Here is a 56,706-nt window from a genome sequence, read left to right as displayed (position 1 = left end):
GAGGGAGGGCTGGACGCGGCCGCGATGCGGTGCGTTGCGGCTCCGCGGCCGCGTCCAGCCCGAGGCTGGGGAGGTGTGAGGCCTGCGGTGCTGTGGGGGAGGAGCGGGGCGGTACGGGGTGGGACTGAAAGGGGTAGCCGGCCCGATCCGACCCCGGCACCGTCACAGAAACCGCACCGACGAGAGTCTCCCTCTTAGATCACGCCCATCGTGTCGAGCCGCTCCGGGAGGTAGGTGTCGGTCACGAAGTCGAGCCCGCGGCTGGCGAGCGCCTGCTGTTCGGACTTCTTGCCGATGTCGAGCTGGAGCTCGATCTGCTCCTCCCAGTAGTCGGTCTGGAACCGGGGATCCTCCAGCTCGGACTCCAGCGCGTTCACGTCGGAGTCGGAGAGGGGGTCGCTCGGCAGGTCGTACTCCACGATGTCCTCGGGCCGGATCCCGACGAAGCGCGCCTCGGGCGTCGCGAGGTACTCCGAGAGGTGCGCGGACTTGATCGAGCCGTACGCCACCGAGCCGAAGATGCGGTACGACCACGGGTCGCCGTCGGTGAAGACGACCACCGGAAGCTCGAGTTCGTCGCGGAGCCGCTTCGTGATCCGCCGGGTCGCGCGCGCCGGCTGGCCCTTGAGGTGGACCACGAGGCAGTTGTACGCCTCGTCGAAGCCGTTCTCGACCAGCCGGTCGCGCATGCCGCCGGTCTCGACGCACATCACGAAGTCGATGTCGTGGTCGAGGAACTCGATCATGTCCGGGTTGTTGGGGATCTGGTAGCCGCCCTCGCCCACGTCCTCCTGACAGTGGATCTCGCGTTCCCCGCGGCGGGTCTGCTCGCGGAGCTCCAGCGGCCCCATCAGGGTCGCGCCGGACTCCTCCGGCCGCATGTGGAAGTCCTCGCGGGTGACCCCGGAGACGATCTCGAGGTCCTCGACGAGGTCGTTCGACTCGTCCTGGCTCTTGAACTGCGCCTCGTCGTTGTCCCACGACTCCGAGAGGTAGTACAGCTCACGTAGGGTCGACGAGCGGTCCTCCTCCAACTGGTCGGCGAGGAACTCGATCGTGTACACCGCCTTCAGCAGCTTCCGCGCGCCGCGCACGGAGTTGGCGCTGCGCGTCGAGGTGCGGTCGCCGTACGTCCAGACGCCGCTTTCGGGGTCGTACTCGATGTTGCTCTTGGTCCGCGTGGGCAGGGTCATCTCGGGGATCTGCCCGCCCGCGAACTGGTCGTAGAACTCCGCCGCCAGGTCGATGAGCTGTTCTCGCGCTTCCTGTTCGTTGGTAGCCATCAGGCGTTCACCGTGAGTTTCTCAGTCTCGACGCCGTCGACGCTCACGTCGAAGTCGGCGTCGTCCGATACCGCGTACGTCAGGGTCGCCTCCTCGCCGGCCGCGACGGTCGGCTTCCACTGGAGGAACCACTCGCCGTCCATGTCGACGACCGTCCCGTCGGAGGCGTCGGTCGGCTCCGCGGAGACGATTTCCGTGACCTCCAGGTCCTCGTTGGTGTCGGAGTAGTTCTCGACCCGGAGCGTGACGGTGCCGTCGTCGATTTCGCGCTCGACGCTGACGTTGTTCATGATGCGCGCGAGCGCGCCGTCGATGTCCGGCCGCGAGCGCCCGGTCACCTCCGCGACCTTGTCGGCCATCTCCGGGAGGATGCGGCCGAGCACGTCCTGCTTCTCGCGGCGCTTCTGCATCGAGCGCCGCTTGTTGAGGAACGACTTCAGCTCGCGGGCGGCCTCCCGGATGGCGAGTTCGATCTCGTCTTCGATCTCCGGGATGTTCGCGAGCGCGTCCTTGGACTCGCTCGTAAACGGCACGTTCGTCGAGGCGACGTGGACCATGATCACCGCCGGGCCCTTCGGGATCCCGCTGCCGCCGGGCTGGTCGAGCCCGTAGTTGCGCCAGCCGATGCGCTTGACCACGTCGGTCGTCGCGCAGGCGCCGCGCTGGTAGACGAGGGGAACGCGGTTGGCAAAGCGCATCACCTGCGCGGTGCCGTCGGCCGGTATCTCGCCGCCGTAGGCGATGCCGGCCTCCACGATGAAGGGGTCGCCGCCGTGGACCTCCGCGTCGCGGGTCGCGGCCGCGTAGAAGTCCGCGTCGAACTCCTTGCGCAGGCCGGCCTCGACCAGTTCCTCGGTGATGGGCGCCAGGCAGTCGGTCGGCGGCGCGAGGATGTCCGTCTCGCGCATCGCCTCCAGCAGCTCGGCCGCCGCGTCGCGGTCCTCCGCGACCGATCCCACGTTCGGCGTCTCGTCGGGCACGGTCCGCATCCGCGCCCACAGCGCGTCGGCGACGTTCTCGCGGGCGGTCTCGCCGAAGGTGGCCTCGCGCTGTTCGGCCACGAAGGCCGCGGCGTCGGCGACGAGCCGGTCGAGGTCGTCACGGTTCAGCCGGAAGCGGTCGTCGTCGAGGTCGGCGAAGCGATACGCCAGCGCCTCGGCGAGCGCCTCCACGTCGGCGTCGTCCTTGCGCGTGCTCGTCGCCTCGTCCGTGAGCGCGTACAGGTCCGGGATCAGCCGCTCGTCGTCCGCTTCGCCGTCGGCGCTCGCGCCCGATATCGCCTCCCACGCCGCCGCGGTCGCGTTCTCGCGGACCGTCGCCCCGAAGGTGCGTCCCGTATCCTCTTCGACCCCGTCGGCGACGTTGTCGACGATCGCTCGGAGTTCGAACCGGGTGAGGTGCTCGTTGTTCGAGACCGTATCAGCCACGCCGTCCGCGAACGCCGCGGTCGCCTCCTTCCCCTTGTTCGAGACCGCGGACTGCACGGCGCGGGCCACGTCCGCGTCGTCGTGCGCCTCGGGCGGCGACCACGCCATCTCGCGGCCGAAGTGGCGGTCGCGGAAGTTGTCCAGCACCGAGTCGGCCGTCTTCTTGCCGACCCGGGTGAACTCCTCCTGCATGAAGCCGGAGACGGAGTAGGAATCGGTCGCGCCGAGCATCTTGATCAGCGTCCCGAGTTCGACGCCGTGTGGGTGCGGGCGGATCTCCTCGGTCTCCGCGGGGAGCTGGTCGGTCGCCCGCTCGAACTTCAGCGGCTCGTCGAGCCCCGGCTCGCGGAGCTCGATCCGTGCGTGCGGGTTGACGACCGCGGTGTGTTTGATGTAGTCGTGGAGCTGGTTGCGGGCGCGCATGTTCACCTCCATCTCCAGCTCGATCCGGGTGCCGTGCGGGCGGTCCCACGTGGTCGTCTCGTCGACGCTGATCTCCGGTTCGTTCTCGTCCGTGTCGATGATCAGCTCGAAGTACTGGGCCTCCTCCTGCCCCTTCGGCCGCGAGGTGATCTTCGCCGGCTGGCCGGAGGTGAGCTGCGAGTAGAGCACGGCCGCGGAGATACCGATCCCCTGCTGGCCGCGGCTCTGCTCGCGGGCGTGGAACCGGCTGCCGTACAGCAGCTTCCCGAACACCTTCGGGAGCTGCTCCTTCGTGATCCCGGGCCCGTTGTCCTCGATCACGAGTCGGTAGTAGTCGCCGACCTCCGTGATCTCGACGTAGATGTCGGGGAGGACGCCGGCCTCCTCGGTCGCGTCGAGGGCGTTGTCGACGGCCTCCTTGACTGCCGTCACGAGCCCCCGGGCGCCCGAGTCGAACCCGAGCATGTGTTTGTTCTTCTCGAAGAACTCGGCGATGGAGATCTGGCGCTGGTTCTCGGCCAGCTCGTCCGCGATCCCCTCCCCCTCGCCGAGGGTCGACTGGAAGCTCATTCTGTGGCGGTTCTTGCTCGCTGGGGGTTAAAACCTCTCCGGCGGCGGGGCGAAAGTGGTCCGCGTCCGGCGGTCGTGAACGCCGGTCGCGGACCGACGGTCCGGTCCGCGGTCGACGCGCCCCGCCGTCGTGTCTGGCCACCAACCCTTTCCGGCGAGGCGAGTAACCTCGAACCGGCCCGCGTCGGGAGCACTCCCGAGCGGGGGATCACCCATGAACTTCGACGACTTCACCGGCGAGGTACAGCACCGCATCGAGGGCGGCACGCAGGGGGAGGCCGTGCGTGCGACGCGGGCGGTCCTCTCGACGCTCGGCGAACGCGTCGACGCCGGCGGGGCGACCGACCTCGCCAGCCCCCTCCCGATGGAGATCGACCGGTTCCTGCTCGCGGTCGAGCACGGGCAGCGGTTCGACTATGACGAATTTATCGAGCGCGTGACCGACCGCGCCAACTACGACGACGTCGACGTGTCCTTCGGCAAGGGCGGCGCCATCGACCCGTCGGACGCCGACTTCTACGCGAAGGCGGTCGTCGCGCTCGTCGCCGACCAGCTGCCGGGCGGCCAGACCGACCAGCTCCGCGACCAGCTCCCCGACGACTACGCGTCCCTGTTCGAGTTCGTCGACGCCGAGCGGACGCCCTGGGAGGCGCAGGACTGACCGGGCGGCGCGCTCGCCGCCGTCCCGCTTCGTTCAGTCCTACCCCGAACCGCTCCGCACAGCACCGCAACCGCCCTGCAACCGCACCGAAGCCTCACGCCTCCACAGCCTCACGCCGCCCCTGCCTCACACCTCCCCAGCCTCGGCCGCGGCGACACGCTTCGCGGTCGCCACGGCGCGCGCCGACCGCGACAGCACCGCATGCGCACGGCCGGAGCGAGTACTTGTGAAGTAAAATCACATAAAGATTTAACCGGGTGCCGGAGGACCGGAAGGTATCCCGCGAGCGCGCCACGCGTTGGCACGGCGCTCGCGCTCACAGCCATGAGCGAGGACCCACCCACCGACGACGCGACGCGACTGACCGACGTAGCGCGAGGAAGCAGCGACCGCGACGCGACCGCGATCCACCGGCGGTCGCTTCTGGGCGGCATCGCCGGACTCGGCGTGTTCGGCGCGGTCCCCGGTGCGACCACCGCGGCCGGGAGCGCCGACGACCGCGGTATCGACGCCGACGGGACCGCGCCCGCCGCGCGAACGCCGACCGGCACCGACTCCTTCCACCCCGGCCATCCCCGGTTCGTCACGGTCGGGGAGAAGCTCTGGAACAGCGCGTGGGTCGGCCCGGACCACATCACCGACCGCGACAACCTCGCGCCCGGAATTCCGTCCCCTTCCCGCGACCCGGACGGCTACGCCGCCGACGACTTCGAGTGGTCGGTGATCGAGCGTCCGGACGCGAGCGATGCGGGCGCGGAGACGGGCGGCGAGGGGGACGGTGAGGCGAACGGAGAGACCGGCCTCACCTTCGCATCCTCGCTGTACGAGGACCGGCCGCGCTACGACGAAGGCCGGGACAACGTCGCGGAGTTCGAGGCTGACGCGCCGGGCACCTACGTCCTCGAACTCGACGCCCCCGACGGCACGCACCGGCTGACCGTCGAGGCGCTGCCGGCGCCGAGCCCCGACGCAGCCGGCGGGCCGCCGCGCGTCGAACTCGGCGCGACCTACGACGACGCCGCGGGGACGTTCACGGTCGACTCGAACGCCGAACTCGCCCCCGACAGCGACGCGACGCCCGACGACCTCTCGGCGCACTTCCTCGCGGACGACCGCGACGCGCTCGCCACGACCGACGTCGAGGTCGTCGCGGAGGGGGAGGGCGCAGGAACGACCGCGACCGTCGACGCGAGCGCGCTCGACGGGGAGTCCGCCCGCGTCCACGCGGTGGCGCACGACGGCGAGCGGACGAGCGTGGTCGACACCGTCGAACTCCACCCCGACGGAAGCGTCGACCTGCCGAACCGCCCGCCCGAGTGGATCCGCGAGGGGGTCGTCTACCAGATCTTCACGCGCTCGTGGGCCGGCGTCCGGGGCGGGACCACCTTCGAGACGCTGGTCGACGGGAGCGTCGACCCGGACGCGGTCGGCGAGGGCGAGGAGCCCCCGCCCGCCCGCGGCGTCGACTACCTCGACGAACTCGGCGTCGACGCGGTGTGGCTCACGCCGATCCACCCCGCGGTCAGCGCCGAGCGCGAACTGCCAGGCGGCGGCCCGCACGGCTACGACATCACCGACTACTTCGGGGTCGCCGAGGACCTCGCGCCGGCGGGAACGGACCCCCTGACGGCCTACAGGGAGTTCATCGACGCCTGCCACGAGCGCGACATTCGGGTGGTTCTCGATCTGGTGGTCAACCACTGCGGGCGCTCGATGCCCGAGTTTCAGGAGACCATCGCGAGCCGGTCGACGGAGCCGGAGTTCTGGCCGACCGTCGAGTCGTGGGCGACCGACGCCGACACGTTCGACTGGTTCGACCGGATCGACGCGCCGCTGGTCCAGGGCGGGGAGACCGTCGAACCGGCGCCGCACGCGACCGGGTTCTGGAACCTGCGGCTCCACCCCAACTTCAACTTCGACAACGTCGCGCTCCGCGCGTACATGCTCGCGGTCGCGGACTTCTGGTCGGGCGAGGTCGGCGTCGACGGCTTCCGCTGCGACATCGCGTGGGGCGTCCCCCACTCGTTCTGGAAGGACGTGCGCGAGGTCTGTCGGGCCAACGACGCGGAGTTCCTCCTGCTCGACGAGGCGATCCCCAACGACCCCGCCTTCGCCGAGAACGAGTTCGACATGCACTTCGACACCGGGCGGTTCACCACCGGCGCGCACGCGGTCGCCCGCGGCGAGGCCGGCGGCGAGACCCTGCTGGACGCGGTCCGGGACCGCCCCGCCCGCGGCTTCCCGGACCACACGCTGTTCCTGAACTGCATCGAGAATCACGACGAGCTCCGCGCGCTCAACGAGGCGCTCGACGGCTCGCGGGGCGACCCGAGGAAGGCCCAGCGCGCGACGTGGGCGGCGGGCGTGACGCTACCGGGCGTCCCGCACGTCTACTACGGACAGGAGCGCGCCATCTCCGAGTTCGGCGAGGGGCGCCACCGGGGCTCGGACGACCCCAGAAGCGGCGACGTGTCTCCGGGGGGCCGCAAGCGCGCGTTCATGAACTGGACGGAGTACGACGACGCCCACCTCGCCTTCTACCGGGACCTGATCGGCGCGTATCACGACCTCGACGCGCTCAAACCCGGCGCCGCGCTGTCGGGCGCGTGGCACAGCGGGCAGGGCGACGTGCTGGCGTTCGGCCGCGACGCGAGCGACCTCGACGACCGCGACGTCGCCGGCCCGGAGCGCGTCGTCGTCCTGATCAACTTCGACGACGGCCCCGCGACGGTGTACCTCAGGCCGGAGGTCGGCGGCACCGACCTCGTCTCCGGCGCCGACGTGAGCGTCGAGACGCCCTCCGACGCCACCGCCGTTGAGGTGGAGACGGTCGCGGTGCTGGAGACGCCGAGCCTGCTGGACCTCGGCGAGGAGGTCGCGGCCTTCGAGGCACCCTCGGGAACCGACCACGGTCCCGGCGGCTACACCTACCCGACCGACGACGAGTACGCCGAGGGCGCCTTCGACCTCGTCGCCTTCGACGTGCGCGAGACCGCCGACGCCTACCAGTTCCGCGCGCAGGTGGACAGCGACCTGACGAACCCCCGAGACTACCCCGAAGGCTTCTCCCACCAGCACCTGCAGGTGTACCTCCGCGACCCCGAGGCGGACGGCGGCACGACGGCGGCGCGCGAGGGCGTCAACGCGACGCTCGCGGCCCCGTACCGGCGTCGCCTCGTCGTGGACGGTCAGCGAGGTGCGCGGCTGGAGGACTCCGAGGGGAACGTCGTCGCCGAGGGAGAGGTCGCCACCAACGACGCCACGGACGCGGTCGTCGCGTCGGTGCCGAAGGCGGCGGTCGACGCCGCCGCGGCCGAGGGGCGCGGCGTCGAGGACCTCAACGTCGTCCCGCTCCTGCTCGGCTACGACCCCGACGCGCCCGGAAACGTCGTCCCGGTGAACGCCGAGGCGAGCGCCCACGCGTTCGGGGGCGGCCGGGACGACGACGCGAACCCGAACGTCGTGGACCTGCTGGTCGACGCGGACGTGGACCGCGAGAAGGCGCTCGAGTACACGGAGAGCCGGCCCGCCGAAATCGGCTACGTCCCGCTCGTGACGCCGTTCGAGGAGGTGGCGTCGTTCGACGCGCCGACCGGCACGCCGCCGGGGCCAGGGAACTACGAGACGCCGACCGGCGGCGACTACTACGAGGGCGCGTGGGACCTCGCGGGGCTGACGGTCCGCCAGTCCCGCGACCGCGTCCGCTTCGAGTTCGAGTTCGCCGAGCCCCTGCGGAACCCATGGGGGTTCGACGTGGGGTTCAGCCACCAGCTCCCGCAGGTGTACATAAATGACCCCGAGACGGACGACCCGGCGACGACGCGGGGTCGGACCGCCACCAACGTCGCCTTCGAGGCGCCGTACAACTACCGGATCAACGTGAATCCCGAGTCCGGCGCCACGGTCGAGAACGCCGCCGGCGACGGCGTCACCACGGACGTGACGGTGACGTCTGGCGAGACGACGATCACCGTCGGCGTCCCGCGGGACCCCATCGGCTGGGACACGGAGGGGACGGGCGTCGCGCTCGCCGCGGTCGTCTGTCCCTTCGACGGCTTCGGGGAGGGCGGCCTCCGCGCCGTCGCCGCCGAGGCGGGCGAACACACCATCGGCGGCGGCACCGGAGAGAACGACCCGCGCGTCATGGACGCCGTCACGCCGGAGGGCGTCGACCGCGCCGCGGTGCTCTCCGAGTACGGGCCGGACTCGCCGGCAGTGCTCCCGTACGTCACCGTCGGAGACCTCTCTCGCGAGGATCTGTCGGCGGGCGGTGCAGGCGGTACGGGCGAGAGCGGGGACGGCGGGAGCGGGAACGGCGGAACCGCGACGCCGGCGTCGACCGCCACGGAGTCGGGCGCGACGGACGCGACCGGGAGCGGTGCGACCGACGGCAGCGTGCCGGGATTCGGCGTCGTGTCGGGTGCGGTCGGGCTCGCGGGCGCGGCGGGCGCGGCGGCGGCGGTGGACCGAGTGACGGACCGGTCGGAGGGGGCCGTCACCGACGAAGCCGACTCGGAGTCCGAGGAGTAGTCACAGGACCTCGGGCACGATCCCCGGGAGGTCGGGCGCGACGGCGGTGACCGCCGGGCCGATGCGCTCGTGGGGGTCGCGGGCGCGGTTCACCCAGCCGGTCCGCATGCCGGCGCTCCCCGCGCCCGCAGCGTCCCACGCGTTGCTGGTGACGAGCCAGCAGTCCTCGATCGGCTCCCCGAGCGCCCCCGCGGCGTGCTCGTAGACGGCGGGTGCGGGCTTGAACGTCTCCACCGCGTCGGCGCTTATCACCTCGTCGAGGTGGGGCGCGAGCCCCGCGTTCTCCGCGAGCGTCTCCAGCATCGCGGGGTTGCCGTTCGACAGGACCGCGACGGTGTGGCCGGCGTCGCCGAGCGTCTCCAGCGCGTCGACCGCGCCGGGGAACGGCGTCAGCTCCTCGTAGCCGGTCAGCACCGCGAGCCGCGTCTCCTCGTCGGGATCGAGGTCGTACCGCGCGAGCGCGTAGTCGAGCGCGTCGCGAGTCACCTGCCAGAACGGGCGGTACTCGTCCATCAGCGCGAGCTGATAGCTGTACTGGAGCTGGCGAGTCCGCCACGTCGCGTCCAATTCGCTCACGAGCGCGTCGGAGACGTCGAGTTCGCGGGCGAGCGCGTCCACGACGCTCCCGGTGTCACACAGCGTTCCGTACATGTCGAAGCAGACGGCCGTCATGGGGTGCCGTGCGGTCGCCCGGGACAAAAGGGTGCCCGCCGCGGCCGGGGGAGTGGGCGGTCAGCGCTTCCGCCCCCCGCGACCGGGGAAGTGGGCGGTCAACGCTTCGCCCTTTGCGACCGGCGGGGTCCGCCCCCCGCGACCGGCGGGCAACCGATGGACACCGATTTATCCGAGGCGGCCGCGGATCCGCACGAATGCGCGAGGACGAGCTGGCGACCGCGCTCGTCGACCACTTCGAGGCGGTCCCGGACGCCGCCGAGGTCCGACTCGAGGAGCCGTACGACGCCGAGGGAGCCCACGGCGTCGCGGACGCGTACGTCCGGGCGCGGACGCCGGAGCGCGTCGACTACCTCGTCGAACTGAAGGCGGACGCCGCGGTCAGGCGATCGACCGGCGCCAACGAGGTGCTGCGACAGTACCGCCGGATGGAGCGCTACTTCTACCGCGACGAGGACCACGCCGTCCGGCCGACGCTCGGCCGGACCACGCCTGCGGTCCAACTGCTGTTGCTGTTCGCGCCCACGCCGACCTGCGTCCACCACGTGGCCGAACACGCCTCGCTGTACGCCTCCGTCGAGAGCCGCGGCCGCGTCGCGGACGTGCCAGCGGTCCGCAAGGTGGCGTTCCTGACCGGGCTCGACGGGCCGCCGGAGGAACTCGGCTTCCTCACCGTCAACGACGGCGTCGCGTTCGGGACGGACGCCTTCCGCGAGGCGGTCCCGGAGGGCTCGCGGCTGGCCGAGACGCTCGCGCGGATGGCGTCGTTCGAGGAGTGACCGCTCCCGTCAGCGCGACGCTTCGTCGTCGAGCCGCTCGCTCACGAACTCGCGGACGAACGCCGGAGTCGGCTCCGTCTCGCCGTGATAGGGCGTCCCGTCGAGGCGGACGATGTAGTCGGGGTCTCGGAGGAGCTCGGCGACCTTCTCCGCCGACCGGGCGACGGGCTGCTCGACGTCGCTCCCGGTCAGCTGGAACGCGTCGGGCGTGGCGTCGTCGTAGAGGGCGGTGACGGAACCGAGCCGGTTCTCCCGGACGAAGTGGGTCCACACCGAGAGGCGGTAGCTGTCCGGCGCCTCCGACTCGACCGAGACCCGGATCGGGATCGACCCGCCCTCGCGCCGGAACACCGGCCGCGGCTGCGCGCCCACGGTCCAGTGGTCGCCGAGCTCTTGGCTCCCGACGAACCGCGCGGCCTCCGCGAAGCCGTGCCCCCGAACGAGACATCGGAGCAACCGCCGGACAGTCGTCGGCGTCGGAGGGTCGGCCGTCGCGAGCGCCGTCACGACCTCCCGGTCACAGAGCGCCGCCGAGACGTCGAGCGCCTCCGGCCCCGCGAGCAGCAGCCCCCACGCGTCGACCGCGTCGACCTCGTCCGGCGAGAGCACGCCGTCGGCGCAGGCGACGCCGCCGTCGACCGCCGGACGCAGACAGCAGACGAGGTCGTACCCGTCGCCGAGGGCGGCCGCGAGCGCCTCGCTGGTCGGGTCCACCAGCACGTCGCCGACCGAGACGGTGGGGTCCAACTCCTCGGTCACCGCATCGCGAACCCCGCGCCACGCGGCCGCCTGCTCGCCGTCGATGACGAACAGCACCTCACCGTCCGACACCTCGCGCGGCGACCGGTCGAGCCCCGCCTCGTAGGCGCCGGGGACGAGGAGCGTCTCGCCGCTCGCAACCGGACGACCGGTCCGCCCGACGGCGAGTGCGTCGCGGTCGCCGGTCCCGATCGAGGACCGCTCGCCGTCCCGGTCGACCGAGACGGACGCGAGGTCGTTCAGCAGGTGGGGGATCAGCTCGGCGTCGACCGGGTCGTCCCGGAGCGTCGCCCGCAGCGGTCGCTCCGGGACGTGGGGGTCGAGCAGCGACGGGGAGACCTCCAGGTACTCCATCAGCTGGGCCGACAGCGACGCGTCGTACAGCTCCGGGGGGTAAAACGGGAGGTCGCCCGCGATCTCGTCGTACTCGTGCCGGGCGTTCGAGAAATACCCGCCGACGCGAACGACCGAGTCCAGCAACAGCACGCGGCCCAACAGGGCGTCGACCCGGTCCGCGAGGGGCTCCGTCGGGGTCTCCAGCGGCTCGACGTAGCCGTTTTCGAGGTGCAGCTCGGGGCGCTCCCCCGGCACCACCTCGGCGCCGAGGTAGAACGCGAGCGGCGCCACCTCGTAGAGGGCCGCGTACGTCGGCGGAACCCGAACCGTCACCCCGCTTTGCGGCTTCGAGAGCGCGTCCGGGATCCGGAGTTCGTCCCCGCGAGCGATCGCCGGGGGATGGCCGCGGAGGGTCGGCCAGGAGCGCTCGGGCGAGAACTCCTTGATCGACGACCCGAGGTAGGAGAACGCCTCCGCGAGCGCGGTCGGGTCGTCCGGGACGGTGATCCGCGCCTCCGGTCGCTCGTGGTGCGAGCGGGCACCGACGGTCACCGTGCGGTCCCCGTCGAACTCGAGGTGGAGCGTCCCGCCGTTGCGTTCGAGCGTCTCGTACCCGCCCGACAGCCCGGTGTCGGGGATCCGGACGTACAGCTTCACCGGGCCACCGATGTCGACGACGTACGTGCCGCGCGGATGGTCGACCCAGTCTTCGGAGAAGCCGCCGATGTGGTCGCCGGTGTCGCTGCGGACGATCGCGCCCGTGTGCGGGCCGATCCGGAGACCGTCCGTTCGGAACGACACCGCGTCGTCGACGGGCACGACGAACAGGTCCGTCAGCGCCGGCTTCGGGTCCACGTCCCGTCCCGCCCGGAGCGTGATCGCCTCCCCGTGTAACGTGTCCCGGACGCGAAGGCTGGACCCGTCGGCCTCGAACGCCACGAGTCGGCGGGGATCCTCCATGAGCGTGTCACCTCGACAAACAGTCCGGGCGACCATTACGCTGTTGCTCGCGGCGACGGCCGCGCCGCAGCCCTCGGAACGGACCGACCATCGAAAACCGGAGCAGACAAACGACCGGACACCGAAACGTGTACGAGACGAGGAATGGCAGGGCCCTCCGGACAGGCGGTCGTCGAAGCCGTAACGACGGTGTTCGTCCTCTCGACGATGTTCTCGATGGGCGTGAAACTCTCCGTCAGCCAGATCACCGACGCGCTCCGAAAGCGGCGGCTGCTGACGAACTCCCTGGCGGTGAACCTCGTCGCGGTCCCGCTGCTCGCCGCCCTCCTCGTGCACGCGGTTCCCGTGGAGACCGGGTTCGCGGCCGGGATCGTGCTGCTCGCGGTGTCGCCCGGAGCCCCGTTCGGCCCGAAGCTCGCGGAGCTCTCCGACAGCGACGTGGCGTTCGCGAGCGGCCTCATGGCGATCCTCTGTCTGCTTTCGGTCGTGACGATCCCCGCCTCCCTGTGGCTGCTGCTCCCCGGCGATGCCGCCGTCGATCCCGTCGCGATCGGCCGGATGGTTCTGGGCATCCAGCTGGTTCCGCTACTGCTCGGGCTCGGGACGTCGTCCGTTGTGCCGTCGCTCGCGGACCGGCTCCATCCCCCCGTCCAGCGGCTCTCCGACTACACGTTCGTCGGGCTGATCGTTCTGCTGGTCGTCGTCTACAGCGACAGCCTGGCGTCCCTCGTCGGGACGGGGACGCTGGGGCTCTCGGCGGTCGCCGTCGGAGCGTCGCTCCTCGCCGGGTACGGCCTCGGCGGTCCGGCGCGAGCGACGCGGGAGGTGTTGGCGACGACGACCGCGGCCCGGAACGCGGCGATCGCGCTGTTCATCGCGACGACCGAGTTCTCGGACCCGAGAGTCCTCACGACGGTCCTCGCGTTCTCCTTCATCGGCGTCGTCTGGTCCGCGCTGCTCGCCGGGGTGTGGCGACGGTCGCCGCTCGAAGCGGCGCCGCTCCACGGTTAGCAGCCGTCACACCGCTACTGGCGGGGGCGCGTTCGAGACTGGCTAACTGTGGTTCCCCGGTTGACGGGGCGGATCGCTCGACCTAACAGGGGCGAGCTCCGCGAACTCGTGTTGGCCGTCACAGTCTACGACCTCGAACAAGCGCTCAAACGGTGACCCCGACCTCGCCATCGGATTCAACAAAACAGGTGAGACACGTGTCGATCGAACGCGAAGAAGACGTTGCTTAAGGAAGACCTCCGAGACGGATTCCAGGATGGCGGTGTCGATATCTCGTGGTTCTATGAACCTTTATTAGTTGATAGCCGACGGTCTCTGTCGTGTCATTTCCCCGGGCAAAATCGATCGACGGCCTCTACGAGGAGGTCGCCGGATACGACCTCGTCGTCGTGCCCGACGCGCCGCTGGCCAGCGCGTTGAACCGCCGTATCGACCGGCCACATCTCGGCTCGTTCGCGATCACGCCGCGTCGTCTCGCGGCGGGCCGCCGGGAAGAAGCCGAGGACCGCATCGCCTTCCTCGAACTCGTCGAGCAGACCGATTTGGACTGGAAGCGCGGCGCCTACGCCATTGGGAACATTCTGCAGTGCTGGGAACACCGCGGCCGCCTCGAGGCGATTCTCGACTACGACGCGTACGTCGACGACGCGACACGACAAGCCGTCGGGTACATCGCCGACCTCGAGACGACGTCGCAGCGACTCACCGACTACCGCATCGACGCCGACCGGGATGTCGCGGTCGTCGGCGCCGACCAGCTGACCCGGTTGGAGCGCTCGATCCTCCCCGACGACTACGATACGTACGACACGTTCGACGACCGGGAGTTCGACCGACCGCCGTTCCACATCTTCGACTCCTCGACGGCGATCGTCGACACGGTCGTCGACGCCGTCACCGAGGAGAACGCCGACGACGTCGCCGTCGTGCTCGATCAGGGGAGTGAGTTCTCGGCACTCGTCGAGTCCGCCTTCGAGGCTGACGACGTCCCGTTCTACGGTGGCCCCGGTTTCGTCGACCACCCCGACCACCGCACGTTCGTCCAGTTGCTTCGCGCGGCACACGGCGGGACCGACACTCGCGTCGGCGAGGTACGGCCGCTCCTCGCACGACTCGACGTTTCTCTTGACGTCGAACACGACGAAAAACGGCTGTACGAACTCGACGACCGCGAACTGGACTGGGTCGTCGACTTCTGTGACCACATCGGGGACCGGACGTTCGCCGAGGCACTCGACAGGTTCGAGGACAGGGCAGATCGCCGACTCGACGCGTTCCGTGATGAGCTGGAGACGCTCGGCATCGCCGACACGCGTGCGACCGAACGCGCCGTGGACCAGCTCGTGTTCTACCTCCAGAGCTACGAGGTCCCCGTCGACCGCGACGACGAGGGGGTGTTGCTCGCCGACGCGAAGTCGGCCGCGTACGTCGATCGCCCGGTCGTCTTCTACCTGGGACTCGACGAGGACTGGACGCACTCGGCGCCGCGACGTCCCTGGGTCGATCAGGACGCCCAGTACACGCGCAACATCCAGCAGTTCCAGCTCCTCCTTCAGAGCGGGACGACACAATACTACCTCGTGCAGGACGCGAAAGGCGGCTCGCCGGTGACGCCGTGTCTCTACTTCGAGGAACTGCTCGACGAGGAGTTCGAACGATTCAGCGACCTGGATTCAGAAACGCACACGCGACAGTTCGATCGTTCCGGGGGCGGCTTCGAGAAGGAACCGGTCGACGCCACCACCAGCGAAGTCTCGACGATCAGCCAGTCGAGCCTCGGCACGTACATCAACTCGCCCCGCGACCACTTCTTCGGCAGGCTCGTCGACGGCCCCGACAAGGACTACTTCACGGAGGGAAATCTCTTCCACGACTTCGCCGAGTTCTACATCCACCACCCCGAGTTCGTCGACGAGGACGTCATCGACGACGTCGTGGACTACATTCTCGAAGAGACGCGACCGTTCGTCCGGTCGGTCGACGAAGCGACGAGGCGAACGAAGTACCGCGCCGGCCTGGAGACCATCGTCGCCTTCTTCGAGGAGAACACGCCGGTCGACGGCGAGTTCCTCACCACCACAAGCGACTGGGGAAGCAACGTCTTCGCCGAACGCTTCGACCGGCCCGTCGACTCTCCCATCACTGAACGGTGGTTCGAGAACGACGACCTGGGCCTGAAAGGCAAGATCGACCTGATTCACTCGCCGTCGCGGCTGGTCGACCACAAGAGCGGCCGTCGCAAGAGCGCCTCCCAGGTCGTCAAGAACTCGGCACTCAACCCGCCGAGCGATTCGCCGAACTTCCAGGCACTACTGTACCTCACGCACTGGCGCTCGCAGTACCCCGACCAGGAACTGGAGTTCACGTTCTTCCACTTCTTGGAGACGCTCGACGACGTCGTCGCGGGCGAGGTCGACCTCGACGACACGCTGACGACGGTCTCGTACCACCCGATGCCGTTCGACGAGTACGCCCGCTCGAAGACGTTCTTCGACGAGTTGGTCGCGGACGGCGCGAACAACTGCCAGAAGACGCTCTCGCAGGTGGCCTACGAGGACTACGCTGCGGTCTTCGGCGAGGCCCCTCTCCCGGACACAACTGACAGCGACGAACTCATCGCGTCGGCGTTCGGCGAGGAGTTGACGGCACGAATGAAGGACTGCGTCGGCGACTACAAGTACGTCGAGTCGGGCTGCAAGCAGGCGATGCGCCAGTTGACGCGCGTCCGTGGACGGACGTTCTTCGAGAACGACCTGGACGCGTTCGAGGCGTTCGTCGACGAGCGCCTCGAGGAGTTGAACCGACGACGCGCTGGGGCAGAGCGCTTCCCGATCGACGGACTCGGCGGCGAACCGAACTACCGCTACGTGGACAACCGCGATCTACTCTTGGAGGGTGACCGATGACCGACCTCGAACCGAACGATCAGCAACAGGAACTCATCGATAGCACGGACGGTCTCCACCTCGTCGACGCCGGCGCTGGAACCGGCAAGACGTTCACCGTGACGCGCCGCTACGCCAACATCGTCTCCCAGGACGGCGTCGATCCTGATGACGTCCTGCTGGTGACGTTCACGAACAACGCGGCCGCGGAGATGAAAGAGCGCATCGTGGGCCACTGTCACTACGGGATGCGCGAACTCGCGGACGCCCCCATCCAGACGTTCCACTCGCTGTGCCACGACGTCCTCGAAGAGCACGGTCACGCCGCGCCAACATATCTCGGCATCGACGACCGCATCACCGGGTCGACGCGAATCATCGAGGACGAACTCGTCGAGCAAGCGCTGTTCGGCGAGTTCATCGACCGGTTCAGCGACGACCATCCCGAGTACGACGACGTCTTCCGCGCGCTCTCGAACCCGGACGAGCTGCTCGATCTCGTCAATCAGCTCGCAGCGAAGGGTGTGTTCCCCGACGCTGAGGGCTGGTACCGTGACGGCGAGCAGCACCTCGACGGCGACTTCGCCGCGTTCAAACAGCTGTTCGACGAGCTGAACGAACCGCGGAACGGCGGGAGCAAGCAGTCGCTGCTCCGGTCGAAACTCGGCCGGTACGGTCGAAATAAGACCTACCTGCCTGATGCACCCGAGAAGTCGGAGATTCGCGGCAGCGGCAAGCAGGTGCCCGACGACCTCGCCCAGCGGGTCTTCGAGGAGGAACGGGCGGAACTGAAGGGATTCGTCCACGACGTCTACCACGAGTACCTGCGGTTCGCGCTGCGGCGGAACTACCTGAACTTCGGGATGCTCCAGCTGTTCGCGTTCGTCCTCCTCTGTGAGAACCACGAGCTGCGCGACGACGTCGCGTTCGAGTACGTGATGGTCGACGAGTTCCAGGACTCCAGCGAGATCCAGTTCAAACTCGCGCTGTTGCTCGCGGGGACGAACAACGTCTGCGTCGTCGGGGACTGGAAGCAGAGCATCTACAGCTTCCAGTACGCCGACGTCGACAACATCGTCGAGTTCGAAGCCCGCCTCGATCGGTTCGTCGACCAGCTGAACAGCGACCACGAACGCATCTCGTTCCCGACGAGGCCCGTCACCACCATCGAACTCATCGAGAACTACCGCTCCACCCAGGAGATCCTCGACTTCTCGGAACACGGCCTGCGAGTCCCTGCGGCGAATCGCGACGACGTCGACGTCGGGGCGGTCGACGATCGCATCGTCTCGCTGGAGTCGAACGCGGACTACGAGAACACCACCATCGAGGCCGTCCAGAGCGACGAGGAGCAGGAGGCGGTGCTGGCAAAGGTACAGGAAATCGTCGGCAACGAGGACTACCGCGTCGAGGACGAGGACGGGGATCTCCGGTCGCCGCAGTACGGTGACATCGCTGTCCTGACGCGCACTCGTGACTTCGGCCGCGAGTTGCTCGGGACTGCCGAGGAGTACGGCCTGCCGATGGCGTACGAGGGCGGCATCGAGCTCTTCCGAACTGATCAGGCGAAGCTCCTGCTCGCCTGGCTGCGCATCCTCGAAGACGACATCGACCGCGGCTGGGCGGTCGTGCTCGAGCGAGCGGGCTACACGCTCGACGAGATCGACGCGATCCTCGAACGCGAAGCGTACCCCGAGAACGTGGCGGCGTTCCGCGAGGAATTAGGGTCGATGGAGACGCTCGGCGGCGTCGCGCGGCGCGTGTTCGCCCGCTACGGCTACGACGGGCCGACCGCCGACGTGGTCCTGCACACGCTCCAGTCCGTCCACAACGCGACCACGCAGACGCGTGGTGACCTCATCCGGTTCATCGAACGCGCCATCGAGGCCGGGAGTACCCACGAAGTGCACGCCGGCGCGGGAACGAACTCGGTGACAGTCCAGACGATTCACGCCACCAAGGGTCTTGAGTACCCCATCGTCATCCTCGCGAACATGAACAGCGGGCGATTCCCGCCAGGTGGCGGTGGTGGCGGGGTGATTCGCTACGACGACCCGGTCGGCTTGCGGCAGCGAAAAGTGTACTCGGAGAAAGCGCACGGGCTGCCGCACGTCTACGACAACTGGCAGGCCGACGTCCTCCGGAAGTGTTTGCCTCGCAATTACGACGAGGAGCGCCGGCTCCTCTACGTCGCCATCACGCGTGCCGAGAGCCACGTCGTCTTCACCGCCGGCGAGGACCCGAACACCTTCATCGAAGAACTCCCAGTCGAGGTGGAGACAGTCACCCCCGACGTCGCGGAGAGCACACGAGACGAGACGGAACAGACTGCGCTCCAGGTCGAGATGCCGGTCCCGGAGGGCCCACGCGGCCACACTCCGCACACGCTCATGCGCGACGACGTCTTTGAGGACGTCGAAGGCGGCCGCGGGACCGAGTTCGGGACGCAGGTCCACGACTTCGCCGAGGCGTACGTGCTCGGTGAGGGTGTCGAGCCGCGGAATACTGACGAAGAGCACGTCAAGGAGTTCCTCGATGAGCTTGACGGCGAGTTGTTAGTCGAGGAGGACGCGTACCTGCCGCTCACGGTTGATGGAGAACGTGTAACCATCTCTGGAGTCGTCGACCTGGTTCACGTGACGCCGGACCGTGTCGAGATTGTCGACTACAAGACCGACCGTGGGCGACACGGTGAAAAAGAGTACCGCAAGCAACTGAGCGTCTACTACCACGTCGCCAACGAGGTCTACCCGGATCGAGAAATCACCACCAGCATTCTCTACACTGAGACGGGAGACCGTCGGAAAATCTCCCCACTCACGTTTGTCGAAATACAGAATCTGGTCAGAGAAGCTAACACACCAGCATAACGGAGACGAGGTCGGAACCACGTTTTTCCGCAAGAAAAGGAACCATCTGTGGCAATTCCGTGGGAGGCTTACCGTTTCTGGCGGGCGCGAGGTCAGAACCGAGATCTATGTCCCGGGTTGCCCAGCAAATACTGACGAATCGCAGGACAGCAGCGGGCCCGTTCGATAATCGAATGAAATCAAGCGCGCGCACGACGGCTCATTTATAAACGATGTACCGCCGTCTTGCGAATGTGATCCATTCGAAAAACGAATGGGCGCTGCAGGATTTGAACCCGCGGCAGCTTGGTCCGAAGCCAAGTACTCTGTCCAGGCTGAGCTAAGCGCCCGACGCGCGTCCCTACTCCGTACGACCTTTTAACTCCCGCGATCTCCGCCATCGGGGTTCGTGAGTCCACGCCCTTTAACTCGCCGGGCCGGACATGGGCGTGCATGTCGTGGCGCAGTCGGGCTCGGGGGTTCCTCGAGCTGACCCGGCCGGGGAACGCGGTCGCGGCGGGCGTGCTCACGTTCACGGGCGCGTTCGTGGCGGGGGCGACGGTCGCGGACGCGGTCGCGGTCGCGGCCGCGGTGCTCGCGACGGGGTTCGCGACGGGGGCGGGCAACGCGGTTAACGACTACTTCGACCGCGAGATCGACGCGGTGAACCGGCCGGACAGGCCCATTCCGCGGGGCGCGGTGTCGGCGCGAGAGGCGCTGTGGTTCTCCGGCGCGCTGTTTGCGGGCGCGGTCGCGACGACCGCGGTCCTCCCGGTCACGGCGATCGCGATCGCGGTGTTCAACCTCCTGCTGCTCGTGGCGTACACGAAGCTGTTCAAGGGGCTGCCGGGGGTCGGCAACCTCGTCGTCGGCTTCCTCACCGGGTCGACGTTCCTGTTCGGCGGGGCCGCGGTCGGCGCGCCGCTCGGGGCGTGGGTGCTGTTCGTGCTGGCGGGGATCGCCACGCTCACCCGGGAGATCGTCAAGGACGTCGAGGACGTGGCCGGCGACCGCGAGGAGGGGCTCAACACGCTCCCGATCGCGATCGGCGAGCGACGGGCGCTGTGGGCGGGGGCGGTCGCGATGGCGGTCGCGGTCGCCGCGAGCGTGATCCCCTTCCTGAACGGGACGTTCGGGGCTGTCTATCTGGCGTTCGTCGTGCCCGCGGACGCGGTGATGCTCCGTGCGACCGCGCGGTCGTTCTCGGCGCCGGGGACGGCACAGCGAGAGTTGAAAGCGGGCATGCTGATCGCGGTCGTTGGGTTTATCGCCGGGCGGGTCGTCGTACTGCTGTAACCGCGGGTCTCGGACAGGGCGATCAAAAAGAATATTATCCGCACAGAGCATGTTCACATCAGTTGATGACTCCCGGTAGGATGGTGCGTCCTTCGACCGTGCCTCGACAGGCCGCGGGTCCGACGGCGAGGCCCCTACATGTATGACCTCCGTCCGCGCCTCGACGCGGAGGTCGAACCGGGGACGAACCTGCTCCTGACCGGTCCTCCGCTGACGGGCAAGCGCAGCCTCGCGCTCGACCTGCTCGCCGAGGGCACCGAGGGGGGAGACGCCGCCATCGTCGTGACCACGAAGGACTCCGCCGACCGGATCCTCAAGGATTACGCCAAGCGCGTGAGCTACGAGGGCAAACCCGTCGCGGTCGTCGACTGCGTCACGCGCCAGCAGGGAGTCAGCGACGTCCGCGACGACGACCGCATCAAGTACGCCTCCTCGCCGGTCGACATGACCGGGATCGGGATCAAGCTCTCGGAGTTCCTCGAGGCGTTCTACCGCAACCAGGGGATCGAGCGCAACCGGATCATGGTCCACTCGCTGTCGACGCTGCTGATGTACGCGGACCTGCAGACCGTCTTCCGGTTCCTGCACGTGTTCACCGGCCGTATCCAGAGCGTCGACGGGTTGGGGCTGTTCTGCATCGACTCGACCGCCCACGACGACCAGACGATGAACACGCTCAAACAGCTGTTCGACGGCATCGTCGAGACCCAGGAGGACGGGGAGCCGACCGTCCGGTTGGCCCAGTCGTAGCTTTTTGTCGCCGCGCCGCGTATCCGGCGCTATGGGAGACGAGAACTCGGAGCACAGCGGCGGCACCGATAGCGGGAGAACCGGCGCCGACGGTGCCGGCGACGCGGGGACCGCGAGCGAGGCGACGATACGCGACATGCTCGCGGCCGACACGATCGCGGTCGTGGGCTGTTCGACGACTGCGGGCAAGGCCGCCCACGACGTGCCGCGGTACCTGCAGGAGCACGGCTACCGGATCGTGCCGGTGAACCCCTTCGCCGACGAGGTGCTCGGGGAGCCGGCCTACGACCGACTGACGGAGGTGCCGGAGGGGGTCCACGTCGACGTTGTGGACGTGTTCCGGCCGAGCGATGAGGTGTCGGGGATCGTCGACGACGCGCTCGCGCGGCGGGACGCCGCGGGCGACGTGAACGGCCTCTGGCTGCAGCTCGGCATTCGCGACGACGAGGCGGCCGCGCGCGCCGAGGCCGCGGGGATCGCGGTCGTGCAGGACCGGTGTCTGAAGGTGGAACACGGGCGGCACGGGGACTGATCCGGGCGGTAGACGGACGGAGGCTCCGGACGCGGCGCGGACCGGCCCGCCGGCCCGAACGCCTTTTTCACCGGCGCTCGTGACCTCGGGCATGGTCGAGATCCGGACGCGCGACGACGTGGAACTGGAGTCGCCGACGCTCGTCGAGGGCCTGCCCGGCGTCGGCCTGGTGGGCAAGATCGCCGCCGACCACGTGGTGGAGGAACTGGACATGGTCGAGTACGGCGAGATAACCAACGAGGGGCTTCCGCCGGTGGCGGTGTTCGAGAACGACGAGCGCGCGGTGAAGTCGCCGATGCGGCTGTTCGCGGCGCCCGAGGCGGATCTCGTCGTGTTACAGAGTGCGGTCCCCATCGAGGCGGTGCAGGCCGACGTACTGGTGGAGGCGTTCACCGACTGGGTCATCGAGAACGCCGCGACGCCGATCTACCTCGCGGGGGTCGCGGAGGAACGGGAACCGGGAGCGGTGCCGGACGTGCACGGCATCGCCACCGGCGAGGCGGAGGGGCTCCTGGACGACGCGGAGGTGCCGCCGCCGGCACAGACGGGCATGGTGCAGGGGCCGGGCGGGGCGTTCCTTCAGGAGGCGAAGGAGCGCGACGTGGACGCCGTGGGGCTGCTGGTGGAGTCGGACCCGCGGTTCCCCGACCCGCAGGGCGCACAGAAACTGATCGACGCGGGGATCGAGCCGATCGCGGGCGTGTCGATCGACACCGATCGGCTGGTCGAGGAGGCCGAGGAGATCGTCGAGCAGCGCGAGGCGCTGATGCAACAGCTCCAGCAGGCGGCCGAGGAGGGCCAACAGGTGTCGACGCGGGGGATGTTCCAGTAGGCCGGCGCGCTACGCCTGTGCGGTGACGGCCTCGTAGGCGTCCTGCATGATGTCGATGGCCTCGCGGAGCTCCTCCTCGTCCGTCGCGTAGGAGATGCGCGCGTACCCCTCGCCGTGTTCGCCGAAGGCCTCGCCGGGAACGATGACGACGCCGCGCTCGATGCACTCGTCGACGAATCCCTCCGGCACCTCCGGCATGGCGTAGAAGGCGCCCCGCGGCGTGGGGACGTGGATGCCGACCGCCTCCAGTCCCGAGACGAGCAGGTCGCGCCGGCGCTCGAAGGACTCGGTCATCTCCGCGACGATGGACTGGTCGCCGGTCAGCGCCGCCTCCGCGGCGAACTGCGCGGGCGCGGACGCGCACGCCTGCACGTACTGGTGGACGCGGAGCATGCGCTCGACGCGCTCGGAGGCCCCCGTCACCCAGCCGAGCCGCCAGCCGGTCATCGAGTAGAGCTTCGAGGAAGAGTTGACGATCACGGTGTTGCCGCCGTCGTCGAACTCCGCGGGCGAGCGGTGTTCGCCGTCGAAGACGGTGTACTCGTACACCTCGTCGGAGACACAGAGGATGTCGTGCTCGCGGGCGATACGTGCGAAATCCCTGATGTCCTCGGGCGGCGAGACGGCGCCGGTGGGGTTCCCCGGCGAGTTGAGGATGAAGGCGACGGTGTCGTCGGTGATCGCCTCCTCGACGGCCGCGGGGTCGAGCGTGAGGTCGTCCCGGAGCGGGACGGGGACCGGTTCGGCGCCGGTCAGTTTCGTCAGCGCGTCGTAGGAGACGAAGCCGGGGTCGGGGATGATCACCTCGTCGCCGGGGTCGGCGTGCGCCTCCAGCGCGATGTGGAGCGCCTCGCTGCCGCCCGCGGTGGCGATCACGTCGTCGGGGTCGACGTCGATCCCCTGGTCCCGCTCGTGTTTGGCGGCGATGGCCTCTCGGAGCGGGAGGATCCCTTTGTTGCCGGTGTAGGCGTCCGTCTCCCCGGCGCGGATCGCCTCGACGGCGGCCTCGCGCGCGTGGTCGGGAGTCGGGAAGTCGGGCTGACCCAGCCCGAGGTTGATCGCGTCCTCGCCGGCTGCCTCGAACACCTCGCGGATCCCGCTGATCGAGATCCGCTCGACGCGGTCGGAGAACTTCGGCATGGAAGAGGGACGGGCGGCCGGCGAGATAGTTCTTGTCACGTAGCGCCGATCGACGTCGGGCCGGGGGCGGCGGTCGGGACTCCACCCAGGACGGCGGTCGAGAGCCCGTCCGCACACGCGGCGGCGACGAGGACGCCTTTTTACGCAGCCGTGGCGTACGGGTCGCTTATGAGCGGCAAGCCGACCGTCAGCGAGTACATGACGCGGGACGTGCAGACGGTCGCGCCGGACGACACCGTGGCCACGGTCTCCGAGCGGATCGTCGACAGCGACGGCCACAACGGCTTCCCCGTCACGGAAGGGCGGCAGGTGGAGGGGTTCGTCAGCGCCCGCGACCTGCTGTTGGCCGACCCGGACGCGCAGATCTTCACCGTGATGAGCGACGACCTCGTGGTCGCGCATCCGGCGATGGCGGTGACGGACGCGGCGCGCGTCATCCTGCGGTCGGGTATCCAGAAGCTCCCGGTCGTCGACGACGCGGGCAACCTCGTGGGGATCATCTCGAACACGGACGTGATCCGGTCGCAGATCGAGCGCGCGACGCCCGGGAAGGTCGGCAAGCTGATGCGGACGCTCGAGCAGATCCACGACGTCTCCCTCGACCAGAACCGGCGGACCGTCCGCCTGTCCGCGCTCACGCCGACGCAGGGACGCGTCTACGCCGACGAGCTTGAGGGGCGGCAGTACGAGCTCGAGCGGGGGCTCGCGGAGCCGCTGGTCGTCATCGACAACGGCGGCACGCTCTACCTCGCGGACGGCCACCACCGCGTGATGGCGGCCGCGGAACTGGACATCGAGGAGATGGACGCGTACGTTATCGTCCTCGACGACCCGGTCGACCTCGGCATGGCCAAAACCGCCGAGAAGGAGGGGCTCGACGACCTATCGGACGTGGAGATCGTCGACTACGCACGCCATCCGCTCGTCGAGCGAACGGAGCGGTTGCAGTAGTTCGCGACCGTCGCCGGCGCTCACACCGACGACGACTTCGAGAGCGCCGCCGGTCACGCTCGGGAGCGTCGCCGGTCACGCCGGGTCGGCGAACGCCTCGCGCCACTCCTCGGCGAGATCCGCGGCGTCGTCCTCGTCGGCCACCGACTCCCGGCGGTAGTCGGGACCGTCAGCCGCCTGTTCGAGCACGTCGATCCGGACGACCCATCCGCTCGCTCCGCCCTTCTCGCGGACCCGTACCGTCGCGAGCCCGTCGCCTCGTTCCCACTCGGTCACGCCGTCCCGGTCGCGGCTGACGCTCCAGTCCATGTCCGGCGGTCCGCCCGCGGGCGAGTAAAAGGGCGCGGTCCGCCGTCGGAGGCGCCGACGGCCTCGGCGTTCCGATCAGCGTGTCTCGCCCCACTCGAAGGCGCCGTCGGCGGTCGGAAGCCCCGCGTCACGGTCGTCACTCGACGGTGTCCGCACCGGTGCCGAGGCTGGCGCGGTCGAGCGACCGCAGACGGGACAGACCGCGTAGCCGAGCGCGTCGTACTCGACCCGCTCCGTGCTGGCGCGCGTTCCGCAGGCGAGACAGTCGAACGCCGGCGCGTCGGTGCTCATGGACGTGACAACGTGCGCCACTCACTTGGGTAATGACTGCCTACCGGTCACGAACCGGGGATTCACGGCCGGTTCGATGGTTCGAAACCGCCGCTCTACCGTCCGGCAGCGTCCAGAACCCTCCGGCGCCGCACCGTACCGTCGGAGCTAAGCGCCGGCCGCCACAGCGACGACCCATGAGCGAGACGGACGCGGACGACCACGGGACCGAGGCGGAACTCCGACGCCGACGCGTCGAGGGGACGCAGCGCGCGCTTCGGGCGGGCGCGGGCGACGCGCTGGTGCTCTTCCCGAGTCGGAACCTCCAGTACCTCACCGGCTTCGCGGAGTCGCCGGACGAGCGCCATCTGCTCTTCCTGGTGCCCGCCGACGGCGACGCGGCGTTTTTCGCTCCCGATCTCTACGAGACGCAACTGCGCGAGGAGACCGCGGTCGCGGAGATCCGCACGTGGAGCGACGGGGAGGACCCGGTCGCGGGCGTCCGCGACCTGCTCGCGGACTGTGGCGTTCGGGGCGGCCACCTGCTCGTCGACGACACGATGTGGGCGACGTTCACGCAGGACCTCCGCGCGGCGGCGCCCGCGGCGTCGTTCGGCCTCGCCAGCGAGGTGCTCTCGGAGCTGCGGGTCCGGAAGGACGCGGCCGAGCTGGACGCCATGCGCCGCGCGGCCGCGGTCGCGGACGCCGTCGTCGGCGACCTTCGGGACCTCGGCCCGGACGCGGTCGGGATGACGGAGGCGGAGCTTTCGGCGTTCATCGAGGACCGGCTCACCGAGCGGGGCGGGAGCGGCACCTCCTTCGAGACGATCGTCGGCTCGGGACCGAACGGCGCCAAGCCGCACCACGGCCACGGCGACCGCGAGATCCGCGCCGGCGAGCCGATCGTCCTCGACTTCGGTACGCGCGTCGACGGCTACCCCTCCGACCAGACCCGGACGCTCGTCTTCGACGGCGAGCCCCCGGCGAGATACCGCGAGGTCCACGAGGTCGTTCGCGAGGCCCAGCAGGCCGGCGTCGCGGCCGTCGGCCCGGGCGTCCCCGCCGAGGCGGTCGACGCGGCTGCCCGCGAGGTCATCGAGGCAGCGGGCTACGGCGATGCGTTCGTCCACCGAACCGGCCACGGCGTCGGCCTCGACGTTCACGAGGAACCGTACGCGGTGGCCGGCAACGAGCGCGAGCTGGAGCCCGGGATGGTGCTCTCCGTCGAGCCCGGGATCTACCTGCCCGACGAGTTTGGCGTCCGCATCGAGGACCTGGTCGTCGTGACCGAGGACGGGTGCGAGCGTTTGAACGACACCGACCGCGACTGGCGGTGCTGATCGCGATGGATGCGGTTGGACGGTCGAGACAACCCTCGCTACTACTGATCTGGATCTGTCTCCGCTGTTCCTGCTGATCTGGACAGTAACGCCCAGAAAGCCCCAGCCGGCTCGACCGGCCGCGACACGCGCTGCGCTCCTCGCTCCCCGCACAGCTCGCTGCGGTGCTTACGGTGCCGGGGCCGGATCGAGCCGGCTGCCCCTTTCAGTCCCACCGCGACCGCACCGCACAGCAGCCTCACGCCTCCCCAGCCTCGGCCACGGGCCGGGCGCAGAACCGCAACGCACCGCAGTGCGCCCGGCCCGCGGCCTCCACCGAAAATCGGAGATTTTCGAGCAGCCAGCGTGCAGTAGCGCGCTGGCGACCTCGCGCGGTCGCGGCGGCGCGCGCCGACCGCACACCCCCGCCACAGCACTGCGACCGCACCGCCGGTGGATGAACGTTTTTTGCGGCTCCCGAAGAACTCCCGCCGTGAGTGCAGCCCAACTTCGCCGGTTGCGGCGCGTCGCTTCGCCGGCTGTCCTACACTTGGCGCGCGCGACTTGACGCGCGCGAGGGAAGCCCGACCGCGGCCGGAGCACCGCGGAGGCCGCGGTCGGCTGAGGCTGGGGAGGCGTGAGGCCACGCTCAAGGCGACAGCCGGTGTGGCAAATCACCGAGCAACCGGCTACGACGACCAACTCCACGAGCTAGGCCCTGGCGGACTGAAAGGGCGAGGCCGGCCGCGGTCGAGGGCTTTCTGGGTGTTGGCACCAAGCACAGCAGGATGCTCGACTGATCCGGAAAAAGCGTAGAGCGAGCGGTCGAGGGACTTCTGACTGGTGACGGCAAGCACAGCAGGTCGCTTGCAGACAGAAAACCCGACGCTGTGCAGTCGATCGAGGTCTCCGTCGTGCACTCACACTGAGCGGAACGAGACACCGCCCACCTCGGACCACGCCGCCTCTGGAGTATCGATCCACATCTCCACCCTAACCTCGCATTAATACTGATCGATCGTGGGTGTATCAGCGATAGATCTCCGTGACACCGGGTTTAAACCGCCGCCCGACGAACGTCGACCGATGGGAACGCTCACAGACCTGTTCACGCCCGACCGGGTGGCGGTGGTGGGCGCGACCCCCCGAGAGGGGTCGATCGGTCGCGCGATCACCGAGAACCTGCTCGCCGACTTCGACGGCGAGACGGTCCCGGTCAACCCGAACTACGACGCGGTGCTGGGCGAACCGTGCGTGCCCGAGGTGGCCGACGCCGACGCGGACCTGGCCGTGGTCGTCGTCCCGCCGACGATCGTCCTCGACGCGGTGGAGGCCTGCGGCGAGGCCGGCGTGACGGACGTGGTCGTCATCACCGCCGGCTTCGGCGAGACCGGCGGCGAGGGAGCCGCCCGCGAGAGCCGACTCGCGGAGTTGGCCGACGAGTACGACCTCAACGTCGTCGGGCCGAACTCGCTGGGGGTCATGTCCACGCCGTCGGGAATGAACGCCACCTTCGGACCGGAGAACGCCCTCCCCGGCGGCCTCTCCTTCATGAGCCAGTCGGGCGCGTTCATCACCGCGGTGCTGGACTGGGCCAACGACCAGGGGATCGGCTTCAAGGACGTGGTCTCGCTGGGCAACAAGGCGGTCCTCGACGAGACGGACTTCGTCGAGCACTGGGGCGACGACGAGGAGACGGACGTGATCATCGGCTACCTCGAGGGGATCGAGGACGGCCGCGCGTTCATCGACGCCGCGCGCGAGGCGACCGCGGACACGCCGGTCGTGCTGGTCAAGTCCGGCCGGACGAGCGCGGGCGCGCAGGCCGCCTCCTCGCACACCGGGACGCTCGCGGGCTCCGAGAAGGCCTACGAGGCCGGCCTCGACCAGGCGGGCGTCCTCCGCGCGGAGTCGACCGAGGAACTGTTCGACGCCGCCGGGATCCTCGGCAGCCAGCCGCTGCCCGAGACCGACCGAGTCGCGGTGATCACCAACGCCGGCGGCCCCGGCGTGATGGCGACGGACGCGGTCGGCGACGCCGAGCTGGAGATGGCCTCCTTCTCCGCGAAGACGACCGAGCGCCTCCGCGAGGCGATGCCCGAGGAGGCGAACGTCCACAACCCGGTCGACGTGATCGGCGACGCGGACCTCGACCGCTTCCGCGAGGCGATCGAGATCGTCCTCGACGACGAGAACGTCGGCGCCGCGCTGGTGCTGTCCGCGCCGACCGCGGTGCTCTCCTTCGACGACCTCGCGGAGAGCCTCGCGGAGCTACAGGCCGACGCCGCGGTCCCGGTCGCGGCCTGCCTGATGGGCGGCGACCGCACCCGCGAGCCCAAACGTCGCCTCCAGGAGGTCGGCGTCCCGTGCTACTTCGACCCGGCCAGAGCGGTCCGGAGCCTCGACGCGCTCGTCCGCTACCGGGAGATCAGCGAGCGCGAGTACGCGGAGCCGACGACCTACGACGTGGACCGCGAGCGCGCGCTCTCGGTCCTCCAGCGCGTCCGGGAGCGGGACGACAACCGCCTCGGCGTCGAGGCGATGGACCTGCTGGACGCGTACGGCATCCCGACGCCCGACGGCGAGATCGTCGACTCCCCGGAGGACGCGGAGATGGTCGCCGAGGAGATCGACGGCGACGCGGTCATGAAGATCGTCTCGCCGGACATCCTCCACAAGTCCGACATCGGCGGCGTGGCGGTCGGCGTGAGCGCGGCCGACGCCGCGGAGACCTACGAGACGCTGATCACCAGAGCGCGGAACTACCAGCCGGACGCGACCATCCTCGGTGTGCAGGTCCAGGAGATGGTCGACCTCGAGGACGGCGTCGAGACCATCGTCGGGATGAACCGCGACCCGCAGTTCGGGCCCCTGCTGATGTTCGGACTCGGCGGCATCTTCGTGGAGGTGATGGAGGACACCACCTTCCGTGTCGCGCCGGTCTCGGACCGGGAAGCCCGAACGATGACCGAGGAGGTGCAGTCGGCGCCCCTGTTGCGCGGTGCTCGCGGCCGCGAGCCGGTGGACGTCGACGGCGTCGTGGAGACGATCGGTCGCCTCTCCCAGCTCGTCACCGACTTCCCGGCGATCGTTGAACTGGACGTGAACCCCCTCGTAGCGCTCCCTGCGGCCGACGCGGGCGGCGACGCGGCCGGCGACGCGAGCGCCGCCGCTGAGGGCGAACCGACCGACGGCGGTGCGGACGGAGCGACCGGTCCGGACGACGGCGACCGCGGCGTCGCCGCCGTCGACGTTAGACTTACCGTCGACCCCGCGGAACTCCCCGACAATGACTGACACGACCCTCGTCACCTCGACCGGCGACGGCACCGGCAAGACGGCCATCACGCTCGCGCTCGCTCGGCTGGCGAGCGACCGCGGCGCGACGGTCGGCTACATGAAACCGAAGGGCACCCGCCTTCAGTCGAGCGTCGGCAAGACGCTCGACCGCGACCCGATGCTCGCGCGCGAGGTGCTCGACCTCGACGCCGAGGTCCACGAGATGGAGCCGGTCGTCTACTCGCCGACGTTCGTGGAGGGCGCGGTGCGGGGTACCGAGGACCCCGGCGCGCTCCGCGACCGCGTCCGCGAATCGTTCGACGCCCTCGCGGCCGACGCGGACGCGATGTTCGTCGAGGGGGGCGGCCGGTGGACCACCGGCGGCGTCGTCGACCTCACCGACGCCGACGTGGCCGAACTGCTCGACGCGCGCGTCGTGCTCGTGACCGACTACGACGAGCCGGGGGACCTCGACGAGGTGCTGGCGGCGGCGGACGCGCTGGGCGACCGCCTCGCGGGCGTCGTGTTCAACCGCGTCGCCGACGCCGCCTTCGACGGGCTGGAGGCGGACGCCGTCCCGTTCCTCGAGGGGCGGGGCGTCCCCGTGCTGGGCGTCCTCCCCCGCGTCCGCGAACTGGCCGGCGTGACGGTCGGCGACCTCGCGGACGAGCTCGGCGCCGAGGTGCTCACCGACGCCCCGACCGACGGCTTCGTCGAGCGCTTCCTCGTCGGCGCGATGAGCGGGGAGGAGGCGCTGCGCCACTTCCGACGCGCCCGCGACGCCGCCGTGATCACGGGCGGGGACCGCGCGGACGTCCAGACCGCGGCGCTCGACGCCTCCGGCGTCCGGTGTCTGGTGCTCACCGGCGGCCAGCGACCCTCCGGTGCGGTGCTCGGCAAGGCCGCAGAGGCGGGGGTCCCCGTCCTCGCGGTCAACGCCGACACCGCGACGACCATCGGGCGTGTGGAGTCGATCGTCCGGGGCGGCCGCACTCGGGACGAACGCACCGTGGAGACGATGGCCGACCTGCTGGCGGACCACGCGAACGTCGACGAGCTGGTGGGCTGACTCTCGGATCCTCATTTTCGCGTCGTCCCGCAGACGCGGACCAGCGACTGTTATGTCGCTGGGGGAATACCTGTCGACCGATGGACACGCGGCAGACGCTGCTCGCCGTCGGCGCGAGCGAGCGCACCCGGCTAATTCACGAGGGTCTTCGGACACGACACGGGTACCGCGTCGAGTCGGTGGGCGGCCCGAGTGAAGGGCCCGGACGCCCGGAACTGTCGGGCGCTGTGGCCGCGGCCGTGTCGACCGGGACCGCGTCGACCGAGGTCGTCGGCGCTCTCGTAGCGCCCGCCGCGGGCCGGGCGGGCGTGCGCGCGGTTCGCGACCGCGCCCCCGACCTCCCGGTCGTCGCACTCCACGAGGACCCGGGCGAGGTGGGCGCGACGCTCGCGGCCGGCGCGTCGCACGCGACCCGGCTCCCGAGCGGCGGGTCCTCGGACGCGGCCGACGGCCCTCCCGCGGCCGCTCTTCGTGACGCGGCGGACGAGGTCGCAGCTGCGTTCGACGCCCTCGCCGACGCACCCGGCACCGACACGGGAGAGGCGGACACGGCCGCCGTGCCGCGGGGCGAGGGATCGACGACGGCGTTCGAGAACGGCGCGTCGACCGCGTTCGACGAGTTCCTTCCGGCGGTGGCCGACCGGCTGTCGGACCTGCTCTACGTCTACGAGCCGGACGGCACGATGCTGTCGTGGAACGACAGACTGGTCGCGGTGACGGGCTACGACCCGGACGAGATCGCCACGATGGAGCCGACGTCGTTCATCGCACCGGAGGACCGCGACCGCATCGCGACAGCGATCGGTCGGACGGTCGAGGCCGGCCGGACGCAGGCAACGGCCGATCTGCTGACCGCGGACGGCGAGCGGATCCCCTACGAGTTCACCGGGGCGGTACTGGAGACGGGCGACGACCGAACCGTGATCGCCGGGACCGGTCGGGACATCACCGAGCGGCGCCGTCGCGAGCGCGTGCTGGAACGGCAGGCCGACCGCCTCGAGACGCTCAACCACATCAACGCGGTGATCCGCGAGGTGAACGAGGCGCTCGTCCGGACCGAGACGCGCGAAGGCATCGAGACCGCAGTCTGCGAGCGACTGGCCGACGCCGAGCCGTACCGGTTCGTCTGGATCGGCGAGTTCGACCACGGCGGGAACGGCGTCGTCCCGCGCTCGCACGCCGGCGAGGGAGGGGAGTACCTCGTGGAACGAGCGGACGCGCCCTCGGAGTGGGCGACCGCCGCGGCGGCCATGCGCGACGGCGAGGTGAAGGTCGTCGATCGGATGACCGCCGACGCGGAGAACGCGGCGCGACCCGCTGAGGCCGTCGAACACGGCCACCACTCCGCCGCGGGGATCCCGCTCAGGTACCGCGGTCGCACGTACGGCGTTCTCTGCGTGTACGCACCGCGACCGGGCGCCTTCGACGACCGCGAGCGCTCCGTGCTCCGAGAGCTCGGCGAGACCATCGGGTACGCGATCAGCGCCGCGGAGCGGCGTCACGCGCTACTCACCGACGCAGTCACCGAAGTCGAGCTCGCGCTCGAGGCCCCGGGAGCGACGTACGTGGACGCCTCTGCGGCGATCGACGCCGCCGTGCGGCTGGACGGGGTCGTCGAGAGGGACGGCGGGCTCGTCGAGTTCCTCCGAGTCCCGGCCGACCGCGTCGGAGACCTCCGGTCCCACGCCGCCGAAGCGGGCGTCGCGGTCACGCCGGTTGCGGAGCGCGGCGACGAGGGCGTCGTGCGGGTCCGCGTGGACGACCGCTCACTGGCGGCCCTCGTCGCCGACTACGGCGGCACGCTCACGGGGGGGACCGCCGAGTCGGGTCGCGGGTCGGCGACCGTGGCCCTGCCGACCGGGACGAGCGCTCGGGGCCTCATCGACCGGATCGACGAGGCGTACGGCGGCCGGGTCTCACTCCGCGCCCAGCGGGAGGGCGAACCGGTCGGCGTCTCGGGGCTGCGGTTCCGGGAGGGGCTCGACGAGTCGCTGACCGCACGCCAGCGGGAGGCTGTCGAGACCTCCCATCACGCCGGCTTCTTCGAGTGGCCCCGCGTGTCGACCGCCGAGGAGGTCGCGGACCTGCTCGACATCGCGGCGCCGACGTTTCACGAGCACCTCCGGCACGCACAGCGAAAGCTCGTCGCCGCCTACCTGGAGAGCGACGGAACCCAAACATCGTAGGGTCGGCTCTTATTCGTGGTCCCCTCTACTGTGGTTCCGAGGGCGGTCGTCAGAGGCACCCTCCTCCGCGCCGGACACCGGCGTCGTCGGTGTCCACGGGTCGTTCCCGGCTCTCAGACGCCGTCGAGCGTCGACAGCGCCGCGGCGACCGTACGTCTCCCGTCGTCGTCGAGCGTCGAGAGCGGCGGCCGGACCGCGTCGTCCTCGAGGACGCCGCGATCGACGAGGGCGGCCTTCGTCGCGGGCGCGAACCCCCCGTCGAGGCAGGCGTCGAACAGCGTGCCGACGGCCTCGTGGAGGGCGACGGCCCTGTCTCCGTCCGCGTTCTCCGCGGGCGCCTCCGGGGCGGTCGCGGCCGCGTAGAGGTCGGCGAACGCCTCCGGAGCCACGTTCGAGAGTGCGTGGACCCCGCCGTCAGCGCCGACCCGCAGCGAGGGGTACAGCAGGTTGTCGAACCCCTGCAACACCAGGAAGTCGTCGGGCGCCTCGCGCACCAGCCGGCAGAAGCTCCCGAAGTCGCCCGAGGAGTCCTTCAGCCCGACGACGTTCGGGTGCTCCGCGAGCGAGAGCGCGGTCGGAGTCGGGATCGCCGTCCCGGTACAGGACGGGATGTCGTAGAGGAACACCGGCAGCGTCGCCTCGTCGGCTACGGTTTCGAAGAACGACCGGAGGCCGTCCCCTCGGCTCGCCTCGGGTCCGCCGTTCGGCCCGTGGAAGTACGGCGGCGTGACGACGACCGCGTCCGCGCCCGCGTCGGCCGCCCGGTCGGCGTGCGCGAGCACGTCCGCGACCGCGGTGTCGGCGACGCCGGCCAGCACCGGTACGTCCGCCGGCGCGGCCGCGACCGCCGTCTCGACGACCGCCGCGCGCTCCGCGTCCGCGAGGCTGGCGAACTCCCCGGTGGTGCCGTTCGGGAAGAGGCCGGCGACGCCGCCGGCGACCGCGTGCTCGACGACCGCGGTCAGCGCGTCGTGGTCGACTGCACCGTTCGAGAAGGGAGTGACGAGCGGCGGGGTGACGCCGCGCAGTCGGTCGGTGAGTTCCATGCCCTTCGATCCGGTCACCGGCGCCCTAACGGTTTGCGTTGCGGTGAATGACGCTGCCCTCAGAGGTCGTAGCGGTCGACGACTTCCTCCAGCTGCTCGCGGCGCCCCTCGACCGCCTCCTCTCGGAGCGCCTCCTCGGCCGCCGTGGGACACTCCAGTTCCGGAACCGAGGCCGGCTCGCCTCGCTCGTCGAGCGCGACGAAGGTGAAGTAGGAGGTGGTCGTGCGCCGCTCGTCGCCGGTCCGCGGGTTCTCCGCGCGGACGTCGACTTTCACGTCGAGGCTGGTGTGTCCGGTGTTGAAGACGTACCCCTCCACGACGGCGACCTCGCCCATCTCGATGGGCGTGATGAAGTCGACATGGTCCATCGAGGCGGTGACGACTTGGCGGCTCGCGAAGCGCATTCCGGCGATCGCGCCGCAGATGTCCATCCAGTGGAGCACGGCGCCCCCCAGCGCCCGCCCGAGGTTGTTCGTGTCGTTGGGCAACAGCAGCTCCGTCATCTCCGTGTGCGAGTCGGACAGCGTCGCGGAGTCGGCCATGGGCCTCCTCGGCGCGGCCGGGGCAAGAATGTGGGCGATCGCCGCGGACTCAGCGACCGAAGGGGTCGTCGGGGTCGCTCCCGAACGAGGGACCGTCGTCCTCGTCGGAGCCGAAGCCGTCGATCTCGTCTTCCACGTCGAACCCGATCGCCTCGGGTGGACGCCCCGCCTCGTCGACGACCTCGTCGCTGACGACGATCTCGCACTCGCTCCGGACCGCGAGCGCCAGCGCGTCCGAGGGGCGCGCGTCGAAGACGAACCGCTCGGCGCGCCCGTCGTCGTAGCGCTCCACGTCGACCTTCGCGAAGAACGTCCCCTCGGAGAGGTCGTCGATCCGGACCCGGTCGACCGCGCCGCCGAACTCCGTCAACACCTCCGTCAGCAGGTCGTGGGTCAGCGGGCGGTCGAACGGTTCCCCGCGGAGCACCATGCCGATCGAGTGGGCCTGACTCGGCGTGACGAAGATGGGGAGGACCTCCTCGCGGACGGCGAGGACGACCGCCGGAACGCTGTCCCCCTCCGCGCTCTCGCCGGCGCCGATGGCGACGACCTCCGCGTCGTGGTTCATACCCTATTTTGTGACCGCAGACGGGTATAGTTACGCGTCGCGTCCCTCCCGCCCGGTTCGTCGGCGGGGGGAGCCCCGGCTACGAGGCCGGCTCAGCCCCCGGCGATCTACGACGGCCGACGCAGGTCCCGCCGGTACCAGTAGGCCCACGCGAGCGTGAACACGAGCGCGGCGCCGAGGAAGAAGACGATGCCCGGTTCAAGCAGGGAGACCGCGTGTTCGGCGGCCAGCTCCGCCCGCTCGGCCGCGCTCCCGTCGAACACCACCTCGAACGTGCCGCCGTCGCCCGCGGTCGAGGCCTCCTCGGTCATGGCGGGCGTCTCCTCGGCGGAGATCCCCGCGTCGTCTCCCCCCGATCCGGCGTCGGCCGACTCCGCGCCGCCGTCCGTCGACCGGACGTCGTAGCCTCCGGCGCCGGCCTCGCCGCCCGGGACCGTCACGGAGAGGATCGACTGAGCGGCGAGCGCCGCGAGCCCGAGGAGCCCGTAGCCGCCGAGCAGCCGCTTGAGGGCGGTCTTGAGACCGCCGGAATCCGTCGAGCGTCCCGCGAAAAGGACCAGGGGCTCGTCGGCCGGGGCGTAGACGCTCATCTCGCGGCCCTTCTCGGAGTAAACGGTGTCGACGACCTCCACGAGGTCGGCATCGCGGAGGTTGCCGAGGTGGTACTGGACGTTCTGGAGGGAGGTGTCCAGCTCGTCGGCCAGCTCGGAGGTGGTCGCGGGCTGGTCGTGGAGGGCGGTCAGGGCGTTCCGCGCGGTCTCGGAGGAGAGGGCGGCGATGAGCTCGTCGGCGTCCTCGTCCTCGACGCCCACGACGCGGGGGTCGCGGTCGCCGAGCGAGAGGTCCGGCGGGGAGGGCAACAGCCGGGACATAACCGCCTCTCGGTCGTGCACCGTAACAAATCTGTTGGACGGATGAGGGGGATTTCGGCGCGGTCGACCGCCCGACCGCCCGCTCCCGGCCGTGTCACCGGTTCGCGTCCGACTCACAACCCCTATACGCGGGGGAACAGTAGCGGACGCCAATGACCGAGACGCCGGACGACCCGGGCGCGGACGGCCCGCCTCCCGGTCCGACCACGGACGCCGCCTCCGCGAACGCGGCCGCCGCGCGAGACGGGGACGGCTCCGTCACCGTCGTCGGCACGGCACACGTCTCAGCCGACTCCGTGACCGAGGTCGAGGAGGCCATCGAGCGGGAGCGCCCCGACGTGGTCGCCGTCGAACTCGATGAGGGACGGTACAGACAGATGCAGGGCGAGACGCCGGAGGACCTCGACGCGAGCGACCTGCTCCGCGGGAACACCGTCTTCCAGTTCCTCGCCTACTGGATGCTCTCGTACGTGCAGGCCCAGCTCGGCGACCGCTTCGACATCGAGCCGGGCGCGGACATGCTGGCCGCGGTCGACACCGCGGAGTCGCTCGGGATCGACGTGGCGCTCGTCGACCGCGACATCCAGACCACGATCCAGCGCTTCTGGGCCCGGATGACGATCCCCGAGAAGCTCCGCATGATCGGGGGACTCGCGTTCGGGGTGACCGACCCCCGAATCGTCGGCGTGATGGCCGGGCTCTTCGTCGGTATCGTTCTCGGGCCCGCGATCGGCCTCTTCGGCGGCTACCTCGGCGTCACCGACGCCCTGCTGACGAGCGTTACGGCGGGAGTCGCCGCGGGCGTGCTCGCGGGAGTGCTCGTCGAGAAGGCCGGCGCGGTCGCGCTGGAACCGGACGCGCGGCTCTACGCCGGGGTCGGAACCGGGCTCGCGACCGCGGGCGCCGTCGCCCTCTCGGGCGTCCTCGACCCCTACGTCGCCGCGTCCCTCGGCGATTTCGCGATCCGCATCGTCGGGAGCCTCGGGCTGGGGCTGGCCGGCGGGCTCACCATCGGCCTCCTCGCGGCCGGCCTGATCGGACTCGTGGGAACCGGGCCGGAGCCGACCGACGCGGGCGGCATCGAGGAGCTGGAGATGTCCGACCTCACCGACACCGACGTGGTGACGATGATGATGGAGGAGTTCCGGCAGTTCTCGCCCGGCGGGGCGGAAGCGCTGATCGACGAGCGGGACGCCTTCATCGCCCACAAACTGGTCGCGCTCCGCGAGCAGGGGTTCGACGTGCTCGCCGTCGTCGGCGCGGGCCACCGGCAGGGGATCGAGGGCTACCTCGCGGACCCGGCGAGTCTCCCCCCGATGGACGACCTGGTGGGTGAAGAGACCGGTCGCGGCTTCCCGTGGGGGAAGGCGCTCGGCTACGCCATCGGCATCGCCTTCGTGACGTTCTTCGTCCTGCTGGCGATGGCCGGCGTGCAGGACGGCTTCCTGCTCCGGCTGTTCGGCGCGTGGTTCCTGATCAACGCGGTCTTCGCGTTCGGCTGCGCGAAGCTCGCCGGCGCGCGCTGGCTCTCCGCGGGCGTCGGCGGCGCCGTCGCGTGGATGACCTCGATCAACCCGCTGCTCGCACCGGGCTGGTTCGCCGGCTGGGTCGAGCTGCGACACCTCCGGGTCAACGTCGGCGACATCGGGACGCTCAACGACCTGCTCAGCGACGAGACGCGGCCGGTCACCGAGATCCTCTCGGAGATGTTCGACGTGCCGCTGTTCCGGCTGATCATGGTCGTCGCGATGACCAACGTCGGGAGCATGGTGGCGAGCTTCCTGTTCGCCGTCTACGTCCTGCCGCTGTTCGGCGCGGAACTGGGCGGCGTGGGGGCCGTCTCGCGGCTGATGGTCGAGGGGGCCAGAAACAGCGCGGACCTGATCTGGAGCGTGGTCGCGGGATGAGCGCCCGAACCGAGGGGCGCACCGTCGCTGGCCTGCGCTTCAGCGGGACCGAGATCCGGGACCTGCTGGTCGCGTGGCTCGCGCTCGGCGTCGCCTTCGCGGTGTTCTTCGAGGGCGGCGGGATCGCCGCCGTCACGGGACTGCTCTCGCCGACCGGCGCCCTGCTGTTCGTCGTCAGCCTGCTCACCGCGGGCGTCGCGTTTCTGTTCCACGAGGTGGCCCACAAGGCGGTCGCGGTCCGCTACGGACAGGTCGCGGAGTTCCGCGCCGACCGCGGGATGCTGTTCCTGGCCGTGATGTCCGCGATGATCGGCTTCATCTTCGCGGCGCCGGGAGCGGTCCACCACCGCGGCCGGCTCACTCCCGAGGAGCACGGTCACATCGCGCTCGCGGGGCCGGCCGTCAACCTCGCGCTCGGCGTCGTCTTCCTGCCGGCGTTCGCGGCCGGGCTGGCGGTCTCGTCGCCGCTGCTGGCGCTGGTCGGCGCCCGCGGCGTGGCGATCAACCTGTTCCTCGCGGCGTTCAACCTGATCCCCTACGGCCCGCTCGACGGGAAGACCGTCCTGGGGTGGAGCAAGCCCGTGTGGGCGGTCTCCTTCGCCGTCTCCGCGGCCGCGACCGTCGGGTTCCTGATGGCCGGCGGCGCGGCGTACGCGCTCTGAGACGGAGTAGCCGCTCCGATCCAAGAACGTGCCTTTTCTGTCCTCGTTTAGACGTAGACCTGTAGATATTCGTGCTGATACCGACGCGCTTTAGTCGCGCGGCGGCAGCCTCACCTGCATGAGCGAAGGCGACGAGGAGGGGCTCACGTACGCGGAGTCGGGCGTCGACATCGAGGCGAGCGAGGCCGCGACGGCCGCGCTCGTGGGCGCAGTCGGCGCCGGAGACGGGGACGGCAGCGATTACGCCGGCCTGCTGGACATCGGCGACCGCTACCTCGCGCTGGCGACCGACGGCGTCGGGACCAAACTGCTGGTCGCGGAGGCGCTCGGCGACTACTCGACGGTCGGCATCGACTGCATGGCGATGAACGTCAACGACCTCGTCGCCGCGGGCGTCCGTCCGGTAGCGTTCGTCGACTACCTCGCGGTCGAGGAGCCGGACGAGACGTTCGCGGAGCAGGTCGGCGAGGGGCTCGACCGGGCGGCGGAGCTGGCGGACGTGGAACTCGTCGGCGGCGAGACCGCGGTGATGCCCGACGTGATCCGGGGGCTCGACCTGGCCGGCGCCTGCGCGGGGCTAGCCGCGAAGGACGGCGTCTTCGACGGCGCGGCGGAGCCGGGCGACGCGCTCGTCGGCTGGCGCTCCTCCGGAGTCCACTCGAACGGCCTCACGCTCGCCCGCGAGGCCGTAACGCGCGACCACGGCTACGACGACCCGTGTCCCTTCGACGGCTACGACACGCTGGGCGAGGCGCTGCTGGAGCCGACGCGGATCTACACCGACCTCCTGACCCCGATGCGCGAGCACGGCGTCCGCGGCGCCGCGCACGTCACCGGCGGCGGCTGGACGAACCTGGAGCGGCTCGGCGACCACCGATACGTCGTCGAGGATCCCTTCGACGTACAGCCGGTCTTCGAGTTCGTCCAGTCCGAGGGGAACGTCTCCGACGAGGAGATGCACCGGACGTTCAACATGGGCACCGGCTTCGTGGCGGCGCTGGACCCCGAGGCCGCGGCGGCGCTGGCCGAGGCGACGGACGGCCGCGTGATCGGCCGCGTCGAGGACGGCGAGGGCGTGGCGATCCGCGGGCTGGAGCTATAACCCGGCCGACGCACGCGGAGCCGCAGCTGGCGGTGTGGAGGGCGAACAGGCGGCGCGTGTCCCGGTCGCTCGCGTCGGCGCGCCGCGCTCCAGCCGTGACCGACGCGGGCCGTTCTCAGACCACGCTCCGTCTGGTGCGCTCCCGTATTTAGGCGTCCGGGCGGCGCCGTCGAAGCGACTCGCCGGGAGGGCTTTCACCCCGGCGTTCCAACCGTCAGGTCATGAGCCCCCGCGACGACGCCGACGGTCCGCAGGACGCCAGCGACGATTCCGACCGACAGCCCACGGAGGCGGAGTTGGCGGCGCGCCTCGACGAGTTGGAGGCGACGCTCCGCGACCTCCGGGCGGAACTCCGGGACGGTGCAGCGAGCGAGAGACGGACGCGCGACCGACGCGACCGCGGCCGACGCGGCCCGCCCACCACAAGCCCCCTCCCACGCCCCCCGAAGCCGCCGGGACTGCCGCGACCGCCCCGGCTCTCCGAGCTCCTGCGGTTCACCGAGCAGTACACCATCCCGACGCTGATCGCGACCCTGGAGACGACGATCAAGTCGCTGGAACTGCTTCGGGCGACGCTCAGACTGGTCGACCCCGAGCGCGACCTCCGCGAGTCGGGGGACGACGCGCGCTCGAGCGGCGGCGTGCTCGGACGAGCGGCCACGGACGCGACGCGCGAGGGGCTCGCGGGCGTGCGCTCGGAGGCCGAGCGCGGGCTGGCCCGGTCGCTCACCGAGCTCCGGCGCGCGCTCGACGACGCCGACCTTCCGGAAGACGCCGCCTCGCGGTCGATCCTGGAGGACGCGCGGGACCTCTCCGCCGAGATAGAGGCCCGCATCGGAGAGGAGCGCGAGCGGCGCGCCGACCGCGACGGCGAGCGCCGTCGGAGGGGATCCTCTGCACCCGGCGACGAGTCCCGTGGCGACACCGGCCCGGTGAGCATCGACGTCCGAGAACCCGACGAGGCGGCTGGCGGCGGGGAGAGCGACGGCGACGGCGATACGGACGCGGATGGGGACGAAACCGAGGACGACGAGGACCAGCCGACGGTCGACGTGGAGTCGGAACTCGACTCGATCAAGCGGGAACTCGACCGGCGGAAGCGCGGCCGGGAGGCCGACGGGAGGAACGGCGGCGACAGCGACGGCGGTGACAGAAAAGCCGACAGCGGCGGCGGTGACAGAAAAGCCGACAGCGACGAGAGCGTCAGAAAAGCCGACAGCGGCGGCGGTGACAGAAAAGCCGACAGCGACGAGAGCGTCAGAAAAGCCGACAGCGGCGGCGGTGACAGAAAAGCCGACAGCGACGAGAGCGTCAGAAAAGCCGACAGCGACGAAACGGACTCCGACGAGGCGGACTCCGACGCGGACGCCTGACCCGCGCTACTCGACCGGCTCGAACCGGAAGCCGTCCCAGTCCTGACTCGCCGGCTCGCGGATGCCGGCGCCCGGCTCGCGCAGCTCCTCCGCGTAGGTCGGGGCGACAGTGTCGCCGATCTCCACGTCCTGCCCCTCGACGACCTGCCCGAGCGCGCGCACCGGCGGGCCGTCGTAGCCCTCGTCCATCTCGAACTCGACGATGGCGAGCGTGTTGGGCTGGCGGACCCCGGGCGGCGTCGCGGTCGACTCCGTCCACGTGATCACGGTCGCTTCGCGGTCCGAGAGGTCCACGGCCCCGACGCGCTCGGTGCCCTCGGGCCCGACCGGATGCGGCGGGTACGACACCGCGCCGCTGGCGTACTCGGCGGCCTCGAAGGCGGGGGCGCCCCGCTCGTCGCGGCCGGCCTCGTCCGCGTCGCTCATCGGTGCCCCTCCATCACCGCGGTGGTGACGCAGTTGCCGAACCCGCCCACGTTACACGCCAGTCCCACGTCGGCCTCGACCTGTCTGTCGCCGGCCTGGCCGGTGAGCTGGGCGAATATCTCGTACACCTGCGCGACGCCGGAGGCGCCGAGGGGGTGGCCCTTCGACTTCAGGCCGCCGGAGGTGTTGATCGGGAGGTCGCCGTCGCGATCGGTCACGCCCTCCTCGACCGCCTTCCATCCCTTCCCCTTCTCGAAGAAGCCGAGGTCCTCGCTCTGGAGGAACTCGAGGATGGTGAACATGTCGTGCAGTTCGGCCACGTCCACGTCGTCGGGGCCGAGGCCGGCCATCTCGTAGGCGTCGTCCGAGGAGTCGGCGACGCCGCCCATCGTCGTCGGGTCCGCGCGCTCGTGGACGACGTGGGTGTCCGTCGCGCCCCCGATCCCCTCGATCGTCACGTAGTCGTCTTTCGGGACGTACTCCTCGGCCACGTCCGCGGGACAGAACAAAAGCGCCGCGGAGCCGTCGGTGATGGGGCAGAAGTCGTAGAGCCGGAGGGGGTCGGCGACGATCGGCGACTCCAGGACCGTCTCGAGGTCGACCTCCTTCCGGAACTGCGCGTGGGGGTTGTCTACGCCGTTTCTGTGGTTCTTCACCGCGACCTTGCCGAGGCTCTCGCGCGGGGCGTCGTAGGTGTCGAGGTAGAGCCGCGCGGTCATGCCCGCGAAGGAGGGGAGCGTGACGCCGTGTTTGTACTCCGCCGGATGGGTCAGCGAGGCGATGACGTCGGTCGCCTCGGCGGTGGTCCGGTGGGTCATCTTCTCGCCGCCGACGAGCATCGTCAGGTCGGACGCGCCGGAGGCGACCGACTGCCACGCGGCGTAGACCCCGGCGCCGCCCGAGGAGGAGGTCTGGTCGATCCGGGCGGTGTACGCCGGCATCGCGTTCAGATCGTGTGCGAGCGCGTTCGGGACCCCGGTCTGGCCCTCGAACTCGCCGCTCGCCATGTTCGAGACGTAGAGGTGGTCAAGGTCGGAGCCGGCGACGCCCGCGTCCCGCAGGCAGGCTTCCCCCGCCTCCGCGAGGAGGTCGCGGACCCAGCCGTCCCGCTCGCCGAAGCGCGTCATCGACGCGCCGATGATCGCTACTCGTTCCATGTCCCGGCGTTCCGAGGCGGTCGCCTAAAGCGTACCCTTCCGGCGAGGAGCCGACGCCCGCGTCGGCGGCGACAGACCGATACTGCTCGGGGCCAAACCCCGGGCATGTTCGGCAGCGGCTGGAACGAGACGGACGTGTCCGACCTCGACGGCGTCACCGCGGTCGTGACCGGTGCGAACAGCGGCATCGGCTACGAGGCGACCCGGATCCTCGCGGACCACGGCGCCACGGTGGTGATGGGCTGCCGGAGCGTGAACCGCGGCGCGGACGCGGTCTCGTCGATCCGGGACGCGACGGCGTCCGGGTCGCTCGACGTGCGCGAGTTGGACCTGGCGGACCTCGACTCCGTCGCCTCGTTCGCGACCGTCGTCGACGAGGCGTACGACGGGCTTGACCTCCTCGTCAACAACGCGGGCGTGATGGCGCTCCCCTACGAGGAGACCGGAGACGGCTTCGAGTACCAGTTCGGCGTCAACCACCTCGGGCACTTCGCGCTCACCGGCCACCTGCTCGACGACCTCCGGGCCGGGGAGGGGATCCCGAGCGCCGGGGCGGACGACGACGGTCGCGGCCCGTCTCGCGTCGTGACGGTCTCCAGCGGCCTCCACGAGCGCGGCGACGCGGAGTTCGAGGCGGCCGCGGGCGGCGAGGACGCCGCGGCCGACTACGACCGCTGGGACGCGTACGGTCGGAGCAAACTCGCGAACCTGCTGTTCGCCTACGAGCTCGACCGGCGGCTGGCGACCGCGGGCGCGTCCGTCCGGAGCTTCGCCTGTCACCCCGGGTACGCCGACACGAACCTCCAGCTCCGGGGCCCCGAGGCGGACGGCTCACGCGTGAAGCGACTGGCGATGCGGGCCGCGAACGCGGTGCTGGCGCAGTCGGCCGCGGCCGGCGCGCTCCCCACCGTCTACGCGGCGACCGCGCCCGACCTGTCGGGCGGCGAGTTCGTCGGACCGGGCGGACTGCTCGGTATGCGCGGCGCCCCCGAGGTCACCGAGTCGAACGAACTCTCCCGCGACCGGGAGGCCGCGGCGGACCTGTGGGAGCGGTCCGAGGCGTGGACCGGCGTGGCGTACGACCTGCCCGAAGCACGCTGACCGTCTCCCGACTCAGGCCCACGGGAGCTCCGAGAACTCCCCGTTCTCGATCTCGCGTTCGATCTCCGCGAGCGTCTCGTCGTCGACGCTCACGAGGTGACAGAGGGGATGGCCAGGCGCGGCGACCGGGTTCTGTAACACGCCGACCAGCAGCCCGGTGAACGGCGCCCGAACCGTCTTCTCCCGCGTCGAGAAGTGGTCCGAGACGGTGCAGATCGCGTCCCCCTCGTAGACGAGCGGATGGTCGTACTCCATCTCGACGAGCCCGCCCGTGTCCGAGCGGACCCACGTCTTGTCCGCGGTCGCGTCGACCACCCGGAACCAGCCGGGCCACGAGACGGGCTCCTCCGGGAGGACGTTCACCTCCGCGAGCACCGACTCGACGCCGTCGAGCGCGCGCTCGATCAGGGGGAGCTGGAACCGGTGCGCCTTCCCCATCTCGACGGTGATCGTCGGGATCCCGTTCGCGGTCGCGGCCCCCCGCAGGCTCCCCGGGTCCGACTCGCCCGAGAGCACGAGGTTCGCGCCGAACGCCCGCGCGATCCGCTCCACCTCCGGGTTCCCCATGTCGGCGCGGACGTGGTACATCGTCGTCCGGTTTCGCGTCGAGGTGTGGAAGTCGAGACCGTAGTCGCACTGCGAGACGAACCGCGAGTAGATCTCGTTGGCCATCCGCTCGGCCGTGTTCGACCGCGCGCGCCCCGGGAACGACCGGTTGAGGTCCTGGTCGTAGATCGGCAGGTAGCGCTGCTGTGCGAGGTATCCAGGTACGTTCGCCACGTGGATCAACACGAGCGTGCCATGGATCGTCGCGGGGTCGTACCGCGCCGCGACCTCCTGAAGCACCTTCACGCCGTTGAGTTCGTCACCGTGAATCGCCGCGGTCATGAACACCGTCGGTCCGCCGCGCTCGCCGTTGATGACCGTCACTGGGATCGCGACGGGGTCGCCGAGGTACGTCTCCGACACCTCGTACCTGAGGTGCCGCTTCTCCCCCGGGTCGACGTCCCGGTCGAACCGGAACGGCTCGGGATCGTCGTCCCCGGCCCCCGACCTCGGACCGCCGCTGGCGTCGGTGGCCGGCACGTCGTCCCCCGTCTCCCGCCCGGAATCCCCGTTTTCGCTCATACACCGCAGAGCACCGGGAGCCGGTTAATCGTTGCCCGCGCTCGGCGGGGTCAACGGGCGCGGCCGCCGCCCCGCGCCCGAACCCTCAAACCGGATGCCGACGTACGGCCGGACATGGCGAACGGAGCCGACTGCCCGGTCGAGGAGTGCGGGTTCTCCGACGTTCCCTCGCTCGTGGCCGCACACGTCAACGGCACGGACGACGACGCACACGACTGGGACCGGCTCCCCTACGCCGGACCGGGGGCGTTTCTGTCGGCGGTCCGGTCGGGCGAGACCGAGTCGCGGAGCGGGCCGTCGGGCGTCGTCGACGCGCCCGACGAGGACGGCGGCGCGGGCGGCGGAGAGGGAGACGAGGACGATGCCGACGGCTCCGCGTCCGGATCGGCCCCCGACCGCGTGCGCTGTCCGGTCGAGGGGTGCTCGTACGCCGGCCCGCCGAAATCGGTCGCGGCACACGTGAGCGGCAAGCGCGACGACGACCACGACATGCGCCGGCTCGAGTACCCGAACGCCGCGGCGTTCCCCCCGGCAACCGGACCGGAATCGGCGGCTGGGGAACCGGGCGGGCAAGCGCCGGACGGGACCGTCCCCGACGAACGCGAGTCCGACGGCGACGAGCCGGACCACCCGTTCGACCCCGAACCGGCGTTCCGCGCGGCCGCGGTCGCCGAGGAGCGCGCCGAGGGGGTCGAGGCGCTCGACGGGTTCGATACGGAGGAGTTGGTCGATCTGTTCGTGGCCTTCTCGGTGCTGTCGAGCCGGGCGAGCAGCGTCCGAAGCGACGTCCGGGCCGCGATCATCGACCGCGTCGAGGGGGAGGCGGAACTGGAGGGCGAACTCGGGAGCGTCGACCGGTCGACGGGAACGCGGCGCTCGCTCCGTGACGACGAAACGGTTCGACGCGCGCTCGCCCGGGCGGGAGTCGACCCACACGAGGCGGAGGCGTTCGACCCGGACCGCGTGGCGGACCTGGCCGAGGCGGCCGACCTCGAACCGGAGGCGGTCTTCGACCTCACGGACTCCGACCACGTCCGGCGAGCGAGCGTCGACGAGGCCGCGTTCGAGGCGCTTGTCGGGGAGGAGTAGTCCGGCCGCGCGGGACCGGTCGGGGCCGCGGCCTCCGGGGCGTTTATTGTGCGACCGCCCCGAGGTGGCGTCGTGAAGCGCCTGCTCTCGTCCGACCTGGGCGTCTACCTCCTCTCGGGGGCCTTCAGCTTCGTCGTCTTCGTCGTCGGACTGATCGTCTTGGACGCGACGCTGCCCGACGGGCTCGACCGCGGTCGCCTCGTGGGGATCGTGACCGGATACCTGCTGTTCCTCGCGGTGTACGTGGTCGCGATCTGGATCTACCGGGGGATCGAGGCGCGGGAGGGGAACGTCCGCGAGAAGGGGAACCAGTAGACGCCGCGATCCGCAACCTTTTGAGCGCCGCCGGAGAGTCGAGGACCATGCCCGGCGTGACAATTTCCGACATCGAACGCGCAGCCGAGCGAGCGGCGGACGCGGAGATCGTCCAGCGCACGTCGACGGAGCGGAGCCGGTCGCTGAGCGAGCGGTGCGGCGCCGAGGTCGTCCTGAAGATGGAGCACCTCCAGCGCACGGGGTCGTTCAAGACGCGCGGGGCGTACAACGCCGTCTCGCGGCTGGTCGACGGCCGGAGCGCCGAAGACGGCCAAGCCGACGGTACGGCTGAGCCGCCGGTCGAACGCGTCGTCGCCGCGAGCGCGGGCAACCACGCGCAGGGGGTCGCCATCGCGGCGCGGGAGGCCGGCATCGACGCGACCATCGTCATGCCCGAGTCCGCGCCGGGGACGAAGATCGAGGCCACGCGCGGCTACGGCGCCGAGGTCGTCCTCCACGGGAGCGCGTTCCCGGCCGCGATGAGCCACGCGCGGACGCTCGCGGACGACCCGGCGGTGCGGTTCATCCACGCCTTCGACGACCCCGACATCGTCGCCGGGCAGGGGACGCTCGGGCTGGAGATCCTCGACCAGGTGCCCGAGGCCGACACCGTCATCGCGCCCATCGGCGGGGGCGGCCTGATCGGCGGCATCGCGACCGCGGTGAAGGCCCGGAACCCCGACGTGCGGGTGGTCGGCGTCCAGACGGAGGGTGCCTCGACCGTCGCGGCGAGTCTGGAGAAGGGCGAACCGGTCTCGCTCGCGGAGCCGGACACGATCGCGGACGGCATCGCGACCGGCGGCGTGAGCGAGCTGACGCTCGGGCTCATCCGGGAACACGTCGACGAGGTGGTCGAGGTGTCCGACGACGACGTGGCCGCCGCGATCCTGCTGCTGCTCGAGCGCGCCAAGCAGATGGTCGAGGGCGCGGGCGCCGTAAGCGTCGCGGCGCTGCTGTCGGACGCCCTCGACGTGGAGGGAGAGACGGTCGTCCCGGTGCTGTGCGGCGGGAACATCGACATCACGTCGCTGCAGGAGGTGTTGACCCACGCGCTGGTCGACCGCCGACAGCTCGCGGAGGTCACCGTCCGCATCGACGAGGGACCGGGGAAAATGGGCGAGATCTCGACGGTCATCGGGGCCGAGCGCGCCAACATCAGGACGGTGCGTCACGAGCGGAGCCGTCCGGACCTCCCGGTCGGCGACGCCGACCTCGTCTTCGAGGTGGAGACGAACGGGCCGGCCCACACCGAACGCGTGCTCGCGGCCCTGCGGAGCGAGGGGTTCGACGTGCGCCACACGACCGCGGAGGCCGAGACCGGAAACGCGCCCCCGGAGTGACCGGGGCCGAACGGGCCCTTCCCGCGACCGCCGCCGGTCGGCGAGAGCGGCCAGCGGACGCCAGAAATAAGTAACTACTCGCGAACACGTCATCAGGACATGTGGGTGTTTCTCAAGGACGACCGCGGGGTGGACTCCGTGATCGGGTCGGTGCTGATGCTCGCGATCGTGGTGATCCTGGTCGGGATCGTCTCGACGACCGTCTTCGGGATGGGAAATCAGGTGATCGACTCCGGCGTCAACGCGGTCTGTCAGGTGCAGGGGGAGATCGAGTCGCTCGCGGCGAGTTCCGAGTTCTACGGCGGAGGCGACACGCTGTACGGCGAGTGCTGACGCCGCGGGCGCGCTTTCGACGCTTTCAAAGTTCGCGGACGGGTACGCTCCGGCGATGACCCTGTCCGTGACCAACACCCTGACGGGCGACCGCGAGGAGTTTTCGGCCGACGACGAGGTCCTGCTGTACGTCTGTGGGCTGACGGTCTCGGACGACCCGCACCTGGGCCACGCTCGGCTGTGGTTCCACGCGGACGTGCTGCACCGCTGGCTCGCCTACAAGGGGTACGACGTGCGCCACGTCGAGAACGTCACCGACGTGAACGAGAAGATAACCGCCCGCGTCGGCGAGCGCGAGGCGTGGACCGGCGAGGCGGACGTGGCCGAGACGTTCACCGCGGAGGTGTTCGAGTCGATGCGCGGGCTCAACCTCGAGCGCGCCGAGGTGTACCCGCGCGTCTCCGAGCACGTCCCGGAGATCGTGGAACTGGTCGAGCGGCTAGTGGAGGCCGGCTACGCCTACGAGTCGAACGGCTCCGTCTACTTCGACGTGACCGAGTTCCCGGAGTACGGCAAGCTCTCGAATCAGGACCCGGAGGAGCTGGAGGCGCAGGGCGAACCGGACGAGCGCTCCGAGAAGCGCAACCCCGCGGACTTCGCGCTCTGGAAGGCCGGCGGCGTGAGCGAGACCGCCGCCCGCGAGCACGCCAAACACGACCACGGCGCGGAGACGCCCGACGGCCAGACGTGGGAATCCCCGTGGAGCGAGGGGCGGCCGGGCTGGCACGTCGAGTGCTCGGCGATGTCGACGACGCACCTCGGCGAGACGCTCGACATCCACATGGGCGGCCGCGACCTCGTCTTCCCCCACCACGAGAACGAGATCGCGCAGTCGGAGGCCGCCTCGGGTGAGACGTTCGCGCGCTACTGGCTCCACTGCGGCCTGCTCTCGATGGAGGGCGAGAAGATGTCCTCCTCCATCGGCAACTTCTGGACCGTCCCGGACGCGCTGGAGGAGCTCGGCGTCAACGTCCTCCGCACCTTCTACGCGGGCGCCGCCTACCGCTCCGAGCAGGCGCTGACCGACGAGACGGTCGCGGAGGCCGAGGAGCGGTGGGACCGACTCTCCCGGACGTACGACCGCGCGGTCGCGGCGGTCGACTCGGTCGACGCCCGCGCGAAGGTGGCCGACGAGGACCTCCGCGAGGCCGTCGCCGAGACTCGCGAGGAGTTCGAGCGCGCGATGGACGACGACCTCAACCTCCGCGAGGCGACCGCGGCGCTTCTGGACCTGACCGACGCCGTGAACAGACACGTCGACGCGGTGGAGACGGCCGACGAGGCGGAGGGGGCGGACGGCGCGGGCGCCCTCGCCGGCTACGACTACCGCGGCCTCCGGGAGTCCGTCGAGGCGTTCGAGGAACTGGGCGGCGACGTGCTCGGTCTCCAGTTCGAGGCGGACGGCGCGGCCGGCGCCGAGGCGAGCGGCGAGGTCGAGTTGGCCGAGGAACTCGTCGAGTTGGTGCTCGATCTCCGCGAGTCGGCCCGCGAGGCGGGCGAGTACGAGCGCGCGGACGAACTCCGGGACGCGCTGGAGGCGGTCGGCGTGACCGTCGAGGACTCCTCCGAGGGACCGACGTACCGCTTCGAGTAGCGGGGCGCGTCCCGTCTCCTCCCGGCCGGACGAACTGTCGCCGTCGACAGCTACTTGAGGTGAGCCGGGCTATCGGACGACAATGATTCGGAGGCGCATCGGTCGCTGGACGGAGCGGCTCCGGCGCCGGCTCGACCGGTGGGCCGAGCGGATCCGGGCGGAGCTCCGTCGCGCCTTCGCGGACGAGTACTCCTCGGTCGAGGTCTCGCGGAGCTTCGCGCTCGGCGTCTTCATCACGATGCTGCCGACGCTCGGGACGGGCGTGCTCCTGTTCTTCCTCATCGCGTGGCTCTTCGAGCGCGTCTCGAAGATCGCGCTGTTCGCCTCGGTGCTGGTGTTCAACCCCGCGGTGAAGTGGGGCGTCTACGGAGCGAGCTTCACGCTCGGAACCCTCCTGCTCGGGCCCGTCGAGGGGGCGACGCCGACCGCGCCGACCCTCTCGGCGGCCAACGACGTGGTGATCCGGCTGGTGGTCGGCAACCTCATCCTCGCGGTCGTCGCCGCGGTGCCGAGCTACTTCGTCTGCCACCGCGTCGTGAAGGCGTTCCGCGCCGCGGACCTCGCCATCGTCGAGAGCGTCGAGGGGATCGTGGAGCGCGACGAGGACGCCGCCGAGGAGTAGCGGCGCGGTCGGCCGGCCGACGCTCCCCGATCAGGTCGTGAACAACTCGGTGTCCTCGGGCACCTCGAACAGCCCCATCCGGACGCCGGCGTCGAGCCAGCCGTAGCCGTACGAGTACGACGCCAGCGCGTTCACGGGGTCGTCGGCCTCGCGGAAGTGCCGGCCGTCCGCGAGGTAGGACTCGGCCATCTCCGCGCAGTCCGCGGCCGCCCGCCCGAGGTGCGTGTCGGCGGGGGGACGCGGCTCGGCGGCGTCGAGCGCGTCGGCCAGCATCCGCTCGTAGCGGTCCGTCTTCTCCTCGAGGTCGGCGCTCATGCCCCCCGTTGCGGCGCCCGCGGGAAAAAGCGGCGCGGTCGCCGCGGCGTCGTGACTGCGGGGCGATTTCTGTTCCGGTTGCTGCGGGGCGATTTTTGTTCCGGTTGCTGCGGGGTGATCCCCGTCCGCGCTCAACAGACCGGCTTCGGGTCCACGCCGAGCGACTCGAGCGCTTCGACGTGGGCCTCGTAGGCCGCTTCGACGGCCGCGACCGCGGCGGCCTCGGCGCGCTCCCAGTCCGCCTCGGTCTCGCAGACTGCGTCCAGCAGGTCGAGCGCGCGCTCGCGCTGGCCAGCCAGGTCCTCGCGCAGTTCGCGGAACACGGCGGCGCTTTGCGGGTCCGCGTCGCCGACGAAGTAGCCGACGTACTGCGACTTCGACTCGTCCGCGACCAGCACGCGGCCGAGGAATCCCCCGGCGCGTGCGACCGTGTCGTCGAGGCCGCGGAGGTGCGCCGCGAGCGCGGGCGGCTCGTCGTCGGCGTGCGTGCCGCCGGCGTCCCCGGCCGCGTCCCCGTCGAGTTCCTCGCGGACGCGCGCGGCGTGTTCGCGCTCCTCGGCCGCGGTCTCGCGGAAGGCGGTCGCGGCCGCCTCGGTCGACTCCGCGTCGGCCCACGCCTCGAACGTCTCGGCGGCGGCGCGCTCGGCGGTCGCGGCGGCGCGGAACACGCTCTCGGCGTCGAGGTCGCCTCCGGTGGCGGCGTACAGCGCCTTCGAGGAGCCGAGCCTGGACAGTTCCGTCGCGGTCGCCTCGCGGACCGAATCGAGCAGCGCGTCAGCGTTCATAAATGGGACCACGGCGCGGTCGCTCCTAAGTCCGGCGGGGGCGGCAGAAGGTGGCGGGAACGACCGCCGGGACGACAGAAGGCGGCGGAGAAATCGGCGGGGCCGACGAGCGGGCCGAACCGCTTACGCGCCGTCGCCCGTCTCGATGGGCGCGTCGACGAGGTTGCCCCACTCGGTCCAGGAGCCGTCGTAGTTGACGGCGTCGTAGCCGAGCAGTTCGTGGAGCGCGAACCACGCGACCGAGGAGCGCTCGCCGATGCGGCAGTAGGCGACGGTGGTCTCCTCGCCCTCGATGCCCTCGTCGGCGTACAGCTCCGCGAGCTCGTCGCGGCCCTTGAACAGGCCGTCGTCGTCGGTCACGTCCGCCCACGAGATGTTCTTCGCGCCGGGGATGTGGCCGCCGCGCTGGGCGGTCTCGTTGAGTCCCGGCGGGGCGAGCACCTCGCCGCGGTACTCCTCGGGCGAGCGCACGTCGACGAGCGGCACGCCGCGTCGGATCGCCTTCTCCACGTCGTCGCGGTACGCGCGGATGCTCTCGTGGGGGCCGGCGGCGTCGTACTCGACCGCGGAGAAGTCGGGCGCCTCGTCGGTCGTCGGGTAGTCGTTCTCGACCCAGTACTCGCGGCCGCCGTCCAGCAGGCGCACGTCGTCGTGGCCGTAGTACTTGAACTGCCAGTAGGCGTACGCCGCGAACCAGTTGGCGTTGTCGCCGTACAGCACGACCGTCGACTCCTCGGAGATGCCGTGGGAGCCGAGCAGGTCCTCGAAGTCGTCCTTCTCGAGGATGTCGCGCTGCGTCTGGTCCTGGAGCTGGGTCTCCCAGTTGAACCCGACCGCGCCGGGCGCGTGGGCCTCGTCGTAGGACTCGGTGTCAACGTCGACCTCCACCAGTCGCAGGTCGGGGTCGTCGCTCTCGAACTCGTCGAGACGCGCCTCGACCCAGTCGGCGGACACGAGCACGTCGTTCGCGTATGAATCGTCGACCATACGCGTCGGTGTACGGGCCGCCCGGGTAAAGTGTACCCTGTGGAGGATAAAGCCGCCTCTCGTCCGATCAATCGGAGGTTTTTGCCAGATCGTCGGAGCGGTCGTTGGCCTCGGACGCGGCGTCCCCGACCGCGGCAGGCCGTGTCGGGAGCCGAGGAGTCTAACCCCTCGCGACCGTGGCACAGGCATGGACGAGATCATCGTCGACGCGTCGTGGCTCGCGGGTCGGCTCGACGACCCCGACGTTCGCGTCGTCGACGTGCGCGACGCCTGGGAGTACGACGCGCTCGGCCACGTCCCCGGCGCGGTGAACGTCCCCTTCGACGCGTTCCGGAGCGACGGCGACGCCGACGCCGGCCACCTCCCCGGCGCCGAGGCGTTCGCCGACCTGCTGGGGGAGGCCGGCCTGTCCCGGGACCGGACCCTCGTCGCGTACGACGACACGAACGGCGTCTTCGCTGCCCGGTTTCTGGTCACCGCCCTCGTGTACGGCTACGACGACGTGCGCCTGCTGAACGGCGACTTCAGCTCGTGGAAGCGCGAGCACGAGGTCAGCGACGAGGCCGCCTCGCCGGATCCGGTCGCGGTGGAGCCGGAGCGCGTGACTGGACGCGACTCCCCCCTGGTCGACGCCGAGCGCGTGCGGGCCGCGGTCGCCGGCGACGGCGTGCTCGTGGACACGCGCGACCGCGAGGAGTACGAGGCGGGCCACCTGCCCGGCGCCGTGCGGTTCGACTGGACCGAGGCGGTCGACCCCGAGACGCGCGGCGTGAGGGACCGCGAGACGCTGCGGGAGCTGTTCGCGGAGCGCGGGGTCACGCCGGACCACCCCGTCATCCTCTACTGTAACACCGCCCGCCGGCTGAGCCACACCTACGTCGTGTTGCGCTGGCTGGGGTTCCGAGACGTGGGGATCTACGAGGGGAGCCTCACCGAGTGGCGCGCCAGGGACGGTGACCTGGTGACCGGTCCGGCCCCGCGCGGCGGCACCGGCGAGGACGAGTGAGCGGCTGCCCGGCCGATCGGCCGACCGGCAGTCGCTACGAGGGTCCGGGCCCCGTCTCCGCGGTGATGACCCGCACCGCGGGGAACAGCAGGACCGCGATGGCGAGTTCGAGTCCGCCGACGACCAGGAACGCCGTCAGGTAGTCGAACCCCTCGGTGACGGTGCCGCCGACGAGGAAGCCGGTGAGGAAGCCGAGCGAGCCGAACACGTTGAACAGCCCCATCGCCGCCCCGCGCTCGCTCGGCGCGACGAGGTCGGTCACGAGCGCCATCGTCGCGGGCGCCACGAGCGCGCCGCAGACCCCGACGAGCACCATCAACAGCGCGGCGACCGGGTAGGTCGGCGCCAGTCCGACGCCGGCGATGACCGCGCCGTACGCGAGCGAGCCGACCACGACCGGGTAGAAGCGCCCGATCCGGTCCGAGAGCACGCCCATCGGGTACTGCAGCAGCGCGAACGGGAGGAAGAACAGCGCGAGCGTGAGCCCCGCGCCGAACGCCGAGAGGCCGAATACCGCCGGGTCCTGGAAGTAGTAGACGCCGACGAGCGCGAAGAAGCCGGCGGTCAGGCGGTCGATGAAGCCGAACGCGAAGGGGACCAGCAGACCGGGCATCGCGCGCATCCGCCGGGCGATCTCCCGGAATCCGGGGCGGTCGGCGTCGGTCGGCGCCGCCGCCGCTCCGCCCGCACCCGCGGTCGCCGCTTCCGTGCGGTCCGACACGGTCGAGGCCAGGAGCGCCGCGCCCAGCAGGACCGCGCCGCCGGCGTAGAGCGGGTAGAACGGGTCCGCGTCCGCGAGGCGGCCGCCGACGACGGAGCCGACCGCCGCGCCGAAGCCGATGGCGATGCCGGCCGCACCCATGTTCCGACCGTGACCGCCGCGGAGGTCCATCAGCATCGTGATGCCGAGCGAGAAGGCGCCGATGGTGAACGCCCCGCCCACGACGCGAAGGAGGAGCACGCCGCCGAAGCCGACGCCGAGGCCGGGCAAGGCGGGTACCGCGAGGTAGGTCAGGCCGCCGCCGACGGCCCCGACCACGACGAGCGCCACGCGCCGGCCGGTGGCGTCGCTCATCGCGCCCCAGACGCCGGCGAAGGCCACGAACGCCGCGAACTCGGCGACGAGGAACCACATGCCGGCGTCGATGCCGGCGCTCGGCGCGCCCAGCGCGTCCACGAGCGTCGGGACGCCGGGATAGAGGAACACCTGCGAGACGAGGACGGCCCAGACGACGACCGCGAGGCGGCGGCGGTCGCTCCGATGCGCCACGTCGCTCATGGGATCGGCTTACAGCGCGTTCTCGATCGCCTCGGAGACGGCGTCCGCGGTCGGCTGGACGCTCTCGCCGTTCACGAACACCGTCGGCGTCCCGCCCACGCCGCGCTGTTCGCCCTCCGACCGGTTGCCGGAGACGACCGCCTCGTACGGCTCGTGCTCGGCGTCGGCGATGGCCGCGCAGGGGTCGGCGTCGGCCGCCTCGGCCGCGGTGCCGACGGCGTCGAGGGAGTGGTCGTCCTGCAGTTCGTAGGCCCGCTTGGCGAACGCGAAGAACGCCTCGTCGCCGGCGCGCTCCTGCACGCCGCGGCCGGCGTTGGCGACCGGCACCGACCAGTCCGTGACCGGGATCGGGAAGTCCCAGTGCTCGAACCGGATCTCGCCCGGTTCGACGTACTCCGACTCGACGGTCGGGTACTCCTCCAGCACCCACGTCGCGCAGTGGGGGCAGCCGAAGTCCTCGAAGGCGGCCACCACCACGTCCGCCTCCGGGTCGCCCGCGACCGGCTGCGGGAGCTCGGAGACCGGTTCCGGTTCGGCGGTGTCGCAGTCGTACTCGGAGGGACCGCCGCCGGAGCCGCCGAGACAGCCGGCGACGCCGGTCGCGCCCGCGGCGGCCGCGCTCGACAGAAAGACCCGTCGGGAGGTTCGCATGGTCGCATTCGGCGCCACGCGCACTTAGGCCCACCGAGACCGACCGCCGCGACCCGGGACGGCGGTCAGGGAGCGGGGGACCGAGCGCCCCGGCCCTACACGCGCTTCGACCGCGCCTCGCGGACGCCCGCGCCGTCGCGAACCTTGTCCTCGCACTCCGGGCAGACCCGCACGCCCTCCACCTCGGGCGGCGAGAACACCCGGACGTAGCGCTCCGTGACGAACGAGCTACAGTTCCGACATTCCGGCATGGTGGACGCCGATCGGGCATCGAGACACGTAGCCTTTCGGGCCGAACCCCACGTCAGTTGCCGGGAGCGGTGGCGGTCACAGGTCGGCGCCGAGGAGCCGGTTCGCGGCGAGCACGGTCAGGCCGAGCGCCATCACGCCCGCCAGCAGTCCGAACGCGACCCCCCAGCCGGCCGCGTCGGAGAGCGCGCCGACGACGACGCTCCCGGTCGCGCCCATCACCATGTACACGGTTCGGACGAGGCCGAACCCCGCACCGCGCTCGGCCGCGCCGAGGTTGTCCATGAACCGCGACTGGACCGGCGCGCCCCACGACATCGCCAGGCCGACCAGCGTCGTCGCGCCCGCGAGTGCGAGCGTCGAGGCGCCGACCGTCGTCGCCAGCACCAGCCCGCCGTAGCCGACGACGCCGGCGCTCATCGTCACCATCGCCGCCGAGTCGCGGTCGAGCCGGTCCGAGAGCGTCCCCATGAGCGGCTGCGTGAGCCCGTGGACGACGAAGTACAGCGAGAACAGCAGGCCGGCGGTCCCGGGGTCCAACTCGCCCGCCACCAGCAGGAACGTGTAGAGGAACGACGCGGTCGCCTGCCACGAGAAGGCGCCCATCGTCGCCAGCGCGGTCGTGTACGCGATGGCGGGGCGCGAGAGCAACTCGACCAGGGGGTCGATCGCGAACCGCTCGCGGACGGGCTGGTCCGGACGCGCCGCCGGCGTGGGGCGGATCCGCCACGCGAACAGCAGAAACACCGGCACGGCGACGACGGCGCCCGACAGCAGCGCGACGCGCCAGCCGTACCGCGCGCCGATCAGCGCCGCGACCGGCGGCGCGATCAGTCCGGCCAGCGGGCCGCCCGCGACGTGGAACCCGATGGCGCGGCCGATGTCGTCGAACTGCCGGGCGAGGAACGTCGTCGCCACCGAGTAGTGGAGGCCGGCGCCGCCGCCGAGCACGACCGCGAACGCGAAGAAGGCGACGACGGAGGGGGAGGCGGCCAGCAGCACGCTCGCGACCGCGGTCGCGCCGACCGCGATCAGGATCACCGTTCGCTCGCCGAGCCGGTCCCCGAGCACTCCCGAGGGGAACTGCGCGAGCGCGTAGGCGGCCCACATGCCCGACAGCGCGAGCCCGACCGTCCCGTTCGTGACGCCGAAGTCCGCGGTGATGAGGGGGACGACGGG

Annotated in this window: 48 protein-coding genes and 1 tRNA gene (1 of these 49 only partly in view); 27 read left to right on the top strand and 22 right to left on the bottom strand. The window is 70.7% G+C overall.

Translation table 11 applies throughout. From position 1 onward, the window contains the following. Positions 1-194: 194 nt before the first annotated feature. Positions 195-1,283 carry a DNA topoisomerase IV subunit A gene (locus ACZ432_RS13585; protein WP_426961899.1) on the bottom strand — a complete coding sequence of 363 codons (1,089 nt, stop codon included), beginning with the start codon at positions 1,281-1,283 and terminating at the stop codon, positions 195-197. Beyond that, positions 1,283-3,703 carry a DNA topoisomerase VI subunit B gene (locus tag ACZ432_RS13580; protein ID WP_426961900.1) on the bottom strand — a complete coding sequence of 807 codons (2,421 nt, stop codon included), beginning with the start codon at positions 3,701-3,703 and terminating at the stop codon, positions 1,283-1,285. The genes ACZ432_RS13585 and ACZ432_RS13580 overlap by 1 nt, the downstream gene beginning before the upstream one ends. Before the next feature lie 214 nt (positions 3,704-3,917). Here ACZ432_RS13580 and ACZ432_RS13575 point away from each other — a divergent pair, with 214 nt between their 5' ends. Together ACZ432_RS13575 and ACZ432_RS13570 are read left to right on the top strand one after the other, a co-directional pair. Beyond that, entirely contained in the window at positions 3,918-4,364 is a 447-nt protein-coding gene (locus ACZ432_RS13575) for a DUF2267 domain-containing protein (protein ID WP_426961901.1), read from the top strand. A 324-nt stretch (positions 4,365-4,688) separates the two neighbouring features. Continuing rightward, positions 4,689-8,894, top strand: coding sequence for a glucodextranase DOMON-like domain-containing protein (locus ACZ432_RS13570; protein WP_426961902.1), 4,206 nt, complete (start codon positions 4,689-4,691; stop codon positions 8,892-8,894). Here the strand turns inward: ACZ432_RS13570 and ACZ432_RS13565 are convergent, their stop codons facing one another. Then, positions 8,895-9,566, bottom strand: a complete 672-nt coding sequence (locus tag ACZ432_RS13565; protein ID WP_426961903.1) for a haloacid dehalogenase type II — start codon at positions 9,564-9,566, stop codon at positions 8,895-8,897. A gap of 197 nt (positions 9,567-9,763) precedes the next feature. Between ACZ432_RS13565 and ACZ432_RS13560 the strand changes: the two genes are divergently transcribed. Continuing rightward, the gene (locus tag ACZ432_RS13560; RefSeq protein WP_426961904.1) at positions 9,764-10,345 is read left to right on the top strand and encodes a hypothetical protein; all 582 of its coding nucleotides are present in this window, start codon (positions 9,764-9,766) and stop codon (positions 10,343-10,345) included. Positions 10,346-10,354: 9 nt separating this feature from the next. On the opposite strand, the gene ACZ432_RS13555 is transcribed toward ACZ432_RS13560, so the two are convergent. Then, entirely contained in the window at positions 10,355-12,400 is a 2,046-nt protein-coding gene (locus ACZ432_RS13555; protein WP_426961905.1) for a hypothetical protein, read from the bottom strand. A gap of 144 nt (positions 12,401-12,544) precedes the next feature. On the opposite strand from ACZ432_RS13555, the gene ACZ432_RS13550 reads away from it, so the two are divergent. The 3 genes from ACZ432_RS13550 (at position 12,545) to ACZ432_RS13540 (ending at position 19,166) form a co-directional block, all read left to right on the top strand. Then, positions 12,545-13,411 carry a bile acid:sodium symporter family protein gene (locus ACZ432_RS13550; protein ID WP_426961906.1) on the top strand — a complete coding sequence of 289 codons (867 nt, stop codon included), beginning with the start codon at positions 12,545-12,547 and terminating at the stop codon, positions 13,409-13,411. Between the two features lie 320 nt (positions 13,412-13,731). Continuing rightward, positions 13,732-16,317: a PD-(D/E)XK nuclease family protein gene (locus ACZ432_RS13545; protein ID WP_426961907.1), complete on the top strand. Its 2,586-nt coding sequence runs from the start codon at positions 13,732-13,734 to the stop codon at positions 16,315-16,317. Then, on the top strand, positions 16,314-19,166 hold the full coding sequence (locus ACZ432_RS13540) for a UvrD-helicase domain-containing protein (RefSeq protein WP_426961908.1): 2,853 nt from the start codon (positions 16,314-16,316) through the stop codon (positions 19,164-19,166). The genes ACZ432_RS13545 and ACZ432_RS13540 overlap by 4 nt, the downstream gene beginning before the upstream one ends. A 254-nt stretch (positions 19,167-19,420) precedes the next feature. Here ACZ432_RS13540 and ACZ432_RS13535 read toward each other — a convergent pair. Beyond that, positions 19,421-19,495 (bottom strand) — tRNA-Arg (locus ACZ432_RS13535). A 103-nt stretch (positions 19,496-19,598) separates the two neighbouring features. Here ACZ432_RS13535 and ACZ432_RS13530 point away from each other — a divergent pair. The 4 genes from ACZ432_RS13530 to ACZ432_RS13515 all read left to right on the top strand — a co-directional run bounded on the left by ACZ432_RS13530 (position 19,599) and on the right by ACZ432_RS13515 (position 22,555). Next, complete coding sequence (locus ACZ432_RS13530) at positions 19,599-20,441, top strand: geranylgeranylglycerol-phosphate geranylgeranyltransferase (protein WP_426961909.1); 843 nt, start codon at positions 19,599-19,601, stop codon at positions 20,439-20,441. A 138-nt stretch (positions 20,442-20,579) separates the two neighbouring features. Continuing rightward, positions 20,580-21,191, top strand: a complete 612-nt coding sequence (locus ACZ432_RS13525) for an RAD55 family ATPase (protein WP_426961910.1) — start codon at positions 20,580-20,582, stop codon at positions 21,189-21,191. A gap of 136 nt (positions 21,192-21,327) precedes the next feature. Further along, positions 21,328-21,723, top strand: a complete 396-nt coding sequence (locus ACZ432_RS13520; RefSeq protein WP_426962105.1) for a CoA-binding protein — start codon at positions 21,328-21,330, stop codon at positions 21,721-21,723. A 91-nt stretch (positions 21,724-21,814) separates the two neighbouring features. Continuing rightward, positions 21,815-22,555, top strand: coding sequence for a proteasome assembly chaperone family protein (locus ACZ432_RS13515; protein ID WP_426961911.1), 741 nt, complete (start codon positions 21,815-21,817; stop codon positions 22,553-22,555). A gap of 9 nt (positions 22,556-22,564) precedes the next feature. Here the strand turns inward: ACZ432_RS13515 and ACZ432_RS13510 are convergent, their stop codons facing one another. Further along, complete coding sequence (locus ACZ432_RS13510) at positions 22,565-23,695, bottom strand: pyridoxal phosphate-dependent aminotransferase (protein WP_426961912.1); 1,131 nt, start codon at positions 23,693-23,695, stop codon at positions 22,565-22,567. A gap of 168 nt (positions 23,696-23,863) precedes the next feature. On the opposite strand from ACZ432_RS13510, the gene ACZ432_RS13505 reads away from it, so the two are divergent. Beyond that, the gene (locus tag ACZ432_RS13505; protein ID WP_426961913.1) at positions 23,864-24,646 is read left to right on the top strand and encodes a CBS domain-containing protein; all 783 of its coding nucleotides are present in this window, start codon (positions 23,864-23,866) and stop codon (positions 24,644-24,646) included. 75 nt (positions 24,647-24,721) lie between these two features. Here the strand turns inward: ACZ432_RS13505 and ACZ432_RS13500 are convergent, their stop codons facing one another. After that, positions 24,722-24,955: a DUF7543 family protein gene (locus tag ACZ432_RS13500; RefSeq protein WP_426961914.1), complete on the bottom strand. Its 234-nt coding sequence runs from the start codon at positions 24,953-24,955 to the stop codon at positions 24,722-24,724. A gap of 75 nt (positions 24,956-25,030) precedes the next feature. Beyond that, a complete protein-coding gene (locus tag ACZ432_RS13495; RefSeq protein ID WP_426961915.1) occupies positions 25,031-25,246 on the bottom strand; it encodes a hypothetical protein in 216 nt (71 codons plus the stop codon). A 176-nt stretch (positions 25,247-25,422) separates the two neighbouring features. On the opposite strand from ACZ432_RS13495, the gene ACZ432_RS13490 reads away from it, so the two are divergent. The 4 genes from ACZ432_RS13490 to ACZ432_RS13475 all read left to right on the top strand — a co-directional run bounded on the left by ACZ432_RS13490 (position 25,423) and on the right by ACZ432_RS13475 (position 33,078). Further along, complete coding sequence (locus ACZ432_RS13490; RefSeq protein ID WP_426961916.1) at positions 25,423-26,565, top strand: aminopeptidase P family protein; 1,143 nt, start codon at positions 25,423-25,425, stop codon at positions 26,563-26,565. Positions 26,566-27,630: 1,065 nt separating this feature from the next. Further along, the gene (locus ACZ432_RS13485; RefSeq protein ID WP_426961917.1) at positions 27,631-29,841 is read left to right on the top strand and encodes an acetate--CoA ligase family protein; all 2,211 of its coding nucleotides are present in this window, start codon (positions 27,631-27,633) and stop codon (positions 29,839-29,841) included. Then, a complete protein-coding gene (locus tag ACZ432_RS13480; RefSeq protein ID WP_426961918.1) occupies positions 29,834-30,892 on the top strand; it encodes a phosphotransacetylase family protein in 1,059 nt (352 codons plus the stop codon). The genes ACZ432_RS13485 and ACZ432_RS13480 overlap by 8 nt, the downstream gene beginning before the upstream one ends. A gap of 80 nt (positions 30,893-30,972) precedes the next feature. Further along, positions 30,973-33,078 carry a bacterio-opsin activator domain-containing protein gene (locus ACZ432_RS13475; RefSeq protein WP_426961919.1) on the top strand — a complete coding sequence of 702 codons (2,106 nt, stop codon included), beginning with the start codon at positions 30,973-30,975 and terminating at the stop codon, positions 33,076-33,078. Between the two features lie 113 nt (positions 33,079-33,191). On the opposite strand, the gene ACZ432_RS13470 is transcribed toward ACZ432_RS13475, so the two are convergent. The 4 genes from ACZ432_RS13470 to ACZ432_RS13455 all read right to left on the bottom strand — a co-directional run bounded on the left by ACZ432_RS13470 (position 33,192) and on the right by ACZ432_RS13455 (position 36,106). Next, positions 33,192-34,124, bottom strand: coding sequence for a dihydrodipicolinate synthase family protein (locus tag ACZ432_RS13470; RefSeq protein ID WP_426961920.1), 933 nt, complete (start codon positions 34,122-34,124; stop codon positions 33,192-33,194). A 59-nt stretch (positions 34,125-34,183) separates the two neighbouring features. Then, positions 34,184-34,666: an acyl-CoA thioesterase gene (locus ACZ432_RS13465; protein ID WP_426961921.1), complete on the bottom strand. Its 483-nt coding sequence runs from the start codon at positions 34,664-34,666 to the stop codon at positions 34,184-34,186. 49 nt (positions 34,667-34,715) lie between these two features. Continuing rightward, positions 34,716-35,234 carry a bifunctional nuclease family protein gene (locus ACZ432_RS13460; RefSeq protein ID WP_426961922.1) on the bottom strand — a complete coding sequence of 173 codons (519 nt, stop codon included), beginning with the start codon at positions 35,232-35,234 and terminating at the stop codon, positions 34,716-34,718. Between the two features lie 107 nt (positions 35,235-35,341). Then, entirely contained in the window at positions 35,342-36,106 is a 765-nt protein-coding gene (locus tag ACZ432_RS13455; RefSeq protein WP_426961923.1) for an ArsR/SmtB family transcription factor, read from the bottom strand. 152 nt (positions 36,107-36,258) lie between these two features. Here ACZ432_RS13455 and ACZ432_RS13450 point away from each other — a divergent pair, with 152 nt between their 5' ends. The 4 genes from ACZ432_RS13450 (at position 36,259) to ACZ432_RS13435 (ending at position 41,150) form a co-directional block, all read left to right on the top strand. Beyond that, positions 36,259-38,013, top strand: coding sequence for a TraB/GumN family protein (locus ACZ432_RS13450; protein ID WP_426961924.1), 1,755 nt, complete (start codon positions 36,259-36,261; stop codon positions 38,011-38,013). Continuing rightward, positions 38,010-38,675 carry a zinc metalloprotease gene (locus ACZ432_RS13445; protein WP_426961925.1) on the top strand — a complete coding sequence of 222 codons (666 nt, stop codon included), beginning with the start codon at positions 38,010-38,012 and terminating at the stop codon, positions 38,673-38,675. Before ACZ432_RS13450 ends, ACZ432_RS13445 begins: the two co-directional genes overlap by 4 nt. 118 nt (positions 38,676-38,793) lie before the next feature. Beyond that, complete coding sequence (gene purM, locus ACZ432_RS13440; RefSeq protein WP_426961926.1) at positions 38,794-39,777, top strand: phosphoribosylformylglycinamidine cyclo-ligase; 984 nt, start codon at positions 38,794-38,796, stop codon at positions 39,775-39,777. Between the two features lie 221 nt (positions 39,778-39,998). Beyond that, on the top strand, positions 39,999-41,150 hold the full coding sequence (locus tag ACZ432_RS13435) for a DUF7547 family protein (protein WP_464378856.1): 1,152 nt from the start codon (positions 39,999-40,001) through the stop codon (positions 41,148-41,150). A 6-nt stretch (positions 41,151-41,156) separates the two neighbouring features. Here ACZ432_RS13435 and ACZ432_RS13430 read toward each other — a convergent pair whose 3' ends face one another. Both ACZ432_RS13430 and ACZ432_RS13425 read right to left on the bottom strand, forming a co-directional pair. Continuing rightward, complete coding sequence (locus ACZ432_RS13430; protein WP_426961928.1) at positions 41,157-41,576, bottom strand: PhlB family protein; 420 nt, start codon at positions 41,574-41,576, stop codon at positions 41,157-41,159. Beyond that, on the bottom strand, positions 41,573-42,733 hold the full coding sequence (locus ACZ432_RS13425; protein ID WP_058364992.1) for a thiolase family protein: 1,161 nt from the start codon (positions 42,731-42,733) through the stop codon (positions 41,573-41,575). The genes ACZ432_RS13430 and ACZ432_RS13425 overlap by 4 nt, the downstream gene beginning before the upstream one ends. Before the next feature lie 105 nt (positions 42,734-42,838). On the opposite strand from ACZ432_RS13425, the gene ACZ432_RS13420 reads away from it, so the two are divergent. Then, the gene (locus ACZ432_RS13420; RefSeq protein WP_426961929.1) at positions 42,839-43,834 is read left to right on the top strand and encodes an oxidoreductase; all 996 of its coding nucleotides are present in this window, start codon (positions 42,839-42,841) and stop codon (positions 43,832-43,834) included. Positions 43,835-43,846: 12 nt separating this feature from the next. Here the strand turns inward: ACZ432_RS13420 and ACZ432_RS13415 are convergent, their stop codons facing one another. After that, positions 43,847-44,962, bottom strand: coding sequence for a succinylglutamate desuccinylase/aspartoacylase family protein (locus ACZ432_RS13415; protein ID WP_426961930.1), 1,116 nt, complete (start codon positions 44,960-44,962; stop codon positions 43,847-43,849). 114 nt (positions 44,963-45,076) lie between these two features. Here ACZ432_RS13415 and ACZ432_RS13410 point away from each other — a divergent pair, with 114 nt between their 5' ends. From ACZ432_RS13410 to ACZ432_RS13385, 6 genes are all read left to right on the top strand, one after another. Further along, positions 45,077-46,051 (top strand): hypothetical protein, encoded by a 975-nt coding sequence (locus ACZ432_RS13410; protein ID WP_426961931.1) that lies wholly within the window; start codon positions 45,077-45,079, stop codon positions 46,049-46,051. Positions 46,052-46,123: 72 nt separating this feature from the next. Further along, positions 46,124-46,366: a hypothetical protein gene (locus tag ACZ432_RS13405; protein ID WP_426961932.1), complete on the top strand. Its 243-nt coding sequence runs from the start codon at positions 46,124-46,126 to the stop codon at positions 46,364-46,366. A gap of 47 nt (positions 46,367-46,413) precedes the next feature. Further along, entirely contained in the window at positions 46,414-47,706 is a 1,293-nt protein-coding gene (ilvA, locus tag ACZ432_RS13400) for a threonine ammonia-lyase (protein ID WP_426961933.1), read from the top strand. Between the two features lie 99 nt (positions 47,707-47,805). Next, positions 47,806-48,039 (top strand): DUF7266 family protein, encoded by a 234-nt coding sequence (locus ACZ432_RS13395; protein WP_426961934.1) that lies wholly within the window; start codon positions 47,806-47,808, stop codon positions 48,037-48,039. A 55-nt stretch (positions 48,040-48,094) separates the two neighbouring features. Then, entirely contained in the window at positions 48,095-49,633 is a 1,539-nt protein-coding gene (gene cysS, locus ACZ432_RS13390; RefSeq protein ID WP_426961935.1) for a cysteine--tRNA ligase, read from the top strand. Positions 49,634-49,715: 82 nt separating this feature from the next. Beyond that, positions 49,716-50,255: a DUF2062 domain-containing protein gene (locus ACZ432_RS13385; RefSeq protein WP_426961936.1), complete on the top strand. Its 540-nt coding sequence runs from the start codon at positions 49,716-49,718 to the stop codon at positions 50,253-50,255. A gap of 30 nt (positions 50,256-50,285) precedes the next feature. Here ACZ432_RS13385 and ACZ432_RS13380 read toward each other — a convergent pair whose 3' ends face one another. From ACZ432_RS13380 to ACZ432_RS13370, 3 genes are all read right to left on the bottom strand, one after another. Continuing rightward, a complete protein-coding gene (locus tag ACZ432_RS13380; RefSeq protein WP_058364985.1) occupies positions 50,286-50,570 on the bottom strand; it encodes a DUF357 domain-containing protein in 285 nt (94 codons plus the stop codon). Between the two features lie 131 nt (positions 50,571-50,701). Continuing rightward, complete coding sequence (locus tag ACZ432_RS13375; protein ID WP_426961937.1) at positions 50,702-51,355, bottom strand: rubrerythrin family protein; 654 nt, start codon at positions 51,353-51,355, stop codon at positions 50,702-50,704. Between the two features lie 123 nt (positions 51,356-51,478). Then, positions 51,479-52,342, bottom strand: coding sequence for a sulfurtransferase (locus tag ACZ432_RS13370; protein WP_426961938.1), 864 nt, complete (start codon positions 52,340-52,342; stop codon positions 51,479-51,481). 187 nt (positions 52,343-52,529) lie between these two features. On the opposite strand from ACZ432_RS13370, the gene ACZ432_RS13365 reads away from it, so the two are divergent. Beyond that, positions 52,530-53,348, top strand: a complete 819-nt coding sequence (locus ACZ432_RS13365; protein ID WP_426961939.1) for a sulfurtransferase — start codon at positions 52,530-52,532, stop codon at positions 53,346-53,348. A 34-nt stretch (positions 53,349-53,382) separates the two neighbouring features. Here the strand turns inward: ACZ432_RS13365 and ACZ432_RS13360 are convergent, their stop codons facing one another. The 4 genes from ACZ432_RS13360 to ACZ432_RS13345 all read right to left on the bottom strand — a co-directional run. Beyond that, positions 53,383-54,627 (bottom strand): MFS transporter, encoded by a 1,245-nt coding sequence (locus ACZ432_RS13360; protein ID WP_426961940.1) that lies wholly within the window; start codon positions 54,625-54,627, stop codon positions 53,383-53,385. Between the two features lie 9 nt (positions 54,628-54,636). Continuing rightward, on the bottom strand, positions 54,637-55,278 hold the full coding sequence (locus ACZ432_RS13355) for a thioredoxin domain-containing protein (protein ID WP_426961941.1): 642 nt from the start codon (positions 55,276-55,278) through the stop codon (positions 54,637-54,639). Positions 55,279-55,373: 95 nt separating this feature from the next. Beyond that, the gene (locus ACZ432_RS13350) at positions 55,374-55,529 is read right to left on the bottom strand and encodes a DUF7563 family protein (protein WP_426961942.1); all 156 of its coding nucleotides are present in this window, start codon (positions 55,527-55,529) and stop codon (positions 55,374-55,376) included. 76 nt (positions 55,530-55,605) lie between these two features. Further along, a protein-coding gene (locus tag ACZ432_RS13345; RefSeq protein ID WP_426961943.1) for an MFS transporter crosses the window boundary here: on the bottom strand, positions 55,606-56,706 show its 3' portion. 84 nt of this gene lie beyond the right edge of the window; 1,101 of the gene's 1,185 nt are visible here — the last part of the coding sequence; its start codon lies beyond the right edge, outside the window; it ends in the stop codon at positions 55,606-55,608.

The organism is Haloparvum alkalitolerans (assembly GCF_055381565.1).
Note: the sequence above shows the minus strand (reverse complement) of the source record. Positions and strands in the feature narration are given on the sequence as shown.

Excerpts from the sequence above, each read along its gene's own strand:
- ACZ432_RS13430 (WP_426961928.1), bottom strand. The coding sequence starts at position 41,576 with ATGAGCGACGCGGACGAGGCCGGCCGCGACGAGCGGGGCGCCCCCGCC.
- ACZ432_RS13470 (WP_426961920.1), bottom strand. The coding sequence starts at position 34,124 with ATGGAACTCACCGACCGACTGCGCGGCGTCACCCCGCCGCTCGTCACT.
- ACZ432_RS13490 (WP_426961916.1), top strand. The coding sequence starts at position 25,423 with ATGAGCGAGACGGACGCGGACGACCACGGGACCGAGGCGGAACTCCGA.
- ACZ432_RS13375 (WP_426961937.1), bottom strand. The coding sequence starts at position 51,355 with ATGAACGCTGACGCGCTGCTCGATTCGGTCCGCGAGGCGACCGCGACG.
- ACZ432_RS13555 (WP_426961905.1), bottom strand. The coding sequence starts at position 12,400 with ATGGAGGATCCCCGCCGACTCGTGGCGTTCGAGGCCGACGGGTCCAGC.
- ACZ432_RS13550 (WP_426961906.1), top strand. The coding sequence starts at position 12,545 with ATGGCAGGGCCCTCCGGACAGGCGGTCGTCGAAGCCGTAACGACGGTG.
- ACZ432_RS13585 (WP_426961899.1), bottom strand. The coding sequence starts at position 1,283 with ATGGCTACCAACGAACAGGAAGCGCGAGAACAGCTCATCGACCTGGCG.
- ACZ432_RS13455 (WP_426961923.1), bottom strand. The coding sequence starts at position 36,106 with ATGTCCCGGCTGTTGCCCTCCCCGCCGGACCTCTCGCTCGGCGACCGC.
- ACZ432_RS13350 (WP_426961942.1), bottom strand. The coding sequence starts at position 55,529 with ATGCCGGAATGTCGGAACTGTAGCTCGTTCGTCACGGAGCGCTACGTC.
- ACZ432_RS13475 (WP_426961919.1), top strand. The coding sequence starts at position 30,973 with ATGGACACGCGGCAGACGCTGCTCGCCGTCGGCGCGAGCGAGCGCACC.
- ACZ432_RS13370 (WP_426961938.1), bottom strand. The coding sequence starts at position 52,342 with ATGGTCGACGATTCATACGCGAACGACGTGCTCGTGTCCGCCGACTGG.
- ACZ432_RS13445 (WP_426961925.1), top strand. The coding sequence starts at position 38,010 with ATGAGCGCCCGAACCGAGGGGCGCACCGTCGCTGGCCTGCGCTTCAGC.
- ilvA (WP_426961933.1), top strand. The coding sequence starts at position 46,414 with ATGCCCGGCGTGACAATTTCCGACATCGAACGCGCAGCCGAGCGAGCG.
- ACZ432_RS13465 (WP_426961921.1), bottom strand. The coding sequence starts at position 34,666 with ATGGCCGACTCCGCGACGCTGTCCGACTCGCACACGGAGATGACGGAG.
- ACZ432_RS13385 (WP_426961936.1), top strand. The coding sequence starts at position 49,716 with ATGATTCGGAGGCGCATCGGTCGCTGGACGGAGCGGCTCCGGCGCCGG.
- ACZ432_RS13515 (WP_426961911.1), top strand. The coding sequence starts at position 21,815 with ATGGTCGAGATCCGGACGCGCGACGACGTGGAACTGGAGTCGCCGACG.
- ACZ432_RS13565 (WP_426961903.1), bottom strand. The coding sequence starts at position 9,566 with ATGACGGCCGTCTGCTTCGACATGTACGGAACGCTGTGTGACACCGGG.
- ACZ432_RS13580 (WP_426961900.1), bottom strand. The coding sequence starts at position 3,703 with ATGAGCTTCCAGTCGACCCTCGGCGAGGGGGAGGGGATCGCGGACGAG.
- ACZ432_RS13435 (WP_464378856.1), top strand. The coding sequence starts at position 39,999 with ATGAGCCCCCGCGACGACGCCGACGGTCCGCAGGACGCCAGCGACGAT.
- ACZ432_RS13365 (WP_426961939.1), top strand. The coding sequence starts at position 52,530 with ATGGACGAGATCATCGTCGACGCGTCGTGGCTCGCGGGTCGGCTCGAC.
- ACZ432_RS13525 (WP_426961910.1), top strand. The coding sequence starts at position 20,580 with ATGTATGACCTCCGTCCGCGCCTCGACGCGGAGGTCGAACCGGGGACG.
- ACZ432_RS13575 (WP_426961901.1), top strand. The coding sequence starts at position 3,918 with ATGAACTTCGACGACTTCACCGGCGAGGTACAGCACCGCATCGAGGGC.
- ACZ432_RS13395 (WP_426961934.1), top strand. The coding sequence starts at position 47,806 with ATGTGGGTGTTTCTCAAGGACGACCGCGGGGTGGACTCCGTGATCGGG.
- purM (WP_426961926.1), top strand. The coding sequence starts at position 38,794 with ATGAGCGAAGGCGACGAGGAGGGGCTCACGTACGCGGAGTCGGGCGTC.
- ACZ432_RS13415 (WP_426961930.1), bottom strand. The coding sequence starts at position 44,962 with ATGAGCGAAAACGGGGATTCCGGGCGGGAGACGGGGGACGACGTGCCG.
- ACZ432_RS13505 (WP_426961913.1), top strand. The coding sequence starts at position 23,864 with ATGAGCGGCAAGCCGACCGTCAGCGAGTACATGACGCGGGACGTGCAG.
- ACZ432_RS13355 (WP_426961941.1), bottom strand. The coding sequence starts at position 55,278 with ATGCGAACCTCCCGACGGGTCTTTCTGTCGAGCGCGGCCGCCGCGGGC.
- ACZ432_RS13360 (WP_426961940.1), bottom strand. The coding sequence starts at position 54,627 with ATGAGCGACGTGGCGCATCGGAGCGACCGCCGCCGCCTCGCGGTCGTC.
- ACZ432_RS13420 (WP_426961929.1), top strand. The coding sequence starts at position 42,839 with ATGTTCGGCAGCGGCTGGAACGAGACGGACGTGTCCGACCTCGACGGC.
- ACZ432_RS13410 (WP_426961931.1), top strand. The coding sequence starts at position 45,077 with ATGGCGAACGGAGCCGACTGCCCGGTCGAGGAGTGCGGGTTCTCCGAC.
- ACZ432_RS13425 (WP_058364992.1), bottom strand. The coding sequence starts at position 42,733 with ATGGAACGAGTAGCGATCATCGGCGCGTCGATGACGCGCTTCGGCGAG.
- ACZ432_RS13540 (WP_426961908.1), top strand. The coding sequence starts at position 16,314 with ATGACCGACCTCGAACCGAACGATCAGCAACAGGAACTCATCGATAGC.
- ACZ432_RS13380 (WP_058364985.1), bottom strand. The coding sequence starts at position 50,570 with ATGAGCGCCGACCTCGAGGAGAAGACGGACCGCTACGAGCGGATGCTG.
- ACZ432_RS13510 (WP_426961912.1), bottom strand. The coding sequence starts at position 23,695 with ATGCCGAAGTTCTCCGACCGCGTCGAGCGGATCTCGATCAGCGGGATC.
- ACZ432_RS13520 (WP_426962105.1), top strand. The coding sequence starts at position 21,328 with ATGCTCGCGGCCGACACGATCGCGGTCGTGGGCTGTTCGACGACTGCG.
- ACZ432_RS13560 (WP_426961904.1), top strand. The coding sequence starts at position 9,764 with ATGCGCGAGGACGAGCTGGCGACCGCGCTCGTCGACCACTTCGAGGCG.
- ACZ432_RS13495 (WP_426961915.1), bottom strand. The coding sequence starts at position 25,246 with ATGAGCACCGACGCGCCGGCGTTCGACTGTCTCGCCTGCGGAACGCGC.
- cysS (WP_426961935.1), top strand. The coding sequence starts at position 48,095 with ATGACCCTGTCCGTGACCAACACCCTGACGGGCGACCGCGAGGAGTTT.
- ACZ432_RS13480 (WP_426961918.1), top strand. The coding sequence starts at position 29,834 with ATGACTGACACGACCCTCGTCACCTCGACCGGCGACGGCACCGGCAAG.
- ACZ432_RS13500 (WP_426961914.1), bottom strand. The coding sequence starts at position 24,955 with ATGGACTGGAGCGTCAGCCGCGACCGGGACGGCGTGACCGAGTGGGAA.
- ACZ432_RS13570 (WP_426961902.1), top strand. The coding sequence starts at position 4,689 with ATGAGCGAGGACCCACCCACCGACGACGCGACGCGACTGACCGACGTA.
- ACZ432_RS13530 (WP_426961909.1), top strand. The coding sequence starts at position 19,599 with ATGTCGTGGCGCAGTCGGGCTCGGGGGTTCCTCGAGCTGACCCGGCCG.
- ACZ432_RS13485 (WP_426961917.1), top strand. The coding sequence starts at position 27,631 with ATGGGAACGCTCACAGACCTGTTCACGCCCGACCGGGTGGCGGTGGTG.
- ACZ432_RS13460 (WP_426961922.1), bottom strand. The coding sequence starts at position 35,234 with ATGAACCACGACGCGGAGGTCGTCGCCATCGGCGCCGGCGAGAGCGCG.
- ACZ432_RS13450 (WP_426961924.1), top strand. The coding sequence starts at position 36,259 with ATGACCGAGACGCCGGACGACCCGGGCGCGGACGGCCCGCCTCCCGGT.